Origin of the sequence: Rudaea cellulosilytica DSM 22992 (assembly GCF_000378125.1) — a bacterium.
GTDB classification, from domain to species: Bacteria; Pseudomonadota; Gammaproteobacteria; order Xanthomonadales; family Rhodanobacteraceae; genus Rudaea; species Rudaea cellulosilytica.
Map to the genome: position 1 here is coordinate 1 of NZ_KB899241.1, position 55,270 is coordinate 55,270.

Consider the following 55,270-nt stretch of genomic DNA (forward strand, 5'->3'; position numbering starts at 1 on the left):
CGCAGCAGCAGGCCCGCGTTGTCGCCCGCACGGCCCTCGTCGAGCAGCTTGCGGAACATTTCCACGCCCGTCACCGTCGTCTTCTGCGTCGGACGGATGCCCACCACTTCGATTTCGTCGCCAACCTTGATGATGCCGCGCTCGATACGTCCCGTCACCACGGTGCCGCGGCCCGAGATCGAGAACACGTCTTCCACCGGCATCAGGAACGCCTTGTCGATGTCGCGCTTGGGCTCCGGAATGTACGTGTCCAGCGCCTCCACCAGCTTGATGATCGCCGGCACGCCGATTTCGCTCTGGTCGCCCTCGAGCGCCTTCAGCGCCGAACCCTTGATGATCGGGGTGTCGTCGCCCGGGAACTGGTACTTGCTCAGCAAGTCGCGCACTTCCATTTCGACCAGCTCGAGCAGCTCGGCGTCGTCCACCATGTCGGCCTTGTTCAGGAACACGACGATGTACGGCACGCCGACCTGGCGGCTGAGCAGGATGTGCTCGCGCGTCTGCGGCATCGGGCCGTCCGCGGCCGAGCACACCAGGATCGCGCCGTCCATCTGCGCCGCACCCGTGATCATGTTCTTCACGTAGTCCGCGTGACCCGGGCAGTCAACGTGCGCGTAGTGGCGGTTCGGCGACTCGTATTCCACGTGCGCCGTCGAGATCGTGATGCCGCGCGCCTTCTCTTCCGGCGCCGCGTCGATCTGGTCGTATGCCTTGAATTCGCCACCGAAGCGTTCTGCACCAACCTTCGTCAGCGCCGCCGTCAGCGTCGTCTTGCCGTGGTCCACGTGACCGATCGTGCCTACGTTCACGTGCGGCTTGGTCCGCTCGAATTTGCCTTTTGCCATGACCTAAAACCTCGGGTAGTTCTGCAAGGTGGGAAAGTGAAAAAATATAAACAGCGGATATTGCGGAAACATGGTGCTCACGAATGGAATCGAACCATCGACCTCCTCCTTACCAAGGAGGTGCTCTACCGACTGAGCTACGTGAGCGGAAATTTCAGCCACATCCCTGAGGGAAGAACAGACCAGCATCCATGCTGGACTTCTCAAAAAAGCGGGTGGATCTCGTTTCAATGGAGCGGGAGACGGGAATCGAACCCGCGCTAGTAGCTTGGAAGGCTACAGTTCTACCATTGAACTACTCCCGCCCGGGGGTACTTCGCTTTGTCCTGCAACTCTTCGAGAGGCTTCTACCTTACGACTTTCGCCGAAATGGTGGAGGGAGGTGGATTCGAACCACCGAAGGCATGAGCCAGCAGATTTACAGTCTGCCCCCGTTGGCCGCTTGGGTATCCCTCCGGCACTCTCAAATTTTCAAAATCTTTTGCACAAATCTCGCTGGAGGTGGGTGACTCCGGGCATCCTGCCCTTCGCCCTTCGGGCCATCTCGCCACGCGAGATGTTCAAAATCGTTTCGAGACGATCTCGTCTAACCACCGAGGGCATGAGCCAGCAAATTTACAGCCGGCCCCGTTGGCCACACAGCATCTCTCCACGGAGCCGCCTATTTTCGGGCTCAGCAACCACTCTTGTCAAGGAGAGTTTTTGACTGTTTCCGGGGAGTGGTCGCCCGCCCAGGCGAGGTGTGCTGCGTCGCGATAGCGGGCGACCTCTTGCTCGATGTTCCGGTCCAGCTGCATCAGCCTCTGGGCATAGGCGGCCAAGGCCTTGTCATCGTCGCTCTGTGGCAACCATTTCGGCACCGACGAGGGCTTGCCGTCCTTGTCGGTGGCGACCATGACGATAACGCAGTGCGTGGCCAGTTTTTCCTCGCCGGTCTCCAGCCGCCGCGCGATCACGTCGACGCTGAAATGCATGCTCGTGTTGCCGGTGTAGATCAACTGGCAATGCACCGTAACCATGTCGCCGATCAGGATCGGATTGACGAAGCGGATGCCGCCGACTGCAACGGTTACGCAATACTGTCCGCTCCACGCTACCGCGCAGGCGTAGCCGGCCTGATCGATCCACTTCATTACCATGCCGCCGTGGACTTTGCCGCCGAAATTGACGTCGGTGGGCTGGGCGAGGAAGCAAAAGCGGACTTCGCGGTCGATTCCGGGCATTTCGAATCTCCATTGCCGGCGCAGAACACGGAAACTTAGCAGATCGGCACGTCCACGGCATCCGCCACCTACGGATGGCGTTTCGCGGAGTCCTGGGCGTGAGCCGCCTGGCGATAGCGCTTCGGCGCCATGCCGAACCGGCGCTTGAACAGTTCGCCAAATTGCGAGGCGCTGGAAAACCCCAAATCCTCCGCTATCTCGAGCACCTGTTCGTCGCTTTCGAGCAGGCGCCGGCTGGCGAGATGCAGTCGGTGTGCGCGCACGTAGTCGCTCCAGGCAAGACCGATCAACTGCTTGAATCGACGGCTGAAATAGGCAGTGGACAGGGCGCAGGCAGCTGCCGCGCGTTGCGCGCCGTGTGCAGCTGCGGGCGCAGCGCGCAGGCGATCGATGGCCGGACGCAGCCGCTTGAGATCGTTCGGATCGACATCCACGGCCACGCCCTCGACGCGCGGCGCGCGCGTCGCGGCACGCAGCAGCAATTCCGCAAGCGGCAACGCCAGCGGATCGGCCGGGTCGATGTCGGCAAGCCATTCGGCAAGCGCGCGCAGGCGTCGATACGACGCAACGGCCGGCCGCGCGCAGAACGACTGCGCAAGAAGTGCCAGACCCGACTTGCGCGCCAGGACATCGCCGGCTGCGGCGTCGATCTGGACGAGCACCCAGTCGCGCTGACCGCCTGCCAGCGCAAAATCGTGCTGGCGCATCGAAGGCACGTAGGCAATGCTGCGCGACTGCAGGTCGTAACGCCGCCCTTCCACGGCGAATTGACCGTCAACGTCGCCAAAAAGCACCAATTCGTACACATTGTGGAAATGCGGAAATGGTTCGCTCGGCAGCGCCTCGCGCCCCTGCCGGACCCGCACGACGCGCACCGGCGCACCCGGGCCGAGTTCGACCGGTTCGCAGATCGGGCGATCGAGATGGGGCAGCGTCACGCCGGCCATTGTCGCCGAAGTCCGGCCGCCACGACCGGAATTCAACGCGTTCCGAGCAACCGCACCTGCATCGGTTTTAGCGATGCATTGAGCGGCGCGGCAGGCTTGCCTTCGAGAAGATCGATCAAGTCGGGGGCAAGCTCAAGGGCGTTTTCACCCAGTCCCGCTCTCGCATCGCTCTCGCCAAGATTGACCATCAGCAAGGTCTGATGTGGTCCGTCGCTGCGCAGGATGCAGAGCACGTTGCCGGTCGGACAGAGAATTTTCTGATCGCCCATGCGGAGTTCCGCTCGCTGCTGGCGCAGCGCAAGCAGCTTCCGGTACCAGTTGTAAATCGAATCGGGCCTGCCCTCTTCCTCCTCGAGCGAAACGCCGTCATGCGAACGGTTGTAGCGCTCACTCCACCAGCGTTCGCCGCCGCGGTACCAGATCGCCGAACCCGGCGACTCGGGGTCGGCTTGCCAGCGGAATGCCTCGCGTGCCGGAATCTGGATGCCGTCGGAGATCTCGATGTTCTTCAACTCGCGGCCGCGCATGCCGAGTTCCTGGCCGTAGTAGATCAGCGGCTCGCCCTTGAGTGCCAACAAGATCGCCGCGCCGGCGCGAGCTCGCGCCGGATCGTCGCCGACTACGGACATGTAGCGGTCGACATCGTGGTTTTCGAGGAAGAGCACCTGGCTCTTGCCGCGCGGCGTCTTCGCCTCGGTCTCGCGGATCGCATTGACGATCTCGCGCTTGTCGAGCTTGGTCAGCGCACCACGCAACGGGAAGGCGAACACGAGATCGGCATGGCCGCGCTTGAGCCAGTCGTCGCCGTAGCCCCAGTCGGCCTGTTCTGCGAGGATGCGCAGGCCCGGGCGGCGCGCCTTGAGCTCGCCGAACATTGGCCCCCAGAAATCGGCGAACAAATGCTTCTCGATGCCCTTGTGGTCGAGGTCGTCCATCATGTGATCGATGCGCAGGCCATCGACACCATCGGCGCCGCTGCCGTCGCCGTGCGGATCGATCCAGAACAGCATCAAGTCGCGGAAATAGCGCTGCACCTTGGGTTGCTTGAGGTCGACCATCGCGATGCCGTAGTCGCGGCCGTCATAGCCTTTCCATTTCGGCTTGTCGAGAAAGTACTCCGCGATGCAGTGCTCCTTGTCGCGCCAGAGCAAGTACTCGGCCCACGGTGCACCCGGCTTGCACTTCGATTCCTCCCACCAGGGATGGCCTTCGGCGACGTACTGGAATTCCTGATCGAGGTAGACCTTGAGGCCATGCGCATGCGCGGCGCGCACGAAGGCGAAGTAGTCGTCCATCGTGCCGTACGCGGGATCGATGGCCTTGAACTCGGTAGCGAAATAATTGTGGTAGTACGGCGAGGGTTGCAGCGGCGTGAGCAGAATCGAGGTGATACCGAGTTCGTGCAGATAGTCTAGTTTCGCCGTCAGCCCCTTGAGGTCGCCGACATGGTCGCCGTTGCCATCGCGGAAGCTGCGCGGCATGACGTGATAGAACACTTCGCCGGCCGGGGCAACGCGCGGCGAAACCTCGGCAACACGTGTCGTCGTCGCGCAGGCCACGAGCAGGACGGCGAGGCAAAGAGCCAGCAAACTCGCCTTGATCATTTCGACTCTCCGCTTTGATTCAAGTCGCGCAACACCTCGCCGAAAAAAAGCAGCGTATCGGGCAACGCGCGCGTCCAATAGGTCCAGTCGTGGCCGCCGTCGCTCTCGACATAGCGATGCGCGATGCCGGCGCGGTCGAGCTCGCGATGGAGAGTGCGATTGGCATCGATGAGCCAGTCGTCGCGGCCGCAGTCGAAGCGGATCGGCGGCAATGGCCCGGCGGCGCCGGTCAATGCCGCGAGCACGCTGCGATCCGCGGGCGCAGCGCTCCAGCCACAGATGCCTTCTTCGAGGTGCGTTTCGAGCTGGGCCGCTTCGGTCATGCTCGAATGCGCCGCGGCGGCGGCGATCGAGCGCGGATACTTGCCAGCCAAGCGCAGCGCGCCGAAGCCGCCCATGCTCAGGCCGGCAACGAACAGTGGCGAACGCGGCGAGCAGCCGGGCACGATCTCGCGCGCAAGCGCCGGCACTTCTTCGATGATCCAGCGCTCGGCATCGCCCGCCTCGCCTGGAACGAATCCGGAACCGTCGCCGGCGAGTCCGTCCGATGGCATGAGCAATGCCACCGGTGGCAGCTCGCCCGCATCGATCAGACGTGCGGCGCTGACGTGCGCTGCGCCCTTGAACGCCCACGCCCAATGCGAACCATAGGCGCCGTGCAACAGAATCACGATCGGCAGATCGCGCGTGCCGCGCGCCTGCGACGGCACGAACAAAGTCACGTCCGCGCGGCGACCGAGCGCACGGCTTTTCACCGTGGCGAATCCCAGCCCGGCCGCATCGATCGCCGGATTCGAAAGTTCGATTTTGCGGAACGTGGGCGAAGCGATGCTCATGTGCGCTCGAACAGCACCGGGTTCTTCGGCGTGGCTATGATCTCGCCGATCTTCGCGCCGGGACACCAGCGCTCCCAATCGGCCTGTTGCATCCTGTTGATCGGGGCCTGCAGGCGCATGTCGCGATCCATGTAGATCACGGTCATCACCGAACGCGGATTCGCCGAGCGGTTCGGGCCGGCGCGATGGAAGGTCCAGCCGAGGTGGAAGCTCACCTCGCCGAGTGCGAACGGTTCGTCGACGACGCGGAAGCCCTGCTTGTCGAGATTCGCGCTGATCGCGCGCTCGCTCTCGTCGGAAATTTCCAGATCGCGGCCGTATTCCTCGCGCTGGCTGCCGGCGTAGAACGCCAGCGGCCCCATGTCCATCGGCACGGCCTGCAAAGGCACCCAGGCCGTGATCGAGCGGTCGCTCGCGAGCGGCCAGTAGAATTGATCGGCATGCGCAGGAGTGAAGCCGCCGCCAGGCTCTTTGTACAGCGACTGGTCGTGGTAGAGGCGCACGCCGTCGACCTGCAGCAATGCCGCGGCGAGGCCGGCGAGGCGCTTGCCGAACACGAACTCGCGCGCAAGGCCGCCTTGCTCCCACAAATTCATCACCTGCAGGAAGGCACGGTCGTAGGTGCTGCGCTGTTCGAGCGGCAGCGTCTGTGTGTTCAGCGCAATCGTCAGCCGCGCAATTTCGTCGCCGTAGCGGCGCAGTTCGTCGGCTTTGAACACGTCCTTGAGGCGAATGAAACCGTCACGGCGGAAATCGGCGATTTGGCGTTCCGTCAACGCATAAGGTCTATCGAGATCGATCGCCACGTGCACGCTTCCTCAACGAATTGCAGATGTGGCGATACTAGGCTCACACGCGGCGAATCGCATCGGCGGGCGTTGTCGAACCCGGCGGGCAAACTATCGGATTCATGACCTCCGCGTCGTCGCGGAGGCCACAGCGCGCCAGTTCAGACGTTGAAGCGGAAATGCAGCACGTCACCTTCCTTGACGAGGTATTCCTTGCCTTCCAGGCGCAGGCGTCCGGCGTCGCGTGCCCCGGCTTCACCCTTGTACTTGATGTAGTCGTCGTACGCGATCGTCTCGGCGCGGATGAAGCCGCGCTCGAAATCGGTGTGGATCACGCCGGCGGCCTGCGGCGCGGTCGCGCCCTTCTTCACCTGCCAGGCGCGCACCTCTTTTTCGCCCGCGGTGAAGTAGGTTTGCAGGCCGAGCAGCTTGTAGCCGGCGCGGATCACGCGGTTCAGGCCGGGCTCGTCGAGCCCCATGTCCTGCAGGAAGGCGAGCTTGTCGGCATCGTCGAGCTGCGAGAGTTCCTCCTCGATCGCCGCGCACACGGGCACGACTTCGGCGCCTTCGGTCTTCGCGCGCTCGACGACTTTGTCGAGAAACGGGTTGTCCTGGAAGCCGTCTTCCTTGACGTTGGCGATGTACATCAGCGGCTTCAGCGTGAGCAGGAACAGGTCGCGCACGAGCGCCTTCTCGTCATCATCGAGACCGGCCGCGCGCGCGGGCCTGCCCTCGTTGAGCACCGTCGCGAGCTTTTGCAGCACGGGTCGCTTGGCCAATGCTTCCTTGTCTCCCGATTTGGCCGAACGCTCGGCGCGCTGCAAGGCCTTGTCGACCGAGTCGAGATCGGCGAGCGCGAGTTCGGTGTCGATCGTGTCGATGTCCGAGATCGGATCGATCTTGCCGGCGACGTGGACAATGTCGGTATTCTCGAAGCAGCGCACGACATGCGCGATCGCATCGACCTCGCGGATATGCGCAAGGAACTTGTTGCCGAGCCCCTCGCCCTTCGACGCGCCGGCGACGAGACCGGCGATATCGACGAACTCGATCGAGGTCGGGATGATCTTGAGCGGCTTGGCGATGCCGGCGAGCGCCTCGAGGCGCGGATCGGGCACCGGTACGACGCCGATGTTCGGATCGATCGTGCAGAACGGGAAATTCGCCGCGGCGATGCCCGCCTTGGTCAGCGCGTTGAAGAGAGTCGACTTACCGACGTTCGGCAGGCCGACGATGCCGCATTTGATGCCCATGAGGAGTCCGTGAGACGGAAAACGAAAGATGTAAAACGTGAGGACTCGCTATTCCGAATCTGACGTCTTACATCTGGCGTCTTACTCTTTCGCCGTGTGCAATTTCTTCATCGCCTCGTTGAAGTCTCCGCGCACCGCAATCGGCAAAACCTCGAGCGAACGTCCGACCGCATCGATGATCGCCTTCTCGTCATCGACGCCGGGCCGGCCGAGCACCCAGGAGGTGACGCGATTCTTGTCACCCGGGTGACCGATACCGAGGCGCAGCCGATGGAACTTGCCATGGCCCAGGTGCGCCATGATGTCGCGCAGGCCGTTCTGTCCGCCATGGCCGCCGTCGAACTTGAGCCTTGCTGCGCCTGCAGGCAGATCAAGATCGTCGTGCGCGACGAGCATTTCCTCGGGCTCGATCTTCCAGTAGCGCAATGCCGACTGGATCGCGATGCCACTCTTGTTCATGTAGGTCGTCGGCTTGAGCAACCATAACGTCTGACCGTCGATGACGATCTTCGCGGTCTCGCCATGCAGCTTCGACTCCATGCCGAAACGCGTACCGTGTGCCTGAGCCAGGGCGTCAATAAGCCAGAACCCGGCATTGTGCCGGGTTCGCAGATGTTCGGACCCGGGGTTGCCGAGGCCGACAAGGAGACGCAGATTCGCCATGACGAGCCGGGTGCCGCGCACCCGCCGAACACGGCCCCCGCCACCGGACGGTAGCGGGAGCCGAGGCGGTTACTTCTTCTCGTCTTTCTTCGCAGCGGCGGCCGGAGCCGCGGCCGGAGCGGCGGCAGCGGTCGCACCCGCAACGGCGGTTTCGACCGGAGCGGCCTCAACCTCTTCCTTCATTTCCTGCGCGGTGACCACGGCAACGTCGTGTTCCTTGCCGAGGCGCAGCTCGGGGATTTCGACGCCCTCGGGCAGCTGGACTTCGGACAGATGGACGATGTCGCCCACATCGAGGTTGGCGAGATCGACTTCGATGTACTCCGGCAGATGCTTCGGCAAGCAGGAGATTTCGACTTCGTTGAGCGCATGCGAGATCAGCACGCCAGCCTTCTTGCCGGCCGGCGACTTCTCCTGGTTGAGGAAGTGCAGCGGCACGCTGATGCGGATCGCCTTGTTCTCGTCGACGCGCTGGAAGTCCAGATGCATCAGTTGCTGCTTGAACGGGTGACGCTGCAGATCGCGCAGCAGCACCTTCTGCACGTCGCCATTCAGAGACAGGTCGAGAATCGCCGAGTAGAACCATTCGTGCTGCGAAGCGAGCCAGACGTCGTTGTGTTCGATCTGGATGCTGACCGGGGCGAGTTCGCCACCGTAGACGATGGCCGGAACCTTGCCCGTCTTACGCAGGCGGCGGCTCGCACCCCTCCCGTCGTCGTCACGGCGTTCGACCTTGATTTCATGTGTAGTTGCCATTTTGAAGCTACCTTTGGTGTTGCAGTTGAACCGCCTCGCGGCGGTGATGACCCTCCCCCGCGACCAGGGGAGTGGATTGCGCGCGACCCGCGGCGGGATGCCCGGTGTCGCGCAAAAAAATCAGTCCACGTACAGCGAACTCACCGACTCGCCGAACGCAATGCGGCGGATCGTCTCCGCCAGCAGTTCCGCCACGCTGAGCTGGCGGATCTTACTGCAGGCCTTCGCCTCTTCCGACAGCGCGATCGTGTCGGTGACGACAAGCTCGTCGAGCTGCGAGCCGTTGAGGTTGCGGATCGCCGGCCCCGACAGCACTGGATGTGTGCAGTAGGCGACTACGCGCTTCGCGCCGTTCTTCTTCAGCACCTCGGCACCGGCGCAGAGCGTGCCCGCGGTATCGACGATGTCGTCGATCAGCACGCAGACCTTGTCTTCAACGTCGCCGATGATGTTCATCACCGCGACCTCGTTCGCGCGCGGCCGGCGCTTGTCGATGATCGCGAGGTCAGCATCGTCGAGGCGCTTGGCGATCGCACGAGCGCGCGCCACACCGCCCACATCGGGGCTGACCACGATCAACTCTTCGGGGCGGTTATATCGCCAGATATCGGCGAGGATGACCGGCGAAGAGTATACATTGTCCAGCGGAATATCGAAAAACCCCTGGATCTGGTCCGCATGCAGGTCCACGGTCAGCACATGGTCGGTACCGACCGTCGAAATCATTTTCGCGGCCACCTTGGCCGTGATCGGCACGCGCGCCGAGCGCAGGCGCCGGTCCTGCCGCGCGTAACCGAAGTACGGTATCACCGCGGTGACGCTGGCGGCCGAGGCGCGCTTGAGCGCATCGATCATCACCAGCAGCTCCATGAAGTTTTCCGCAGTCGGCGCCGAAGTCGGCTGGATCACGAACACTTCCTGGCGACGCACGTTCTCGTCGATCTCGACGCGCACTTCACCATCGGAGAACGTCGTCACCTGTGCCTTGCCGAGCGGCACGTTCAACATCTTGCAGATGTCGAGCGCGAGCTGCCGGTTGGCATTGCCCGAAAAAATCTGCCAGCCGCTGCGTTCGCCGCGGCCGAGCGGATAGGTCCCGGAATAACCTGCCGCCGGATTGATCGTGTTCACGGATTGGACCTTGTCAGGGTTCGATCATTGCAGGGTGGCTGGGGCGGCAGGATTCGAACCTGCGTATGCCGGGATCAAAACCCGGTGCCTTACCGCTTGGCGACGCCCCAATGATTCACTTATCCCGGCAAAGCCGGGATTCCAATTATCTTTGCTTTTCAGCTTTGGCTTTCAGCCTTGCCCGCCTGATATGTATCCACCGCATCAAGCAACCGCGATCTATTTACTCCACTAGCGACGTACGCCGAAAACTCCGACGGACACGCACTCACGATGGCATTCGCTTCGTCGCGCGATTTCACCGCAACGAAAACGCAACCACCACTGCCGCTCAACCGCGCATCGCCGAACTGGCCAAGCCAGTCCAACGCCGCGGCGACATTCGCATAGCGCGCACGCACCACCGGAGTGAAAACGTTGCTGGTTTCGATCCCTGAAAGAAAGCCCTCTATTGTCGCCGGAGGGGAATTCCGTGTCAATTCCGCGGCTTGGAACAGTGCGACTGTCGGCACCGTCGCGCGCGGGTCGAGAATGACGTATTCCCGCGGCGGCAGAGCGATCGGAGTGATTTTTTCGCCCACGCCCTCCGCCCACGCCGAATGACCGCGCACGAACACCGGTACGTCGGCGCCCAGGCGCAGGCCGAGCTCGGCCAGTGCGTCGACGGACAGGCCCGTCTCCCAGAGCTCGTTCAGCGCAACGAGCACGGTCGCCGCATCCGAGCTGCCGCCGCCGAGGCCGCCGCCCATCGGAATGCGCTTTTCCAGCGCGATATCGACACCGAACTCCGCTTCGGCATATTCGGCCAACGTGCGCGCCGCACGCACGCAGAGGTCGTGCTCGGGCTCGACCCCGGGCGCGCCATCCACGCGCACGATCTGCGCATCGTGACGCAGACGCAGGCGCAGCGTGTCGCCCCAGTCGAGCAGTTGGAACGCGGTCTGCAACAGGTGATAGCCGTCGGCGCGGCGGCCGACGATGTGCAGGAACAGGTTGAGCTTGGCCGGCGCAGGCCAGACGCTCCACCCGCCTTCGATCGCGTCGGTCAATCGAAACTCCACGATTGGACCACGAGCCTGACCTTGTCCTTGCCGCGTGTTGCGAACACCTTCTTCGGCAACGGCGGCGAGAGATCGCCGAACCAGTCGAGGTATTCGACCGTCCAACCGTCCTGCACCAGTTGCGCCGGCAACTGCTTCTCGTCGAATTGCATCTGCGCCGGATCACCCGCGACGCGCAGGCCCAGCGCCCAACGCCGCAGCGCGGCGAACGGCACCTCGGCGCCGAGGCGTTCACGCAGCAGTGCTTGCGGATCGCGGCCGACCTCGGCCTGCGCATCGACCCCTTCAAGCAGCGCATGCTCGGCATCGCCGCTGAGGCGCAAGGTCCGGCCGTTCGCGCCGCGCACGCTGAACGAATACGCGTCGCCGTCCTGATGCCAGGTCAAATCGCCCGAGCCGCCGTTCGCACCGGATACGGCGATGCGTGCCTCGAGCGTCCAGCGCGACTTACCAGCCAGCGCCGCCTCGCGTGCATCCTGCCCTGCCAGCGCTGCGGGCGTCGCCGCGTTCTGCTTCACGCGCACAGGCGCGCAGGCGACGAGCAGCGAGACAAACGCCGCCGAAAGCAGCAGACGAAGTGTGTGCAGCGTGGAAAGGTCGAGAAAAGTCATCGAACGAATACGCATCAGTGCCGCGCCGCCGCGCTCTTGTCACGCAATGCCTTGAACTCCGAACCCGCCTTCCACTCGGGCCAGCGTGCTGAATTCGCGAGGTCGCGACCGATGTCGTACATCAGCGTGATGTCCTGCACCGCGCCGTCGAGTTTCCAGTCGGGACCATAGGCGTCGCAGGGCTGGTGGTAGCAGTGGCCGGTGTAGTCGTCGACCCACTTCTGCCCGGCCGCGCGGCCGCCGGCGACGAGATCGGATGCGCCGGCAATGCCCATCATCAGCAGCACCGGCACGCCGCGTTTGGCGAACGAAAAGTGATCGGCGCGATAGAACAGGCCGCGCTCGGGCAAACTTTCCGGCGTGATCGTGCGTCCCTGCACCTTGGCGAAGCGGGCGAGATCGTCTTCGAGCGTGTCCTGCCCGCCGCCGACGAGGATCACATCGTGTGCCTTGCCCGCGGTCTGCAGTACATCGATGGTCAGATTGGCGACGGTCTTTTCCAGCGGATAGACCGGATCGAGCGCATATGCCTCCGAGCCGAGCAGGCCGCGTTCTTCCGCGGTCCAGACGCCGAAGACGATGCTGCGCTTCGGCGCCGGCAGCGCCTTGAACTGACGCGCGATCTCGATCAGGCCGGCGACGCCGATGCTGTCGTCGTTGGCGCCGCGGCGAATCGTGTTGCCCTGAGCATCGGCCGGGCCTTTGCCGTAAGCATCCCAATGCGCGCCGTAGAAGACGATTTCGTCGGCACGCGTGCTGCCCGGAATCTTTGCCAGCACGTTATGGCTTTCTACGACCTCGTGTACGACCGGGATATCGGCCGAGAACGTCTCGCCCTTGAGCACAACCGGGCGGAAGTCCGCGCGCCGCGCCGCCTTGCGCTGCGCGGCCAGGTCGAGGCCCGCATCGGCAAACAGCTTGGTCGCCGCTTCGGCCGAGATCCAACCCTGCAGTGCGAGGCTGGTCAGCTTGTCCGGCGCGCGCACGATGTCGAAATTCTCGCCGTGCGGACTGACGACGACATTCCAGCCGTAACCCGCGCCGGGCGTGTCGTGCACGATCAGCGCGCCGATCGCGCCATGGCGCGCGGCCTCTTCGTATTTGTAGACCCAGCGGCCGTAGAAAGTCATCGTCTTGCCGCCGAAGCGGCCGTAAACCGGCTCGTCCTTTGTTGCTTCGAAATCCGGATCGTTGACCAGGAACACGGCGACCTTGCCCTTGAGATCGACGCCCTTGAAGTCGTCCCACTGGCGCTCCGGCGCATTGACGCCGTAGCCGACGAACACCAGCGGCGCGTGCTCGATCAACGCACGATCGTCCGGACGGACTGTCGACAGATACACGTCTTTTCCGCGTTGCCACGGCTGCATACTGCCGCCGACGCTGACGCCGAGCGCCTTCGGCTCGCCGAGCGTCGTGTGCAGCAACGGCGCCGCCTGCACCCAGCTGCCGTCCTTGCCCCCCGGTTGCAAACCGAGCGCTTCGAACTGGCCGATCAGATAGCCAACCGAACGCTCTTCGCCGCGCGTGCCGGGCGCACGGCCTTCGAAGAAATCCGAGGACAGCGTCTGCACCGCGGTCGCGATGCGATCGGCGCTAAGCTGCTGCGCGGCGACGGGCAAGGCAAAGGCAAAGAACGAGAGCGCAACGAGCAGAAATTTCATCACGGCATCATCTGGAAGGACGACGTGATTCTAAGCCGAAAGTCTCCGCGGCGATGCGCGCAACTACGACGCCAGTCGTTTGATCGTTTCCAGCAGTACCTTGTTGCCGGCGTCCTTCTTGCGTCCCTCGTCCCAGACCTGGCGCGCCTCGTCCTTGCGCCCGGACACCCAAAGCACCTCACCGAGATGCGCGGCGATCTCGGGATCGCGCTGCTTGGTGTAGGCGCGGCGCAACTGCTCGACCGCGGCATCGAGATTGCCGAGGCGGTATTGCACCCAACCCATGCTGTCGAGGATCGCCGGTTCGCCGGGTTTGAGTGCGAGCGCCTTCTCGATCAGTGTGAGCGCCTCGGCCTTCTTGTCGGTGCGATCGGCGAGCGTGTAGCCCAGCGCGTTCAAGGCATCGGCATTGTCGGGTTTGAATTCGAGCAGACGGCGCAAATCGTGGATCGCCTCGTCGACGCGATCGACGCTCGCACAAGCCAGCGCGCGCGCATAGAGCAGGCGCGGGTCGTCCGGCAGGGCCTGCAAGCCGCGATCGTAGACCGCGATCGCATCGGCCTGGCTCTTGCCCTTGTCGCCAACCAGTTCGGCCTCGAGCAGGAAAACCTCGCCCAGCGCCTTCGCCTCGTCGGCGACGCGGGCTTCGAGTTCGTGCAGCAGGCTCATCGCATCGGCGGCGCGGCCCGTGTCCTGGAGCAGGATCGCGGTGCGCTGTTGCGCATCGAACCATTCGTCCTCGCCTTCGCCGACCTCGGCATACCACTTGAGTGCATCGGCCTTGCGTTCGGCCAGTTCGCTGAGCTGGCCGAGCAACAGCAGGCGCATCGCCGGGCGCGGCTGGGATTCGGCGAGCACCTGCCGATACAGGGTTTCGACCTGCGCCATGTTCGCCTTCGCGTCGCCGTGGGCGAGATAGGCTGCGCGCGCCGCATAGATGCGATCGTTCTGCGGTCCCTGCGCGAGCACCGCCGATGCCTGCGCAAAGTCGCCGAGATCGCCGAGCAGCGCGGCATAGGCGACGCGCAGGCGTGCGTTGTCTTCGCGCCCTTCGTTGCCCGGCGTCGACTTCGCGTTGCGCAATGCATCGGCGAACAGCTTGCGCGCACCTTCCTTGTCGCCCGCGCCGATCTTCACCTGCGCGGCCCAGGCATAGGTTTCGGGCGTATGGAAACGATCGGTTCCTCGTTGCGCCAAAATCCTGGCGATATCGCCGCGATCGAGCCGTATCGCCAGTTGGCCGACCGCAATCCATACCTGCGGGTCGTGGCCGAGATCAACAGCCTGAATGGTGTTGCCCGGCGCGGCGCCGTCGCCGCGCAGCAGGCGCTCGAACATCAGGCCGGCGGCATTCTTGTCCTCGGCGCCGAGCAGCGCCTGCGAGACCGCTCGCCAGCCGCTGCCGCCTGGGCGGTGCGCAAGCCAGGCCAGATCGGCAAACGCCGAATCGTTCGCGCCGGCGTGCAGGGCGAGCATCGCGCGCGCCTGGCGCACGCCGACCTCGTCGCCGTGCAGCGCCTGCCAGCGCAGCAGCGCGGCCTGCGCCGCCTCCCATTGCCTGCCCGCGATCGCGATATGCGTCGCCTGCTCTGCGATCGCTGCGTCTTCGCTGGCCTGCGCCGCATCGACATAGCGGCGTGCGGCGGTCACCGCATCCGAATCGACCAGCGCGAGCTCGCCGGCAAGCAGGTTCGCGATCAGATCGCGCTGGCCCGGATCCGGGGCGACATCGAGCCTTTGCAGCGGCTGCGTCGCTGCCATGCGCGCCTGCGGATTGCCCGCGGGCGTCGTCGCGCAGGCCGCGAGCAGCATGGCGGCAACGGCCGGCAGCCACTCACGCGATCGGAACCAATCTGTCTTCACGGTCTGCTATTCCACTTGCCCGCATCTGCGGTTTGTTGTCGCTGTCCTGCGTACCTCGGGGCGCAAAGCCCTGATTTCAAACCTCGGCCACGCCGCCGTTTGCTTGATATCGCAACGCACGGGCCGCACAATTTCGCATCGGTACAGGCTATTCCGGCGCCTGCCGCAAGCTTAACCGATTACCTAGAACATGGCCCTGATCGCCCTCGGACTCAACCACCAGACCGCGCCGCTCGACCTGCGCGAGAAGGTCGCGTTCGCGCCCGAGGCGACCGCCGACGCGCTCAGCGACCTCGCCCACCAGCCCGGCGTCAACGAGGCGCTGATCCTGTCCACTTGCAACCGCACCGAACTCTACGTCGAGGTCGAGGCCGGGGCGGAAGACGCGGCGCAGCGCTGGCTGCTCGATCACCATGGATTGACCCAGCGCCGGCTCGACGAGTTCCTCTACCGGCACGAGGACAACGCGGCCGTGCGCCACCTGTTCCGCGTCGCCACCGGCCTCGACTCGATGGTCCTCGGCGAGCCGCAGATCCTTGGCCAGGTCAAGGATGCCTACCAGACCGCGCGCAGCGCCGGCACCCTGCGCAGTTCGATGGAGCGCCTGTTGCAACAGACCTTCGCCGTGGCCAAGCGCGTGCGCACCGATACACGCATCGGCGCGAATCCAGTGTCGGTCGCCTACACCGCGGTGCGCATGGCCGAACGCCTGTTCGCCGACTTATCCGACGCCTGCGTGATGTTGATCGGCGCCGGTGAGACGATCGAGCTCGCTGCCCGCCACCTGTCCGAATCGAAGGTGCGCAGGCTGATCGTCGCCAACCGTACGCTGGAAAACGCGCAGGCGCTGGCTGTGCGTTTCGGTGCCTATGCCATTTCGCTCGCCGACCTGCCCCAGCACCTGGCCGAGGCCGATATCGTGATCTCGTCCACGGCCAGCACTATGCCGATCCTGCGCCGCGATCTGGTCGAGAACGCGATCCGCGTGCGCAAGCACCGGCCGATGTTTCTCGTCGATATCGCCGTACCGAGAGACATCGAGCCGGCCGTGGCCGAGCTCGACGACGTATTCCTCTACACGGTCGACGACCTCAAGCAGGTGATCGACGACAACCTGCGCTCGCGCCAGGCCGCGGCCAGCGAGGCCGAGGCGATCATCGAACTGCAGGTCGAACACTATCTCGCCTGGCGTCGCGCGCTGGCCGTGCGCAATCCGCTCGCGACGCTGCGTTCCGATGCCGAGGCGCAACGCGACGCGACGCTGGACAAGGCGCGCGCCCTGCTCGCAAGCGGGCGCACGCCCGAGCAGGCGCTCGAGTTCCTCGCCCACACGTTGACCAACAAGCTGCTGCACGCACCGAGCGCCAATTTGCGCGCCGCGGCGTTGCGCGGCGATGTCGAACTGTTGCGCGCCGCGGAGGCGCTGTTCGATTCGCAATCGGGCGAGGAGAAAAGCTCTTAAACAGAACGCCACCGATCGATGCCGGCAAGGACGGATAAATCTTCTGAATTTGCCTTGTCCGCCTTTATCGTTCCTCGATTCGCCTTTATCTGGGTTAAAATTCGTCCGAATGAACCCCTCGATAAGACGCAAGCTCGACGAGCTTGCCGAGCGTCACCAGGAAGTCTCCCTGCTGCTCGCCCAACCCGAAGTCCTCGACGACAACGCACGCTTCCGCGATCTGTCGCGCGAGTTCGCGCAGCTCGAGCCGCTGACGGCCTCGCTGCACGCCTACGACGACGCCGGGAAAAATCTCGAAGCGGCGCAGGCGATGCTCAAGGATCCCGAGCTGAAGGAACTCGCGCAGGGCGAAGTCGCCGAGCTCGAGGCGCGGCGCGAGGCGCTCGACCACGAATTGAGCCTGCTGCTGCTGCCGAAGGACGCGCGCGACGAAGCGAACATCTTCCTCGAAGTGCGTGCCGGCACCGGCGGCGACGAAGCGGCGATCTTCGCCGGCGACCTGTTCCGCATGTACACCCGCTACGCCGAAACGCAGGGCTGGCGCGTCGAGGTGCTTTCCGCAAATCCCGGCGAGCATGGCGGCTACAAGGAAGTCATCGCGCGCGTCGAGGGCAAGGGCGTGTTCTCCAAGCTCAAGTTCGAATCGGGCACCCACCGCGTGCAGCGCGTGCCGGAGACCGAGGCGCAGGGACGCATCCATACTTCGGCGGCGACCGTCGCGATCCTGCCGGAAATGGACGAGATCGAGGACGTCGAGCTCAATCCGGCCGACCTCAAGGTCGACACGTACCGCGCGAGCGGCGCCGGCGGCCAGCACGTCAACAAGACCGACTCGGCGATCCGCATCACCCACCTGCCGAGCGGCATCGTCGTCGAATGCCAGGACGAGCGCAGCCAGCACAAGAACCGCGCGCGCGCGATGTCGCTGCTCAAGGCGCGCCTCACCGACGAGCAGCGCAGCAAGCAGACCGCGGCGCAGGCCGAATCGCGGCGCCTGCAGGTCGGCTCCGGCGACCGCAGCCAGCGCATCCGCACCTACAATTTTCCGCAGGGGCGCATCACCGATCATCGCGTCAACCTGACTCTGTACAGTCTGCCGGCGATCATCGGCGGTGATCTCGACCCGCTGCTCGGTCCGCTGACCCAGGAGTATCAGGCCGATCAGATGAAGTCGCTCACCGAAGGCGGCCTGACCGGATGAACGCGGCGCTGCTGCCGGCGACGCTCGACTCGATCGCCACGCTGATCGAGCGCGGCGACCTCGTTGGTGCCGAACGCCAGGCGCAAGCGGCACTGCAGAACTTGCCGCCGCATGCGGAAGTCTGGCGCTTGCTCGCAATCGCGCAGATCCGCTTGGGGCGCATGGACGCGGCGGCGCGCTCGCTGCAACAGGCAGCGCGCCTCGATCCGAATTCAGTCGAAGTGCTGTGCAACCTCGCCGCAGTCGAACTGCATACCGGCAAGGCAGAGACGGCGGCGGTCACGCTCGAACGCGCGCTCGCGCTCGCGCCGAACCATGTCGGCGCGCTCACCAATCTCGGCCGTCTGCGCCACCAGATCGGCGACTACCTCGGCGCGGCGCAATGCTTCGAGCGCAGCCTGCGCGCAGACCCCGGTCGCGCCGAAACTTGGTTCGACCTCGCCAACGCCAGTGCCGCTCTGCACTACTGGAGCGCTGCAGAATCGCACGTGCGTCAGGGCATCAACCTCGCGCCGCGCTCGGCCGACGGCTGGTACGTACTCGGCTATCTTTACGAACGTCAGGGCCGGCTCGCCGACGCGTTGCAGCCGTATCGCAACTCGATGGAGTTGAGCCCGCGCCCTCAAACCGCGCACAACCTTGCCTTGGTGCAGGACCAGCTCGGCGACTGGCAGGCCGCGGCGCGCACGATGGAGCGCGCGCTGCAACTCGCTCCCGACCTGTTCGAAGCACTCAGCCAGCTCACCTACACCAAACGCCGACTGTGCGAATGGCAGGGCCTGCCCGAACTCGCAACGCGGCTCGTCGCCGGCGTCGACGCAGGGCGGCCGGGCATCCTGCCGTTCTCGCTGCTCGCCGAAGACACGACGCCCGCGCAGCAACTCGCCTGCGCGCGCACGTTTGCGCGACAGTTCGCATCCGTGGCGACTCCACATCAAGCCGCGACTTTGTCATCGGCAGGCGATGGATCGCTGCGCGTCGGCTTCGTCTCCTCAGGCTTCAAGGAACACGCCACCGGCCTGCTCGTGGTCGAGCTGATCGAACGCCTGCGCGCGACGAACCTGAGCACGATCGCATTCGCGACCACGCCCGGCGACGGCAGCGAGCTTCGTCAGCGCCTCGAACTCGCATTCCGCGAGTTCCATGATGTCGCCCAACACACGCCCGAAGCGATCGCGGAGCACATTCGTGCCGCGCGCATCGACGTGCTGATCGACGTCGATGGTTATTGCATGAATTCGCTGCCACGCATCTTCGCGCAGCGGCCCGCGGCGATCCAGGTTAACTGGCTCGCCTACCCCGGCTCGCTCGGCGCGCCGTGGTACGACTATCTGATTGCCGACGATGGCGTGATTCCCCCGGCGCAACGGGCGCATTACGACGAGAAAATCGCCTGGCTGCCGCGCTGCTACCAGCCTACCGACACAAGCCGCATCGTGCGCGAAGCGCCCGCACGCGAGGCGTTGGACCTGCCCGCCGACGGTTTCGTCTACTGCTGCTTCAACGCCAACTGGAAAATCACGCCGCAGAGCTTCGCATTGTGGATGCGCATTCTGCGCGAGGTTCCCGGCAGCGTGCTGTGGCTGCTCGACGAGCGCCCCGGCAACGGCGTGATCGAGCGCCTGCGCGACGCCGCGCAACGCGCGGGAGTCGATCCGCGACGGCTGGTCTTCGCACCGAAGGCGAACCACGCCGATTATCTCGCCCGCTACGGCCACGCCGACCTGTTCCTCGACACGAATCCGTACAACGCCCACACCACCGCGTCGGACGCGCTCTATGCTGGCTGCCCCGTGTTGACCCGACCCGGCGACACGTTCGCCTCGCGCGTCGCGGCGAGTCTGAACCGCCAGATCGGCCTCGACGAATTGATCGCTGCCGATGACGAGGCCTATGTCGCGCTTGCGATCGGGCTGGCGCGCCAGCCCGCGCGCGTGGATGCCTTGCGCGCGCGCCTGCACGACCCAGCCACGCGCGCGCGACTGTTCGACATGCAGGCGTATGCCGACGACTTCGCCGCGCTGATCCAACGCATTGCCGCGCATGCGCGCGCCGGCCAGCCGCCGCAGGATATTTCGCTGTAGGATGGCGGCATGACCGCTGCCAAAGAATTCGCACCGCTCAATCTCTGTGTGTTGACCGTGTCCGACACGCGCAGCGCGCACAACGACACTTCGGGCGACTATCTCTGCGATGCATTGGCCGCAGCGGGCCATCGCCTGCATGCGCGGGCGATCAGCCGCGACGACAAATACAATCTGCGCGCCATCGTCTCCACGTGGATCGCGCAGGCCGACGTGCACGGCATTCTCGTGACTGGCGGCACCGGTTTCACCGGCCGCGATTCGACGCCTGAAGCGCTGCTGCCGCTGCTTGACAAGCAGATGCCCGGTTTCGGCGAGATGTTCCGCGTGCTCTCGTTCGAGGAGATCGGCACCTCGACACTGCAGTCACGCGCATTCGCCGGCCTTGCCAACGACAAATTCGTGTTCTGCCTGCCCGGCTCGACCTCGGCCTGCAAAACCGCCTGGGAAAAGCTCATCCAGGCACAGCTCGACTCGCGCACCGCGCCGTGCAATCTGGCCGGCTTGAGATCACGTTTGCGCGAAACCTGAGTTTCGACCAGCGCAAGGATCACTTCGATGAAGAAGAAGAAATACGAGCATCATCTGAAGGAACTCGCAGTCGAACTGGTCGAACTCCAGCGCTGGCTGATCCACACCGGCAAGCGCGTCGTCGTGCTGTTCGAGGGGCGCGACGCGGCCGGCAAGGGCGGCACGATCAAGGCGATCAGCGAATACCTCGACACGCGCCACTACCGCATCGTCGCGCTGTCGAAACCGAACGAACGCGAGCGCACGCAGTGGTACTACCAGCGCTACATCGAGCACCTGCCCGCGGCCGGCGAGATCGTGCTGTTCGACCGCAGCTGGTACAACCGTGCCGGCGTCGAGCACGTCATGGGTTTCTGCAGCGAGGAGGAGTACAAACGCTTCCTCGCCGAATGCCCGGTGTTCGAGAAGGGCCTCGTCGATGACGGAATACTTTTGTTCAAATACTGGCTCGCCGTTGACCAGGCCGAGCAGGAAGAACGCTTCGCCGAGCGCGCGTCCGATCCGCTCAAGCGCTACAAGATCTCCCCGATCGATGTCGCCGCGCGCAACAAGTACCGCGAATACGCCGAGGCGCGCGAGGCGATGATCGCAGCGACGAGCACCGAGCACGCGCCGTGGCACGTGGTCGACTTCAACGACCAGCCGCGCGGCCGCCTCAACCTGATCCGCGATCTGCTCGACCGGCTGCCCGACCGCAAAATCCCGGTAAAACCACTCAAATTGCCCAAACTCAAGGGCGATCTAGGCGTCGAAGAGCTGGCCGACAGCTCGCTTTGGGTAAAAACCGTGTACTGAAGCCGCGTCCGGGACGCGCCGGTTCGACTGTCACAAAACCGTCACGTGAAAATGACGGCTTATACGCCCAAAATTTTGCGATTCCTTTACAATCGCCGACAAAAAGCAACACGGGAATTCCTCCGGCCGCATGCGTCGTGAATCCGCGACGATCCTGCGACCCATGCCCGCATCGATCGGGCACGGCAGGAGGGATCAAGGGACGAAGTTCTTCGCAATATTTCGCCCATTCAACTGGAGAGACCCGATCATGTCATCGCACAGCCTCGCTCGCGCCTCGCGCGCGCCGCGCCGTTATACCCTGAGCCTCGCCATCGTCTTTGCCCTCACCGGGAATGCGATGTACGCCGCCGATACCGCGCCAGCCGACGATGCCAACGCGCCCAAGCAACTCGGCGACATCACCGTCACCGCGGAAAAGCGCAGCGAGAACATCCAAAAGGTGCCCGAGTCGATCACCGCGATCGATACCGAGAAGCTCGACGTGCTCAAGTCCGGTGCCGACGATGTGCGCTTCCTGTCCGCGCGCGTGCCGAGTCTGCTGATCGAGTCCTCGTTCGGGCGCACGTTCCCGCGCTTCTACATCCGCGGCCTCGGCAATACCGATTTCGACTTGAACGCCTCGCAACCGGTGTCGTTCGTCTATGACGACGTCGTGCTCGAGAACCCGATCCTGAAAGGCTTCCCGATTTTCGACATCGACCAGGTCGAAGTACTGCGCGGCCCGCAGGGCACGCTGTTCGGTCGCAATACGCCGGCCGGCGTGGTCAAGCTTGATTCGAAGAAGCCGACGCAGGAACCGGATGGCTATGTCGACGTCAGCTACGGCCGCTACGGCACCACCAACATCGAGACCGCGTTCGGCGCGGGCATCAACCAGGACTGGGCGTTCCGCGTCTCCTTCCTCGACCAGCACCGCGACGACTGGGTGAAGAACACCGCACCGGGCAAGAGCAACGAGCTCGGCGGCTACAACACGCAAGCGTTGCGCCTGCAATTCGAATACAAGCCATCCGACACGTTCGATGCGCTGCTCAACGTGCACGGCATGAACATCAACGGCTCGGCAATCCTGTTCCGCGCCAACATCATCCAGCCGGGCACGAATGATTTCGTTCCGGGTTGGAAACGTGACGAAATCTCGATCGATGGCAACAACTTCCAGGACGTGACGTCGAGCGGTGCAAGTCTGCACTTGACCTGGAGCTTGGAGAACATGGAGCTGGCCTCGATCACCAGCTTCGACCGGGTCAAGACGCTGAGCCACGGCGACATCGACGGCGGCTACGGCGCGTCCTATGCACCCGGAGGCGTGATGGGCCCCGGTTTCATCCCGTTCGCGTCCGAGTCGGCGGACGGCCTGCCGTTCCATCGCCAGATCACCCAGGAAGTGCGCCTGTCCTCGAAGAACACTTCACCGCTCGACTGGATTCTCGGCGCGTACTATTTCAACGAGAACCTGACGATCGACAGCTTCGACTACGAAACCATCTTCAGCCACGGTGCGCTCGACGGCTACGCGCAGCAGAAGCAGAAGGATGTGAGCGAAGCGCTGTTCGGCTCGCTCGGCTATCAAGTCAACGACGCGTTCAAGATAAAGGGCGGCCTACGCGTCTCGCACGACGAAAAGAACTGGACCGCCACGCGCTACATCTCGCCGATCGGCGGCGGTGCACTCGGCCCGTTGTTCGAGAATCCGTCCTACACGCACACCACCGGCGATCTGTCGGCCACCTACAGCCTCGACAAGGACACGACGCTCTACGCGCGCGCCGCGACCGGCTATCGCGCGCCGAGCATCCAAGGCCGCTTGTTGTTTGGCGACACGCCTTCAGTGGCCAAGGCGGAGACGATCACTTCGGGCGAAGCGGGCATCAAATCGGATCTGTTCGACCATCGCGCCACGATCAGCGCCGACGTCTACGTCTACGAGATGAAGAACCAGCAGCTCACCGCGGTCGGCGGCACGACCAACTTTGCCCGCCTCGTCAATGCGAAGAAAACCGAGGGACGCGGTTTCGAACTCGATGCACGTGCCTACGTCACCGACAACCTGATGGTCACGGCAGGCGGCAGCTACAACTACACCAAGATCAAGGACCCGAACCTCTACATCACGCCGTGTGCGGCGTGTACGGTGCTCGACCCCGAAATCGTCGAGGGTGGCGTCACCCTCGCCTCGATCAACGGCAACCCGCTGCCGCAGGCGCCGAAGTGGATCGGTAACGTGACCGCGCGCTACGCGATCCCGTTCAAGGACGGCGAGCTGTTCGCGTATACCGACTGGGCCTACCGCAGCAAGGTCTCGTACTTCCTCTACCAGTCGGTCGAGTTCACCGGCAAGGCCTGGGTTGAAGGCGGCCTGCGCGTCGGCTACGCCTGGCACGACAACAAGCGTGAAGTGTCGTTCTACGGCCGCAACATCCTCGACAAGAAGGCAATTACCGGCGGCATCGACTTCGACAACCTGACCGGTTACGTCAACGAGCCGCGCATCTGGGGTGTGCAGTTCCGCGGCGAGCTTTGATCTCGGCGCATCAACCTTGCCCGAGACAAAAAAGCAGCCGGCGCAATGCCGGCTGCTTCGTTTCAATCACCTGAAAACCGATCAGATCTGGATTTCGGTGCGCTGCTGCTGGCGCATCATCGTCACGATCAGGGTGCCGAACAGCAGCACCGAGGCGACGATGAAGATGGTGATGCCGAGGCTTTCGCCGCGCAGGCCCTGAGCGACTGCCGTGGCATCCGCCGTCGGCACGAAACCGGCCGCGGCCATCGCCGTGTAGTGCATGCCGCAAACCGCCACGCCCATGACCAGCGCGGCACCAAGCAGTTGCATCCAGCCGCGCAGGTTGAACGCAAGCCATAACGCCGCGATCGAAGCGACGATCGCGATCACCACGGACAACGCGACGATGTTCTGATCGTAGACCGTCTGCGCCGGCATCAACATCGCTGCCATGCCGGTGTAGTGCATGCCGGCGACCCCCAGACCCATCAGCACGCCAGCGAGCACGAGCTTACCCCAGGAAAACACGCCGCTGCTGGCGACCGCGAGGCCGAGCGTGCACGCGGCGATGCCGATCACCGCGGACGCTGCGGTCAGCGGCAGGTCGTAGGTCACCGGGACGTTCATCTGGCATGCAAGCATCGCGATGAAGTGCATCGCCCAGATGCCGCCACCGCCAACCGCGGCGCCCGAACCGATCAACGCCTGCCAGCGCTCGCTCGCGTTCTTCGCGGTCGGGATGCCGATCGCGAGTTGCAGCGCGGTGTACGACCCGAGTACCGAAACCAGGTAAGACAGCAGAACAAGAAAGGTATTGTGATGGCAATGTATCGCGTTCATGTCGTTCCCCCGAAGATGCGTCAAGTCATTCGCTGAAGGTAAATACGCAGTAGCTGGCTCCCGAATTGCGACAATGCGTCTCCTCGACGCGCGCCGGCGCGTCGGCACGAGAGGTATTGATCAAGCCTTCGAAAAAACCGGAGAAAAAATGGCAGGTGCGGCCGTGCTGGCCATTGCCGCAGAACGGACTTGCCTTGAGCCGCAAACCGTCGTCTTCGATATCGGCGGGCAGCAACTGGCGCACGGCGGGCAAAGCGATATGGCGCACGGCGTCGTGCAGGCCGAGGCGCGCGCCGAGCGCGAAGTCGCGCTTGTACACCCAGGTGCCGACACGGTTGCCGACGTAACGCAGCACGCTGTCGTGTTCCGCGGGCGGAATCTCCTGCTCGAGCAAGACGAGACGCGGCAAGATCTGCGGGTAGTCCGCCGCGAGCTTGGGCAATAGGATCTCCAGACGCGAACGGTCGTAGCTGGGCCGCGGCGCGGCCATGCGATTGCCGAACTCCGCCGCACGTCCATTGAGCGGCATTTCCTGCGGCGCTTGCGGCGCCGGATACGCAGCAGGCGGCGCATAGCTCGGCGCTGGCGTGTATTGCGGTGCGACGCGCGGCATCGGCGCGCCCCCCCGTGGCGGGGCCGGGGCGGCCACCTCGTGCATCATCGACTCGTACGAGCGCACACGACGATGCGTGGCAATGCGGTCCTCGAGTTCGAGCATGCTTGTTTCCGGGCCGCGCACCGCAAAATTGAGCGAAACCCCTTCATTGCTCTCGGCCATGCGCTGGCGTACCAGACTGAAGCCGCAGGCCATGACGATCTGCCCGAGCTCGAATAGCAAACTCTCTTTCTGATCCGCAACGACGCGGATTTGCAACTCGACGTAACGCGAGTATGGCTCGTTCAAGATGTCCCCCTTGAGCACTGAACACGAACGACAAAAACGCTAATAGTTCACACTAATCGCCGCCGCACGATTTCCTGCATTTGTGAGTTGTAACAATTTTTTCGCGACGATAACGAGAATTGCAGCATGTTCCGCCGCTATTCTTAAAAATGCGTTCGCGATTTTTGGCTAAAAATCGCCAATTGGCTCACAACGTGCATTATTCGCCGCAAATCGAGAATCCGTCCGCGGGCGATGCACCGGGAAAATTGCCGGAAACACCGATATCGGAGCCATCAAGGTCGATGCGACTCACGTCGTCGACACGGGCTGCGGGAGGGCCCAGCTGTAGCCAGGATTGGAGCCGGTTCAACGCGTCTTCGGTACCGCAGGCAAGCACCTCGACGCTGCCATCGGCCAGGTTCTTCGCGTAACCACCCAGCCCCAACGCCTGTGCTTGGGTACGCGTCGACGCGCGGAAGAACACACCCTGTACCCTGCCCCGGACGAGGAATTTTGCGCAAGGCATGCGCGAACCTCAGGGCTTGATGATCGCGTCGAGATCCTTCATCTGGATCGGCCCTAAAAAGGCCTTGGCAACGCTGCCGTCCGGCGCAATCAAATAGGTGTTCGGCAAACCTTTGGGCGTGTCGAAATCCTTGGGCGGATCCATCACGTCGACTTGCGCGACCGGATAACTGAGCGGATGCGCCTTGAGGAACTTCCCGATATCGGCCTTTTCGCTGTCCTCGTAGGCGAGGCCGATCGCCGCGACCTTGTCCTTGTGCGCGTCGACGTAGGCGGAAATGTCCGGCAATTCCTTGATGCATGGCGAGCACCAGGTCGCCCAGAAATTGACGATGACCCATTTGCCGTTCTGCGCGGACAAATCGAAAGTCTTGCCGTCGAGCGTGGTCAACTTGAGCGCAGGTTTCGGTGCGGTCGCGGCGCAAGCGATGCCGGCCATCAGCAACGCGGCGCAGAAAAGAAAGCAGAAACGTTTCATGCAGGTCCTTCGGGATCGGGGTTCGCTATGCATTCGACCGCACGGCGGCGGGAAAAATTTCGTCGAGCGGCGTGTCCAGGGTCGCACGCAGCTCGTTCGCTGCTTCCCCGAGCTTGCCGGTGGCGAGCGCATCGAGTGCGAGATCGCCCGCAATCGGCAGCGGCTCATGCAGAGGGATGCGATAACCGCTCGCGGCATACAGGTCGTACAAGCTCATCGAAGCAAGATCGCGCGCGAGGATGAAATCGCCGCGTTCGCTGCGCTGGATCAGCCCGGCATGGACCAGGTCGCCGAGGTACTGTTGGGTCGACTTATCGCTGAGAAACGGCTCGCGCCGGCGCAACTCGTCCGCGCTCATGCCCGTGCCGGCGCGCTGCGCCGAGGCGAAATGCGCGAGCACACGCACGAGACCGCGAAACTCGTCACCCGCGGCGAGCTTGGGCGCGTTCGGGCGATAGTCGAATGCGGCCAGCGTCGAGGCGATCGATGCACCCACAAGCACGATGATCCAGGAAAGGTAGATCCAGACGATGAACATCGGCAGGATCGCGAGCGCACCATAAACCTGGTTGTAGCTCTTGCCGACGTAGCTCGTGAATCCGCGCTTGGCGAGTTCCGAAGCGATCGCCGCGATCAACGCGCCAAGCACGGCGTGGCGCACGCGTACGCGGCAATTCGGCACGAGCACATAGATCGCGGTCAACATGAACCACGAAATCAGGAACGGCAATATGCCGAGCAGGCGCGCCTTGATCTGGAACGACTCGCCGGCCTGCGCCAGCATCGGCAGCGCGAACACGTAAGACGAGATCGCGAGCGCGCCGACCATCAATATCGGCCCCGCGGTCAGCACGGCCCAGTACATCAGCAGGCGCGACGTCAGCGGTCGCCCGGTCGGCACGCGCCAGATGCGGTTGAACGCGTCCTCAATGCTCATCATCAACGAGATCACGCTGAACAGCAGAACGAGGATGCCGATCGCGGTCGCCTTGCCCGCATTCGCGGTGAACTCGGTGAAATAGGCGTGAATCGTGTCACCGGCCGACGGCACGAAATTGTCGAACATGTACTGCGTGATCTTGTCCTGCCACTCGGCGAACGCGGGAAACGCGCTGAGGATTCCGAGCACAGCCGTGATCAGCGGCACCAGCGCGAACAGCGTCGTATACGCGAGCGCGCCGGCGGCCTGCGGGCAGCGGTCGTCGAGGAAGCGCCGCAGCATGAAGCGCGCGAACGCGAGCGGTCGATTGCGATCGAAGTTCATCGGCGGTATCCGGGGTCGTGCCAAGGGTATTTTGCCGTCATTGCACGGCGGACGCGAACGACAAGCTTATACTTCGGCGGACTGTTTCCGCCCACCGCGTTCCGCGCATGCCCGATATCCTGATCGTCTACTACAGTCGCACCGGCAACGTCGCGCAGCTAGCGCGCCTGGTCGCACGCGGCGTCGAGGAAGTGCCTGGCATGCGCGCACGCCTGCGCAGCGTGCCGCCAGTGGCACCCGTCACGGAAATCGCAGCAGCGCCGGTGCCCGATGAAGGCGCGCCGTACGCAACCCCAGCCGATCTGCGCGAATGCGCAGGCATCATCCTCGGCAGCCCGACGCGCTTCGGCAACATGGCCGCGCCGCTCAAGCACTTTCTCGATTCGACCGGCGCGGAATGGGCCTCCGGTGCTCTCGTCGGCAAACCGGCCGCCGCATTCACCTCGACCGGAACGACGCATGGCGGCCAGGAAGCAACCTTGCTCGCGATGCTGCTGCCTCTATTGCATCACGGCACGCTCATCGTCGGCCTGCCGTTCACCGAAGCCGCACTCAATGCGACGCGCGCCGGCGGCACGCCGTATGGCGCCAGCCACGTCGCCGGAACCAGCGGTGATCGCGCCATAGGCGAGGAGGCGAAAATTCTCGCGCGCGCGCTCGGTCGTCGCGTCGCGACGATCGCGGCGAAGCTCATCGCATGAACTCTGCGCTGCGCACCGCCGTCGCTGCATTGATCGCGCTGCTGGCGCTGCAGGCGTTCTGGCATGCATGGCTGGCCCCGCCGAAACCGGGTCTGCTCGTGCCGACTCTCGTACTCGCCATGGCGCCGCTGCTGCTCAGCTTGTGGCTAGCGGCCAAGTCGCTGCGCCGTGGCGTGCTGATCGGCGGCATGACCTGTCTGTTCTATTTCTCGCACGGCGTCGCCGAGCTATGGAGCGGCGCTTCACCGCGCTGGCCGGCGCTCGCGGAAACCGCCCTCGCCCTGCTCGTCGTGTTGACGCTGGGCTGGGAGGTGCGCATGAACAAGCGCGCCAAGTAGATTATCGCCATGTCGTTCGTCCAAGCCGCTCCGTTGCTCGGCAATCAATATCGCGACGACGCCTTGCTGCGTTCGTATCTGCGCCGCGCACTGGATGCACGGATGCTCGCAGCGATCGAGCCCGACCTCGACGCGCTCGGCCAATTCGCCGCCGACGCCTGGCTCGCGGCGCGCACGCACGTCGACGAGGAACCGGAGCTTACCCACTGGGACGCCTGGGGCGAACGCGTCGATCGTCTCGAACTCACGCGCGCATGGCAGGCCGCGGCGCCGCTCGCTGCGCGTCACGGGCTCGTTGCCGCCGGCCACGAAACGATGCACGGTGCGGCGGCACGCGTGCATCAATTTGCACTTGTATACTTATACCATTGCGCGAGCGAATTCCACTCCTGCCCGCTGGCGATGAGCGACGGCGCGGTGACGGCGATCAAGGCCTCAGGCAACACCGAGCTGGCCGCACATGCGCTGCCGCACCTGCTGAGCCGCGATCCGGCGCAGCACTGGATCAGCGGCCAGTGGATGACCGAGAACGCGGGCGGGTCCGATGTCTCGAACAGCGAAACCGCGGCGCGCTTCGTCGACGGCGAGTGGCGGCTGTACGGACGCAAATGGTTCACCTCGGCGATCAACGCGCAGATGGCGCTCGCGCTCGCGCGGCCCGAGGGCGCAGCAGCCGGCGCCGACGGCTTCGCGCTGTTCTACCTCGAGCCGCGCGATGCGCAGGGACGCTGGCAGAACATCACGCTCGACCGGCTCAAAGACAAGCTCGGCACGCGCGAGCTGCCGACCGCGGAAATCCATCTCGACGGCGCACCCGCACGACTCGTCGCCGGCACGGACCACGGCGTGCGCGCAATCGCACCGATGCTCAACGTCACGCGCACTTGGAACGCGATCTGCGCCGTAGCGACGATGCGCCGCGCACTCGCTCTTGCCGAGGATTATGCGCAGCGCCGCCGCGCGTTCGGGGGGCCGCTCGCCGAGCAACCGCTGCATCGTGCCACGCTGACGAATCTGCGTGCGCGGTTTGAAGCCGCATTCCACTTGAGTTTCCACGTAGCCGAATTGCTCGGCGTCGTGCAAATGGCAGAAGCGAGCGAGGCGCAACGCAATCGCCTGCGCCTGCTCACGCCGCTCGCAAAACTGTGGACCGGCAAGCTCGCCGTGGCGATCGCCTCCGAATGCTGCGAATGCTTCGGCGGCGCCGGTTATCTCGAAGACACCGGCATGCCGCAGCTGCTGCGCGATGCGCAGGTGTTCCCGATCTGGGAGGGCACGACCAACGTGCTCGCGCTCGATTTCCTGCGCGCGCTGCGCGGCGCCGGCGGCACACAGACGTTGCTCGATGCGCAAGCCGAATGGCACGCGCAGATCGAATCCGCAGAACTCGCGACATGCATGCAGGCAGCCGTCGCGCTGGCGCACAACGCTGCGACGCGACTGCAATCGCTCGCGAAAGACCGCGACGCGCTCGAAGCGCAGGCGCGCGATCTCGCCTTCGCCTTCGCCCAAAGCCTCGCGCTGAGCCTGCAGGCGCGCCATGCGGACTGGGCGCTACGCAACGAGAACGATGGCGCACGTGTCGCCGCGGCGCGGCGCTTCGCCTGCTTGTCGTCCATTTGAGTAGCACGATTACATTGTGCTCGCCGCGTCGAACAGCGCATCCTGCTTGCCCGCGTCGCAAACGGCGTAGGTGAAACCTTTCTGGATCGCGTAGGCGCCGACCTCGCCCTGACGATTCAGCGCGAGAAACCCGACCTGCAGATCCTTTGCTGCCTTCATGCGTTTGCGCACGATGCGGCGCACGGCTTCCTCGCAAGCCTGCTGCGGCGAGCGCCCCTGGCGCATCAGCTCGACGACGAGGAAGCTGCCCGCGGTGCGGATCACCTCCTCGCCGACTCCGGTCGAAGTGGCCCCGCCGACTTCGTTGTCGACATAGAGACCCGCGCCGATGATCGGACTGTCGCCGACCCGGCCGTGCAGTTTCCACGCCATGCCGCTGGTCGTGCAGGCGCCGGCGAGGCGGCCCTGCGCATCGACAGCGAGCAGGCCGAGCGTGTCGTGGTTGTGCGCGTCGCCGGGCTTGCCCTTGCCGTACGTCTCGTTCTCGCTGTTTGCCGAAGGCTTGTATTCGCTCTTCTTCAGCCATTCGCGCCAGGCCTGCTCGGAGTCGGGCGTGAGCAGGTCCTCTTTGGCGAAGCCCTGCTCGAGCGCGAACTGCAGCGCGCCGTCGCCGACGAGCAGCACGTGCGGTGTCTTCTCCATTACGCGCCGCGCGACCGAGATCGGATGCGCGATATGTTCGATCGCGGCGACTGCGCCGCAGTCGCCGTTGCCATCCATGATGCTCGCGTCGAGCGTGAGGCGGCCGTCGCGATCGGGATAACCGGCACGACCGACGCTGTGATTCTTCGGATCGGCCTCGGGCACGCGCGCGCCGGCCTCGACTGCGTCGAGCACAGTGCCTCCTTTGCCGATCACCTGCCAGGCGGCCTGGTTCGCGGCGACGCCGAAATCCCAGGTCGAGACGACGCGCGGACGCGCTCGCCCCGACAATTTCGCCGGCGCGGCACCAGCGGCGGACGACAGCGTACCCATCGCGGTTGCGGCGAGCGAGGCAGCGAGGAAACGGCGGCGATCGGCCATGAGAGGTTTCATCCAAATGGTGGCGGCGCGAGTTTAGCCGAAAGCGCCGGCGCGCCTGATAAACTTCCGCCACGTCTTCATCGCGGAAAGCGCCATGCTCCAGCACCTGACCATCGTCACCACCGGCGGCACGATCGACAAAGTATACTTTGACGATAAATCCACTTTTCAGATCGGCGCTCCGGCGATCGGCGACATCTTGAAGCAGCTCGGCGTGACCTTCGAATTCGACGTGATCGCGCTGCTGCGCAAGGATTCGCTGCACATCACCGACGAGGACCGCGACTTGGTCAAGCGTTCGATCGAGGCGCAGCCGCACCGGCATATTCTCGTCACCCACGGCACCGACACGATGATCGAAACCGCGCGCGTACTGCGCACCATCCCGGACAAGGTGATCGTGCTGACCGGCGCGCTCAATCCGGCGCGCTTCCAGGGCTCGGACGCTGTGTTCAATATCGGTTGTGCGGTCGGCGCGCTGCAGACCCTGCCCGATGGTGTCTACATCGCGATGAACGGGCGCATCTGGGATCCGCTGCGCGTGCGCAAGAATCGCGAGGCGAATCGCTTCGAGGCCGCCGGCCTGTAAGCGATTCGGCGGCGAACCTAGTCGCGATTTGCCGGCTTTTTTCGCGCCAAAAAAAATCCCCCAGCCAGCGATGACCGGGGGATGAAGTGCTTGGGTATATCGAAGATTAGTTATAGCTTCCCGTCAGCGAAACGCCCGAGTAGGTCGAATAGGCATTGAGCTTGACGTGGTAGACACCGCCGGCCGCCGGCGGGGTGAACGTGCAGGTCTCGCTGTTGCCCGTGACATAGGGACGGCAGTCGTAGCTCGACAGCGTCGGCACGGCGTTGAGCTTGACGTACAGGTCGGCATCACCGGTGCCGCCCGAGATCTTGATCGTCACCGAGGTCTTGCCCGAGGGTACGGTCAACGTGTAGTCCGCCGACAGCGTGCCGCTGGTCCCCGACAAGCCGGTGACCGGCACGCCGTTGGTCAGCGTATTGCCGCCGCCACCGCCACCCGCCGTGTAGCTGCCCACCAGGCTCACGCCCGTGTAGGCGGTATAGGCATTGAGCGAGACATAGTAAGTCACGCCCGCCGAGAGGCTGCTGCAGGTCTCGTTGTTGCCCGTGACGTACGGACGGCAGTCATAGCTCGACAGCGTCGGCGCAGCACCGGCCTTGACGTACAGATCGGCGTCGCCCGTTCCACCCGAGATCTTGATGCTGACGTTGGTCGCACCGGCGGGCACCGTGAAGGTGTACACCGAGGACATGCCCGAGGTTCCGGACAAACCGGTCACCGCAACGCCATTCGTCAGCGTGTTGCCGCCACCGCCCGACGAGGTCACCGTCACCGATTTCGTGGTCGAGTTCGTCGCCGTGGTGTTGACGCTGTCCGCCACCGTTTCCGTCACGTTGTAGGTACCGGCTGCCGCATACGTGTGGCTTGGGTTGGCTGCGGTGGACGTGCCACCGTCACCAAAGGTCCACGAGTGCGTACCGATCGTGCCGCCAGAGTCGGTCGAGGTGTCGGTGAAGCTCGCCACCAGACCGTTGGTGGTGAAGCTGAAGTTCGCCGTCGGCGTACCGCCGCCACCACCGCCGTGGGTCAGGATCGCATGCGAGATCGCGCAATTGGCCGTGTCGTTCGACCAGCTCGCCTGCTCGGCGAAGGTGCCGGTCGAGAAAGCGACGTTGGCCGCACCGCCGGCAGTACCCGGAGAGAGCCATGCGCACTCGTCGGAGTTTTCCTGGCCGTTGTAGCTGCCGCCCGTATGATTGGTCCAGCCGCCGGCCGGGAACATGTCGGACATCATTTCATGCCACTCATGGCCCAGCGTCATCGTGTAGCCGTCGAGCTTGCCGTTCGCGCTGCCGTTGACGAAGCCGACGCCGCAACTTGCGCCGACGTCCATGTTGTACGGCTGGTTGCTGAACGCGATGTCGCCGCCCGGAGCGGTGACGCCGTAGCCGTCGCCGGTGTAGTCGTGCCATGCGCAGTAGCCCTGGGTCGGACTCTGGTAATTGTCCGGATTCGTGCCGTGCGGCGAGAGGATGATGTAGTAGGTGTAGCGGTTCGAACCGGTCGCGGTATTGCCGAAATGCGCCGCGGCTTTGACCGCTTCCTGCGCGAGTTGCGTGCCGGTCGCCGAACTCGGCGAAGCCGCCGAATTGTCATACCACACGCCAGCAACGACGTTGGTCTGATACGGAACGAAGCTCGCGTTCGAGGGGCAGGTAGATGCGCCGTTGGCCACATTCGGACCATCACACCACTGCGTCAGATCAGCCTGCCAGGTTTCGTTGTTCGTGCCGAGGCCTTTGAACATCTGTTGCACGGCCGATGCCGCACCATACGAGTCACCAGTGAACGCAAGGTTGCCGTTCGCATCGGTGCTGGATGTGCCCCACTGCGTGCCGTAGAAAACGATATAGACCTTGACCTGGCCGCTGCCGACACCGACGCCACTGACGCCGCCACCGAACGTGAGCTGGCCTGCTGAAGCCGAAGGCTGGGTCGAAGCGAACGCCGCACCGTGGTGATAGAACTCCTGGTTCCATTTGTCCATTGCCGCCTTGGTTTCCAGGGTCGGCACGGCGCCATGGCGCCAAGGATGGTCGTAAGCGGGATGATGGGGATTCTCGGTCCAGTTGCGCAGGCCATTGCCGTTGCCGTTGCCATTGCCGGGATCGGCATGGGCAACGCTCAGGCCGCCGGCGATCAGCGCGGCGAGTGCGGCGGCGGTCAAACTGGTCTTGCGGTGCCACGATGCATGCATTGATTGGGTCACGCTTTGTCTCCAGATTCGATTAATGTCGAAAGCCGCCGAAAACGGCGGCGAAGCGGATACACGTATGACGCTAGCTTTGCTCTTGATGGCTCCCTGAATCCGCTCTGGCTCCTCCCTTTTCAGACACGCAGTCGCCCGCGCCGCCGGGATTACCCGATTGCGATAGGAACGAAATATCGTGCCTCATCATGATCCGCGCGCCTGCCCACATCCCCATGTTTTACGGCGGCGGATCATTGCGGAATTCGCGCCGGCTCCGAGAAGCGGAACGGGGCGCGGGCGGAAGAAGACTATCCATCGCGTTAAATATTCCTAAAACGGTCAGTCGACCTGCAATTCCCGGAATAATGTAATAACGCATTATTGTATTGGAAAGGGCGCGCCGCGGCTGGCCTTGCGCGAGCCAGATAGGGCTGGAAACGTTTCGATAAGCGAGTTTTGCCGCAGCGCAGCGATGCGACGACTTTGACGGCGATATTGCAGAAATTGCGCAGATTCGTGTCCGCCAATGCCGCTTATCGACCGATCACGCCCGCCGGTCGGGCCGCAAACGGTGCGCGAAACCGAGGAACGCCGGCCTTCGCCAGCGCAAGGCTTACATCATCCCAGTTTCGAGCTTGGCCACGTCGGACATCATCGCGTGGTTCCACGGCGGGTCGAACGTCAGCTCGACGTCCGCCTCAGCGATGGTCGGAATCGCCTCGATCTTGCTGCGCACGTCGTCGACGAGGATATCGCCCATACCGCAGCCGGGCGCAGTCAAGGTCATCTTCACCTCGACTTTACGCGCGCCGTCGTCGGTCTTGCCGATCGTGCATTCGTAGACCAGACCGAGGTCGACGATGTTGACCGGGATCTCGGGGTCGAAGCAGGTGCGCAACTGCTGCCAGACGAGCTTCTCGACCTCGTCCTCGCTGGCGTCGGCAGCGAGTTCGATCGGCGTCGGCGGCTCCTTGCCGATCGCGTCCGCGTCCTTGCCGTCGATGCGGAACAGGTTGCCGTCGACGAACACGGTGAAACTGCCGCCGAGCGCCTGGGTAATGTAACCGTTCTGCCCTGCCGGCAGGTTCACCGTCTCGCCCTGGGGCACCATGACGGCGTTGCAGTCGCGCTCGAAGACGATCGGTTCAGAGGTATTGCTGTAGCCGCCCATGAAATCGTTGCAGTCGGATTGAATCGGGATTATCGCAGGTTCGCTGCCTGCCAGGCCGATGTGTGTGCGCTTCGACCGAATGCAAGCCGCAGACCGCGCGCTACGAGCCCAACACTTGGCGCAGGAACGGGATCGTCACGCGTCGTTTTGCCGCCAGCGATTCGCGATCGAGTCGATCGAGCAGAGCGGTCAGGCTGCCGAGATCGCGCTGCGTGCGCGCGAACAGCCAGGCCAGTGCGGCGTCATCGAGTTCAATCCCGCGCGCCGCGGCGCGCTCGCGCAGCACTTCGCTGCGGGCGGCGTCATCGAGCGGCTTGAGCGGCGCCTGCGCGCACGCCGACAGGCGCGAAACCAGGTCAGGCAGGCCGATGCCGAGTTGCGCGGGCGCGCGCGAGGCGGCGAACAGGAAGGTGTGCGTTTCCGCCTTGCCGCGATTGTAGAGGTCGAACAACGCATGCTCGGCCTCACGCCTGCCCGTGATCGCGTCGAGGTCGTCGAGCGCGAGCAGGTCGCTGCCGCCGAGCGCGCGGATCGAATCCGGCGCGCCGCCGGACAGATTGCGCAGCGAGAGATATTGCGCGCGGCGGCCGGCCGCGGTCGCCGCGGCGCAGGCCGCAATCAGCAGGTGCGTCTTGCCGCTCGCCGCCGCGCCGCTGACGAAGACCCAGGGCGCCGCGGCATCGGTCGCGGCACGCTGCACGAGATCGAGGGTCGCGCCGTTGTCGCCGGCGAAAAAGGTGTCGAAACGTTGCTGCGCCGGCCAGCGCATGGCAAGCGGAAGCTGGTCGGGTTTCATGCTCGAGATGGCGGCACCGCGGAAGGCGACGCGGCCGTCGGCTTGGCTTCGACCCGCGTCGCCGCGGGCGGCAACGGAGCGTCGGCGCCGCCTTCAGCCATGGGCGCCGGGCCTTCGTGCGCGTACAGCAGGCTCGCGCGATAGCGCTCGTTCGCGTAGCGCAGCAACACCATGAGCACCGAGGCGACCGGCAGCGCGAGCAGCACGCCGAGGAAACCGAAAAGTTCGCCGCCCGCGAGCACGGCAAAGATCACCGCGACCGGATGCAGGCCGATCTTCTCGCCGACCAGGCGCGGCACGAGCACGTAGCCTTCGAGCAACTGGCCGATCACGAACACGGCGACGACGAGGGCGACATGGGTGACGTCGCCGTATTGCACGATCGCCGCGATCACGCCCAAGAGGATGCCCGTGATGCTGCCCAGGTACGGCACGAAGCTAATCAGGCCGGCGATCAGGCCGATCAGCGGACCCGTGCTGAGCCCGACGGCCCAGAGCCCGACCGCATAGATGATGCCGAGCGCGATCATCACCGAGAGCTGGCCGCGGACGAAGGCCGACAGCGTCTCGTCCGATTCGCGCGCCAGGCGCGAGACGGTCGGTTCGATCGAGCGCGGCAACAGGTCGTGGATCTTCGCGATCATCACGTCCCAGTCGCGCAGCAGGTAGAAGAACGCGACCGGGATGACGACCAGGCGCGTGACCCACGAGATCACCGCGAAGCCCGATTTGGAAATGCTGGCAACGATCGTCGTCGCGATGCCGCCGGCTTCCTTCCAGTGGTTCTGCAGCACGGTGACGACCTGCTGCAGGTCGGGCATCTCGAAGTCGAGTTCGAAGCGCTCGCGCAACCACGGCACGGCGACATTCTGCATCCACGCGAACCATTGCGGCAGGGCGGCGATGAATGCGGCGACCTGGCGCGACAGATACGGAATCAGCAACAGCAGGATCAGCGTGACGACGAGGCTCAAGGCGAGAAAAACGATGCCGACCGCCGCGCTACGCGACAGCTTCCAGCGCTCGAGCTGGTCGGCGAGCGGATCGAACAGGTAGGCGAACATCGCCGCGATCGCGAACGGCGTCAGCACCGGCGCGAGGAAGTACAACGCCGCGACGAGCAGCACGAACAGGGCCAGCATTTGCCAATGCAGGTTGTTGGTCGAATTCACGCATTCTCCCTGCGCCGGGTCTCAAGCGCCTTGTGTGACCAGACCGCAACGTAATGTACGCCGCTGGCGAGCGTGGCCAACGCGGTGAGCCAGATCAGCGTCGCGTCGATGGCGTCGGGCAGCGGAAGCAGGCCGCTCAGCTTCAGCAACAGTGCGAGCGCGCAGATGATCTGGGTGAATGTCGTGATCTTCGACAGCAGCGACGGCTGCGGCACGACGCGGCCGATCAGGAAGTGATATGCGGTCGCACCCGCGGCGATCACCAGGTCGCGGCCGACCACGAGCCACATCAGCCAGTCCGGGATGACGCCGGCCAGGTCGAGCGAGACGAAGCAGGCGACCAGCAACAGCTTGTCGGCGAGCGGATCGAGCACGCCACCGAGCCAGCTCTGCCAGCCGTAGCGTTTGGCGAGCAGGCCGTCGAGCGCGTCGCTCGCGCCGGCTACGGCCACAAGGACGAGCGCCGCTCCGAAGCGATGGTTGGCGATCAGCCAGACCAGCGGCGCGACCAGCGCGATGCGCGCCAACGTGATCGCGTTCGGCAGGTGGCGCCAGGGGGAGTCGCTGTTCGTCGTGGACGGCATGCGTGGCACTTCACTGCTCGAAGTCGAGCACCGCATCCACGCCTTCGACCGGTGGCTTGGTATTCGTCGGATGCGCAATCCGCGCGACATTGAGCGCTTCAGTGAGGTTCTGCAGCGAACCGCGCGCGTCGACGCGCGCCTGCAGGACGTTGCCATGCGCCTGCTCGATGCGCAATGCGCGCACCTCAGGGTTGGCGCCGAGTGCGCCGACCAGGCGTGCATAGTCTTCGGCCGAACGCAGGCCGCTGAACCAAAGGCGGTAGGCGCCGGCGGATGCGGGCGCGACGTCGGCCGGAGCCGCGGGGGCATCGGGGCTCGTTACCGGCGTCACATTCGACCCCACGGCTGGCGGCGGTGGCGTGGCAGTGGCAGTGGCCGCTGTCGGCGAGGGCGCGGCAGCCATAGGCTGATCGCGCACCAGCGCATCGATCTGCGCGGCATCGAACTCTGCGACGAGCAGGAACTTGGCCGGCGCCTTGGCCGGATCGGCGTTCGGCTTATAGCTGTAGCTGCGTGCGTAGCGTTCGGCGCGGGTCAGCGCGCGCGCGACCTCGGGGCGTTTGAGCACGTTCGCATCGCCTTTCGCCGCCTGGGTCACCGCCTGGCCGAGCGCGGTGCGCAGGGCCGCGGCGCGATCCTGGTCCGATTGCGAGGCGACCGCCACGGTGCCGGTGTAAATGCCCGCCGCAGCCGCAAAAATCGGCATGAGGCCGACGACCAGCAGTAGCAGCGATCTGAAAATTCGATGATTCCCTCGATTCACGAAATCCTTCCTGCCCGGCATGCCAGATGCGTTCCCGGCCATGCTGCAAGATAACAAATTTGGATCGCGGCCGTGAAATCGCGGTCTACGGTATCATGCGCGCCCATTCAGGCCGACTTTCCCCAACGCATGTCCGCAGAAAAAGAATCCCTGACCTACCGTGCCGCGGGCGTGGACATCGATGCCGGCGAGGAAGTCGTCGAACGCATCAAGCCGCTGGTCGCGCGCACGTTCCGCAAGGAAGTCATGGCCGGCCTCGGCGGCTTCGGCGCGCTGTTCGAGCTGGCCGGACGCTACAAGGATCCGGTTCTCGTCTCCGGCACCGACGGCGTCGGCACCAAGCTCAAGCTCGCCCAGCAGCTCGGCCGCCACGACACGATCGGCATCGACCTCGTCGGCATGTGCGTCAACGACGTGCTCGTGCAAGGCGCGGAGCCGCTGTTCTTCCTCGATTATTTCGCCACCGGCAAGCTGCATGTCGACACCACGGTCGCGGTCGTCGGCGGCATCGCCAAGGGCTGCGAACTCGCCGGCTGCGCGCTGATCGGCGGCGAAACGGCCGAAATGCCCGACATGTATCCGCCGGGCGAATACGATCTCGCCGGCTTCAACGTCGGCGCGGTCGAGAAGTCGGCCCTGATCGATGGCTCGAAGATCCAAAAAGGCGATGCAATCATCGGCATCGCCTCGTCCGGACCGCATTCGAACGGCTACTCGCTGATCCGCAAGATCGCCGCGCGCGCCGGCAATCCATTCGACCTCGACCTCGGCGGAGTCAGCCTCGCGGACGCGCTGATGGCGCCGACAACGATCTATGTGAAGCCCATTCTGGAGTTGTTGAAAGCACAACCCGTGCACGGCATGGCCCATATCACCGGCGGCGGCCTGACCGAAAACATCATCCGCGTCGTGCCCGACGGCCTTGGCCTCGCCCTCGACAGCTCGACCTGGAAGCTGCCCGCCGTCTTCGACTGGCTGCAGCGCGAAGGCAACGTGTCGCAAGCGGAAATGTGGCGCACGTTCAACTGCGGCATCGGCTACACGCTGATCGTTGCGGAGCGCGATGTCGCGACGACGCTGGATCGTCTGCGCCGACTTGACCTCGCCGCCCAGCGCATCGGCGAGATTATCGCGACGGATGCGACGGAACGCGTTCACATCCGTTGAAACCACTCAGTCGGACGCCGCACAGCTATTGACAATCCTTAACCCGGAAGCGCTTGTTTCGCCGTTCACGATCGGCGTAGGGTTGTTGCGCGGGTGCAGGAAGCTTCGCTGTCAGCGGATCATGCGGCGTGTTTCCCGATCCCGTCGCCGCGGGCTCGACGTGGAGGCATCATGAAACCGACAATGTTGTTTGGCTTGTTTCTCGGCGCTTGCGGCGTCGCTGGCGCGGCGACACCGCAGTTCGACGTGCCTGCAGAAGGAGCGCGCACTTTCTATGCTGTGCAATCGCTGCATAGCGGCGACGTATTGCAGATTCGCGCGCGCCATCTGCTCGGCGACGAAACTCTGGTGTTCGCCCGTTGCAGCGACGACGAGCTCTGCCGCAGCGCGCAGATCGTCGCGCTCTGGCAGCACGGTTTCCATGACGGCAGCGGCATCTCCAATACGGTGATCCGCAACAATATTGCAGTGCGCGCGGATGGCCGCTACTTCTTCTGGCTGGTGAAGAACAGCGACTGCTTCGTCGATCACTGGAGCTGCCGCAACGGCGCGTGGCCCGGCGTGTTGACCTTCGGCAAACCCGAGGCGCTGCCGATCGCGCAGGCCGCCCAGGATGGCGCGTTCTACAAGGTCAAATACGATTTCGGCAGTTTGATTTACGTGCGCAAGCTCGGAGCGGAAGCCGCGCACGGATAACTCAAGGCAGACGTCTTAAGTCGTACATGTCGCACGTGAGTTTTGCACCACGCTGAGGTAGGCTGCCGCACCTTTCAGTGGCGGGATTCGGCAGTGGCGCGTTTTTCCCTCGTCGTGCTGTGCTCGGGGCGTGGCTCCAATCTGCAGGCGTTGATCCACGCATTGGATTCGGGGACGCTGCCTGCCGGCATCGCTGCCGTCTGCTCCGACAAACCCGACTGCGCCGCGCTCGAGCGCGCGCGGAAGGCCGGCATTGCCACATGCGCACTTCGCCAGAGCGATTTTCCCGATCGTGCCGCATTCGATCGCGCGCTATTCGACGAAGTCGCACTGTTGCAGCCCGATCTGGTCCTGCTTGCCGGCTACATGCGCATCATCGATCCCGCGGTCGTCGAGCAGTGGATCGGACGCATGATCAACATCCATCCTTCCCTGCTGCCGAAATATCCCGGACTGCGCACGCATGCGCGCGCGATCGATGCGGGCGACGCCGAGCACGGCGCCAGCGTGCACTACGTCACCGCGGAACTGGACGGCGGCCCGGTGATCGCGCAAGCCGCGTTGCCGATTCTCGCCGACGATACGCCCGAATCGCTGGCTGGGCGCCTGCTGCCGTTCGAACACCGCCTGCTCGTCGCCACGGTGCGCTTGATCGCCACAGGCGAAATCGCGCTGGAAGGCAACCGCGTCGTGCGCAACGGTGTTGCGCTTCGCGCGCCGCTGCGCCTGAACGATGGCGGCGATCTCGGCTGACGTTTCCGCGCACCGAGGTGCGATATCGGTTTTGTTCAGTCGCCGCGCGGCAGACTGCTTGTGCGTTTCCCACGATATCGAACCTGTCATGCGCAAAATTGCTCTCGGATTTCTTCTCGTCCTCGCTGCCGGTGCCGCCCAGGCCACCGAGCTGAAGCAAGCCAATGCCGTCTATACCGTTACCCGCGATGGCTCGGCCATCGGCGATTCGAACTTCAGTCTGAAGCAGAACAGCGACGGCACCTGGACGCTGACCAGCGAAACCAAAGGCACCTCCGGCAAGGCGCGCCTGCTCGGCATCGACGTGCGCGAGGAGTCCGTGTTCCGCTGGAACGGCGGCAAGCCGCAGAGCGTGGTCTACGACTATCACCAGAATTCGATGATCAAGAGCCGCACGCGCCACATCGAGTTCGACGCGGCCGCGCAGCAGGCGCATTCGCAGGAGAACAAGGACCGTTTCACCTACGCGACGCCGCCCGGCACGACCGACCGCAGCACGCTGCAGCTTCTACTCGCTGCGGCCGTCGCCGAGGGCAAGAACGAGATCACGGCGCCGGTAGCGGTCCGCGATCGTGCCGAGGAGCAACGCTACACCGTCGCCAAGAACGAAACCGTCCAGGTTCCGGCCGGCAGCTTCAGCGCCACCCGCGTTGAACGCACCGACGGCAAGGCGATCAACTGGTATGCAGCCAATGTCGGTCTGCTGCCGGTGAAGGTGCAGCAGATTTCCGGCGACGGCTCGACGGTCGTTCTGGAACTGAAGCAGAAGTAATACTGCCGCGATCCGGCAAAGGCGAAACGCTGCGCCCCACTCACTTCGCGTCAATGTAGGCGCGCAAGCGCTCGACCTGATGCGACAGAACCGTGTCGACATCGCCGCGAACCGCGTCGAGACCGCCGCGCAGGTAGCCGTCAACGAGGTAGCTCATGTCGACTTCGCTGCCGCTGCCGTCACGCTTGATCGTCCATGTCATGATCGCGGTCACCGGCGCCGCCTGTAGCGGGCCCAGGCCACCGGACAGGCGCAGCATGCGCCCCGGCATCGCAGCGAGCACGGTCATGTGCTGCACGCTGCCGCCGTCGGCAAGTTGTTCGCACCAGCAGCCGCCCGCGCGCACATCGAGCGACAGGTTCGAGGCGTTGCCCGAATAGGTGTGATTCGAATCCCACCAGCGCGCGACGCCGGTAATGGCAGCGTAGGCGCGATCTGGCGCCGCACCGGTCTTGAAGCTGTAGCGGAATTCGACATGCCCGGCCGAAGGCGCATCCGCCTGGCTCGCGGGACTTGGCGGTGGTGACGGCATCGGCGCAACGGACTCGACTTTCGCCGCTGGCGCGGCCACGGGTTTCTCAGCCGCAGCCGGCGCGGCCGCGGGCGCTTCGTCCTTGTCGCCATGGCCGATCAACGGAACATGCGAGCACGCGGCGCAGATCAGCGCGAGCGCCAGGCACGCGACGGGTTTCGCTGTCGTCTTCATCTTCATTCTCTCGTTCCCCTGAATGTGTCAGTCACTGCCTATTCTTCGCCCATCGCGCGACGATGCCGTGCAATGCATCCAGGCCATCGAACAGCGCAGCGAGTCCGGGCTGCAGGATGATCGGCGATTTTACTTCGTGCAGCTCGCCGTCGCGCACGGCGGGAATCGCGGCCCAGCCGGCGCGCGCAGCCACCTTGTCGGCACGAAAGCGCTTGCCGCACCACGAGCCGATCACGATGTCGGGCGCGCGGCGGACGACTTCGTCGCCATCGGCAATGATGCGATCGCGCGCAAGCGAGGCCTGTGCGAGTTCGGGAAAAACATCGTCGCCGCCGGCAATGCGCACGAGCTCGGCGACCCAGCGGATGCCCGAGATCATCGGCTCGTCCCACTCCTCGAAATAGACGCGCGGACGCCGCGGCAGGCGCGATGCCGCATTCTGCACTTGCATGATCTTTTCTTCGGCCGCGTGTGCGAGCGCCGCGGCCTTGTCCGTCGCGCCGACCAGCGCGCCGAGCCGGCGGATGTAGTCGAGAATACCGGCCACCGCACGATGATTACTGATCCAGACCTCGACGCCGGCCTTGATCAGGTCGCGCGCGATATCGGCTTGGATGTCGGAGAAGCCGATGACGAGATCCGGTTCGAGCTTGAGGATCTCGCCTATCTTCGCGCTGGTGAATGCGGAAACTTTCGGTTTCTCGCGCCGTGCACGAGGCGGGCGTACGGTGAAGCCCGAGATGCCGACGATGCGATCCTGCTCGCCGATCGCGTAGAGGACTTCGGTCGGCTCCTCGGTCAGGCAGACGATGCGTTGCGGACCGTACATCTCGCGGCTACGGGTAGAGCATGCGCTTGCTCCAGCCGCCCGCGCCGCGCTCGTAGCGCACGCGATCGTGCAGGCGCGCACGCTGGCCGAACCAGAGTTCGATCATGTCGGGGACGAGGCGGTAGCCGCCCCAGAACGGCGGCCGCGGCACGTCGGCGCCGGGGTAGCGCTGTTCCGTTGCCGCGATGCGCGCGTCGAGTTCGGCGCGGTCGGGCAGCGTCTGCGACTGCTTCGATGCCCATGCGCCGATGCGGCTTTCACGCGGGCGCGAGGCGAAATAAGCATCGGCCTCCTCGTCACCCGCTTTTTCGACCACACCTTCGACGCGCACCTGGACGACATCACGCAGCGTTTTCCACAGGAAGCACAGCGCCGCCTGCGGATGCACGGCGAGCTGCTCGGCCTTCGCGCTCTCGTAGTTGGTGTAGAAGACGAAGCCGTGCTCGTCGACCGCCTTGAGCAGGACGATGCGCGCCGAGATGCGGCCTGCGGCGTCGGCCGTGGCCAGGGTCATCGCGGTTGGTTCGGGTTCGCCGGCGGCGCCGGCTTCGGCGAGCAGACCGCGGAACTGCGCGATTGCTTCGAGTTGGATCGGATCGGAATGATTCTGCGTCGTGTGCATCGCGAAATGCTAGCACGCCACGCAGGGGCACCTCGAAAAACCTATTGCGCTCGATAATTTGCGCGCTACGGTTTTTCGAAGCACCCTCAGGCGGCCCGTCGCGTCGCGCGGCGGGCCGTACCGAATGGCATATTCAGTCCAGCACGAAGTTGACGCGCATGTTGACGCGCCATTCGCTGACCTTGCCCGAGTCGTCGGTGATGACCTTGATGTCGTTGACCCAGGCGCCCTTGATGTTGTTGATCGTCTTCGCCGCGCGCTTCAAGCCGTCCTTCACCGCATCCTCGATGCCCTTGGACGAGGACGATGAGATTTCGATCACCTTCGCTACCGTCATGAGACCTGCCTCCGTCATGGATGCGCGCGGCGAGGCGCCGTGCGTCAGGCGAGTCTAGTGCCGGCGAAAAGGAAAGGCTTATGCGGTCGCAGCAAGCGGCGGCGAGGGTGGCGGAGCCTGCGGCGGCGGCGGATTGCGCGGCAACCAGCGCAGCCAGACCAGCCAGAACACGAGCGCATCGAGGATGATCAGCGCCTGCCACAGATATAGATGAAACCATTCAAACCAGACGTGATTCCACTCGTTCAGGTAGTACAGGCTGATCAGGCGCACCACGTTCAACGACTGGATCGCGAAGAAGCCGATGCCGATGCCCGCGAGCTTGTATTTCCACGGCGCCGGAAAGGCCAGCACTGCGGAAACCAGGATGATGACGGCCTCGACGCCACTGCACCCGGCGACAATCTCGATGCCGCCGCCGCTGAGCGTGTTGCGCATGATGTTGGCCTGCGCGGCGACGTGACTGTCCCACAGATGCATGATCGCGACGCAGACGTACGCGATCGCCGAGGTCAGCGGCAGGATCACGTGCTGCTGCACCGGCTGGTACAGATCGAGCGGGAACAACACCGCCAGGCAGCCGAGAAAGACGAGAATGAAGCGGGACATACGCGTCATTCTACGCGATTCGGTCCAGGCGAGCGCGAGGAATGGCCAGCTGGTTTGCTAAAATCCCGGTCATGAACCCCGCCCCCAGCCTCTTCCTGATCGGCCCGATGGGCGCCGGCAAGACCACGGTCGGGCGGCGCGTCGCCACACAGCTCGGCCTCGATTTCTTCGACCTCGACCACGAGATCGAGGAACGCAGCGGCGCGACGATCACGCTGATCTTCGAACTCGAAGGCGAGGCCGGCTTCCGCAAGCGCGAAATGGAACTGCTGACCGAATTCAGTGCCAAGCCCGGCATCGTGCTGTCGACCGGCGGCGGCGCGATCCTCGCCGCGGACAACCGCCGGCATCTGCGCGAACGCGGCTATGTCGTCTATCTCGAAACCACGATCGAACAACAAATGAAACGTCTCGCCCATGACCGCAAACGCCCCCTGCTCGCCGCGCCCGACCGGCGCGAGCGTCTGGCCAGGCTGGCCGCCGAGCGCGAATCGCTCTACCACGAGACCGCCGATCTCATCGTACCCACGGGATTCAACGGCAGCAGCAGCGCCACCGCGCGACGTCTGGTCGAGGAATTAAACGTACTGTGGCAGCGCGGTTCGGCGCAGGCCTCGCCGGGGCAGGCAGCATGACGACCGCACAGGCAGTGACCGAACTCACGGTCGAACTCGGCGCGCGCAGCTATCCAATCGCGATCGGTGCCGACCTGCTCGGCGATGCCACGCGGTTTGCCGCGGCGATCCGCGGTCGCCATGCGCTGATCGTCAGCAACGACGTCGTCGCTCCGCTCTACCTCGATCGCGTCGCGGCGACGATCCGCGCAGGCAACGAAAAAGTACAGATTTCCACTTTGTTGCTTCCCGACGGCGAGGCGCACAAGACGCTCGCCTCCGTCGCACAGGTATTCGATGCGCTCGCCGCGATGAAGGCGAATCGCGACGCGACCATCGTCGCGCTCGGCGGCGGCGTGATCGGCGACCTCGCCGGCTTCGCCGCCGCGTGCTGGATGCGCGGCATCGCCTTCGCCCAGGTGCCGACGACGTTGCTCGCGATGGTCGACTCCTCCGTCGGCGGCAAGACCGCCGTCGACCTGCCGCAGGGCAAGAATCTCGTCGGCGCATTCCACCAGCCGCGCGCGGTCATCGCCGACACTGCCGTGCTCGCCACGCTGCCCGCACGCGAGCTGCTTGCCGGCTTCGCCGAAGTGATCAAGTACGGCGCGCTCGGCGATGCGGATTTCTTCGCCTGGCTCGAGCGCCACACCGACGCGCTGCTCGCGCGCGAGCCTGAAGCTCTCGCCGCGACGATCGCACACTGTTGTCGGCAGAAGGCCGGCATCGTCGCGCGCGACGAAACCGAACAGGGCGAGCGCGCGCTGCTCAACCTCGGACACACTTTCGGTCACGCGATCGAGACGGCGATGGGTTACGGCGGCCTGCTCCACGGCGAGGCCGTTGCGGTAGGCATGGTGCTCGCAGCTACCTTGTCAGCGAACCTCCGCCGCGCGCCAACCGCGGACACGCAGCGCCTCGTCAGCCTGCTCGAGCGTTTCGGCCTGCCGACGACGACTCCTTCAGGCCTGGATCCGGATCAACTGATCGGCCTGATGCAGCTCGACAAGAAGAACCTCTCCGGCAATCTGCGCCTAATCCTCTGGCGCGGCATCGGCCGTGCCGAGATCGTGCCCGATGTCGATGTGGCGGCGATTCGCGCTGTGCTCGCGTAGCACGCTGTCCTTGCTCGTCATTCCAGCGCTAGCTGGAATCCAGTTCTGCATCGCCCTTGATTCGCTGGCTGGCGCGTCCCTTCGCTTTTCCGCTCGCATCCCGCGAGCGGGTGACTTTTCTTTGCTTGCCCAAAGAAAAGTCACCAAAAGAAATGCACCCCGGATGCCGCGCTCGCAGCTTCGCTGCGGGTTCGCGAGGTCAGGCCGGGGTTCGTTGGACGCACGTGCCTGATGCGTGCAACGAACTCGCGCGCATCGTGCGCGCGATCCTGCGGACATTTCCGTCCTGCCCTCGCCGCTGCAAACGGGGACCCGAAGATCACCAGCCGATCAAGAGCAACGGCGCGCAACACCTTTGCTTTTCCTAGCTTTGCTTCCGCGCGCAGGAGCGCGCTGCTTTGGCTTTTCTGGGTCCCCATTGCATTGCGGCGGCAGCGGACGATGAGGCCCGCAGGGTGAGCGCGATGGATCGCGCGCATTCCGCTATTGCACACGGACGTGCAACTAGCGGTACCCGGCCGCTGACGCGAACCCGGCGCGCAGGATGCGCGTCGGGCGCAATGCTCTGGGGCGTGTCTCTTTGCCTACTTTCTCTGCACGAGCAGAGAAAGTAGGACGCTCGTCCGCAGGACAAGCGGAAGCCCTAGCTCCAAAAGCCGAATAAAACGGCGAGCAAAAGAAAATCAGGCGCGCGAAGCCGCGCCTACATCTCGCGCAGACATTCACCGAGAATGCGCATCGCCGCCTGCAAGTCGGCGGCAGGCAAGTCGGCATAGCCGAGCAGCAGGCCCGGTCGCGATGGAGACTTCAGAAAGTACGGCGCGATCAGGTACAGCCCGAGCCCACGCTCCTTAGCGCGCGCGACGAGCTGGCGCGACTGTGCCGGCTTCAGGCGCGTGAGCCAGGCGAGCACATGCATGCCGGCGCTCGAATCGGCGACCTCGACTTCATCACCCGCATGCTTACGCAGCGCGGCGAGCAGGGTTGCGCGGCGCGCCTTGAGCGACTTCGCCGCCGCGCGCAGATGGCGCTCGAACGCGCCATCGGCCATCAGACGCGCGAGCGCGGCCTGCTCGATCGCGGGGCAGCCGCGATCGGTCAACCACTTCGCGCCAATGAAGGCGTCGCGCAGCCCAGGCGGCAGCACGATGTAGCCGAGGCGCAGCGACGGGAACAGCACTTTTGAAAAAGTACCGAAGTATAAAACGCGGCCATCGCGGTCGAGCGACTTCAGCGCGGCAAGCGGGCGGGCGTCATAACGGAATTCGCCATCGTAGTCGTCCTCGACGATCCAGCAACCGCTGGCCGCCGCCCAGGCGAGCAGTTCCATGCGCCGCGCCAGGCTCATGACCGCGCCACTCGGAAACTGGTGCGAAGGGGTAACAAGGACGAGCTTGGGGTGGCCCTGCGTCGGCAGTTCGGCGCTGACGATGCCATTCTCGTCGACGCGGCAGCCGACGATCTCGGCTCCGCTGGCCTGCATGATCTGGCGCTCGCCCTGATAGTGCGGGTCCTCGAGCACGACGCTGTCGCCCTCGTCGAGCAGCAGTTCGGCGGCGAGCGTGAACGCCTGCTGCGCTCCGCTGACGATCAGCACGTCTTCCGGCGCGGCGAGGATGCCGCGCCGGCGCGCGAGGTAGTCGCAGATCTGTTCGCGCAGCGCGAACAGGCCCTGCGGATCGGGATAGTCGGCCTGCGCATGCGCGGCTGCGTGCGCGAGTTCGCGCCGCCACGCGCTGGCGAGCTGCGGATTGGTCATCGGCATGCCGTACTGCAGGTTGTAGCGCAAGCCGATGTGCTCGCGGCCCGGAATGCGCTGGTCCCACAGTTCGCGGATGCGCTCGCCGCGCCGCGACAACGGCGCACGCGCGGCGCCGCTGCGTGCCGCGGTTTTGGCCGGCGCCGCCGTTTGCATCGCCTCGATCGCGGCGACATAGCAACCCGAGCCGACGCGGCCCTCGATGAAGCCTTCCGCGGCGAGCTGCTCGTAGGCGGCGAGCACGGTATTGCGCGACAGGTCGAGATCGCGCGCGAGCACGCGCGTTGCGGGCAGGCGCGAGTGCGCCGCGACGCGGCCACCGAGAATGGCCTGCTTCAATCCGCGCGTGAGTTGGGCGTAGCGCGGGCCTTGTCCGTCGAGTTCGAGATACATGATTGGCTCTATTATCCACGGAAATTGCGGTTCTGGATAGGGCCATTCACCGATCCCACACTCGCGGCAACAAGCTCGCCAGCGCAACCGAGGAGATGTCATGCAAGCACGACTCAATCACCGTCAGGCCTCACCCGGGGCGATGAAGACCTTGGTCGACATGCGCGAGTATCTTGCCGGCTGCGGCCTGGAACCCCGTCTGCGCCTGCTGATCGAGATTCGTATTTCGCAGATCAACGGCTGTGCATACTGCGTCGACGCGCACATCCGCGAGGCGCGCACCGCCGGTGAGTCGCAGCAACGCCTGGACTGCCTGTGCGTGTGGCGCGAAGTGAGCTTCTTCGACGCACGCGAACGCGCCGCGCTCGCCTGGGCCGAGTCGCTCACCCTGTTGCCGCAATCGCAGGCACCCGACGACGTGTACGCGCAAGTGCGCGAGCAGTTCGACGACAAGACCCTCGTCGACCTGACCCTGGCGATCGCCGGCATGAATGCCTGGAATCGCTTCGGTGTCGGCTTCCGCCTGCAACCGCCGTCGCGCGCCTGATCGAAGCGGACCTTCCTCGAATGTACAGCGCAGCCTTCCTCTTCGAACCCGGCGAATACGACGCGCGTTTTCACGAACTCAATGCGCGCATCGATGCCGCAGCAAAAGCGACGCCGGGCTATCTCGGCCGTGAATCCTGGCGCTCGCCCGACGGCAGGACGGCGAACGCGACCTACTACTGGGAGTCGCTGGAGGCCTTGAAGAAATTTTCCACACATCCGGACCACCTCGCCGCCAAGCGCGAATACGCGAAGTGGTATCGCGGCTATCACATCGTCATCGCGCAGGTGCTGCGCTCGTACGGCGACGGCAGGCTCGAACACATCACCCCGAACGAACGCAGCGAACGGAGCAGTTGAAATGGACAGCGCAACCTTGCACGCACTGAGTGCGTTCCCCGAGCGACTCGAGGAGTTCTACGCCGCCGTGCCCGCGAACCGCGCCGGCTGGACGCCGGAATCCTGGACCGGCATACCGAGCGAATCGTTCAGCGCGATCGGACAGATCTGCCACGTGCGCGACATCGAGATTGACGGATACCATTATCGCCTGCAGCGCGCGCTGGACGAGCACGAACCCTTTCTCGCCAATATCGACGGCTATCGCCTCGAACGCGAGCGCGACTACGCGCATGCGAACGCGGCCGATGTCCTCGCCAAATTCCGTGCCGCGCGCACGCAAACCGTGGAGCTGATCCGTGGGCTCGACGCGGCCGCGCTCGAGCGCCGCGCGGTATTCGAGGACTACGGCGCGATCAGCGTGCGCGGCCTCGTCCATCTGCTCTGCAGCCACGACCAGCAGCACCTCGCCGGCTTGCAATGGCTGCTCGGCATGATCGAAGTCGGACGCGGCAAAGGAGAAACGTCATGAACTGCCAGTTTCGCCAGGCCACGATCCACGATCTCGACGCGGTCACGCCATTGTTCGACGCCTACCGCCGGTTCTATTCGCAGCCAGGCGATCTCGACCGCGCTCGCGGATTCCTGCGCGAGCGATTCGCCCATCATGAGTCGGTGATCCTGCTCGCATTCGATGCCGACGGTACGGCACTCGGCTTCACCCAGCTCTATCCGTTGTTCAGTTCGGTGCGCTGCGTGCGTGCCTATCTGCTCAATGACCTGTTCGTCGCGCCGGCGGCGCGCAAGCACGGCGTCGGCGCGCGACTGCTGACTGCGGCGGCCGAGTTCGCGCGCGCGAACGGCGCCGCATCGATGTCGCTGAGCACCGCGACTGACAACGCGGCCGCGCAGCATCTCTACGAAGCGCTCGGCTGGAAGCGCGAAACCGGTTTCCTCGAATATCATCTGCCGCTGTGACAAACCCCCGCATGCCACACCCGAACGAAAAGCGCCTGATCGAAGTGCGCGCGTACAAGCTCAAGCCCGGCGCCGACACCGAATTCGACCGACTCATCTCCACCGTCGCGCTGCCGATGCTGCACGCCGTGAACATGGACGTCGTCGCCAGCGGGCCGTCGGCGCACGAGGCCGACACCTACTTCCTCATCCGCGCCTACGCCGACCTCGCCGATCTCAACGCACAGCAGGACGCGTTCTACGGCTCGGACGCGTGGCGTCAGGGGCCGCGCGAAGCCGTGCTCGCATGCATCGACCATTTCCTCAACACGGTGCTGTGGCTGTCGCCCGAGGGCGTCGAAGACCTGCGCCGCTCGAATCCCCTAACCATTTGAAGCAGGACGAAACCCAATGATCTGGCCCCCTTCGATCACGCTGCAGGGCGAGCATGTTGCAGTCGTGCCGCTCGGCGTCGAGCATCACGACGCGCTAGTCGACGTCGTCCGCGACGGCGAGATGTGGAAGTACTGGTACACGAAAATCCCCTCGCCCGAGGCCATGCAAGCAGATATCGAACGACGCCTCGGCCTACGCGAGCGCGGCAACATGCAGCCCTTCGTCATCGTCGACAAGGCGAGGAACAAGGTCGTCGGTGCGACCAGTTACATGAATATCGACGCTGACAACCGCCGCGTCGAGATCGGCAGCACCTGGTACGCGCAGAGCGCACAGCGCACCGGCATCAACACCGAGTGCAAATACCTGATGCTGAGCCACGCCTTCGAACAACTCGACTGCATCGCCGTCGAATTCCGCACGCATCACCTCAACCGCCAGAGCCGCGCCGCGATCGAACGCCTCGGCGCCAAGCTCGACGGCATCCTGCGCTGCCACTGGCGTCTGGCCAACGGCGCGCTGCGCGACACCTGCGTGTACAGCATCGTCGCCGCCGAATGGCCGACGGTGAAAGCGCACTTGGAATGGCAGAAGACGAAGCCGCGGGCGTAATGCGACTCGCGCTGATTCGCGCGAAAATGCACTCCTCCACTGCGCGACAAGTGCCAGATGACTCGTGATGCCGGCCTGGAAGAACTGATCGACGGCGAACTCGAAGGTGTGCGCGGGTTGTCGAACAAGGCGATGTTCGGTGGCTGGGCGTGGCTGCTCAATGGCAATCTGCTCTTCGGCGCGCGCGACGCAGGCTTGCTTGTTCGCCTCGGCAAGGATCGCGACGATTGGGCGCTGCGTGTGCCGGGCATCGAGCGCGCCATTATGCGTGGACGCGCAATGCAGGGCTGGGTGCGCGTATCGCCAGAAACTTGCGGCGATGACGCGTTGCGCGGACGACTGGTCCGCGCAGCGCTCGATTTCGTGGGCTCGCTACCGCCGAAACGGTAACGAGCGCCCGTCGCGCTTACTTGACCTCGACGACCGCCAAGCCTTGTGGCGGCAACGTGATCGTCAGCGTGCCGTCCTTGATCGCGACCGATTCGGGCGCGCGCAGTTCGGCGGCCTTGCGCAATTCCTTCTGCTGCGCAACTGTGGGGTAGCGCGGCGAACCCATCTTCTCGTAGGCCGGGCGCAAGTCGCCGTGTTCGCGGTCGACGCGCGAAACCTGCGCGCTGGTCGCCTTCGAGTTTCTCAGCTTGAGCGTCAGCGTGACCGGCGCGCTCTTCGCCTTGTCGGCCTTGTCCGCAGCCTGGTCCAAGCCGGACGGTGCGTAATTCCACAGCGCGAGCACGAGCGAGCCATCCTTGTTGCGCGTCGCCAGCACCGAGTCGGACTGCAGCGGAATGCGCTCGTCGCCAAGCTTGTGCAGCAGCTTGAACGCGTTGTACGCGGGCTTGGGTAGGTTGTCCGCGGCGATCAGGCCGAAGCCACCGTAGAACGGCGTCTTGACCACGCCCTGCTCCTCGAACACATCGGAGAACGACCAGTACGACATCACGTCGACGAGACCGTCGCACTGCGCGATCGTCGATGCCATCCACGGGCCCATGTAGGTCGAGTCTGTGACCTGCGTCGTGTTGTCGTAGGCCGCGTTGAACTCGCTCCAGATCAGCGGGGTGCCGGGTGCGGACGACTTCTTGATTTCCTCGTGCACCTTCTTCACCGCGCGGCAGACCATCTTGTCACGCGGGATTTCCTCGTTCGTGCCGAACACGTTGTCGGCGGTGTCGTTGCCGTAGACATGCGTGGACGCGAAATCGAACGGAATGTTCTTTTCCTTGCAATGCTTGATGAACTCGGCGACCCAGGCGGCCTGCGCGGTCGACGGGCCGCCGACGCGCAGGCGCTTGTCCACGCCCTTGAGCGCGAGCGCGGTGTGGTCGTAAAGAGTCCAGTACGTCTTCTGCGGCGGGAATCCGGCCCAGAAGCCGATGTTCGGTTCGTTCCATACCTCGAACAACCAGCTCGAAACTTCCTCAATGCCGTAGCGTTCGATCAGGTGCTTGGCGAACGCCTGGATCATCGCGTCCCACCTCGCGTAGTCCTTGGGCTCGGAGATGTTCGGGTGGTACCAGAACGGATGCCAGAACTCGGCCGCGGCGAGTTTCTTCGGCATGAACGACAGTTCGACGAAGGGCTTCACGCCGTCGGCGAGCAGACCGTCGTAGATCTGGTCGACGTAGGACCAGTTGTAGACGGCCTTGCCTTGTGCGTCCTCGTCATAGATGCCGACTTCGTCGTGGAAGATATTGTGGAAGCGCACGTATTTGAAATCGGTCGCCTGCTTCACCGCGCGGATGTCCTGGCGGTACGAATCGCGCAGCGCGAGGATCGCGCGGCCGGAGCCGAAGCTCTGCTCCCAGAAATGCGGGAACGCGCGCGCCTTCGCCGTAGCGTCGATCTCGACGGTCTGCGCAAACAACGCCGGCGACGCCGCGGCGAGCGCGAGCGACAACAGGCCGAGCTTGAGTTTCGATGCACCCGTGGAATTCTTCATGGATATCTCCCCGACTATTTTTCTGATTGCATGCTCACTCGGCGGGCGGGCCGGTGATCGCTAGGGTAGCAGCAAAACGCTGTAATGAAAACGTTTACATTGGCGTCATAGCGGTATTTTCCCATGTGACCGGATTCCGCTTTTTATGCACGCGACGCGCAGGCGCGATTCACTGGATAATGCCGCGAAGCTCGACGCCGATCACGACATGCCTGCGAATCCTTCCGCTCCGAACACATCCAATCGCGCCGCACCGCGCGCAATCGCGATCCTCGTGTCCGCCCTGCTCGGCGGCATGGCCGGAGGCGTCGCCTGGTGTTTTCTCTCGCTGTGGCTGCCGTGGTTCGCGCAATTCTGGATCGTGCCGATCGCGATCGCGCTCGCCATGTCCACGCGCTGGCAGGGCTATCGCGAAGGCGCGTCGATCGCCTGCACTCTGCTCGCGGTAGTGATCGCCTTCGCCTACGCGCAATACCTGTTCGGCGCCGTGCGCATTGCGGACTCGATGGGTTTGCCGCTGCGCGAGGCGCTGTTCAAGGCCGGCTTCGGCCTGACCGCCGATATCGCCTGGGCAAATTTGCGTACCCCGGATTGGGTCGCACTCGCGCTGGCCGTAGCGGCCGGCGTAGCTGTCGCTCGATTGCGCAGCTCAAGTCGTCGAATCAGCGGCGACAACTAACCCGATTTCGGCGCCGAGCCTGGATTCTGCTTGCGGAATTCCTCCGCCGGCAACCCGGCGATGCCCCAGTTCTCCATCGGCACTTCGTCGATCACGACGATGGTCGTCTTTGGATTCTTGCCGAGCACGCGTTGCAGCAGCTCGGTCGCGCCCTGGATCAGCTCGGCCTTCTGCGCCTCGGTCGCACCTTCGCGCGTGATGCGGATATTGACGTAGGGCATCAGTGTCCGCCTCCGCCGTCAACCGCCTTCAAGCCCGCGATCAGTTTGTTGGCCGCGTCCTGGCCGTCGGCGTAGAGCATGTTCGTGTTGTCCTGGTAGAACAACTCGTTCTCGATGCCGGCGAAGCCAGTGCCTTTGCCACGCTTGATAACGATCGTCTTCTTCGCGTTGGCGACATCGAGAATCGGCATGCCGTAGATCGGCGAGGATTTATCGGTCTTGGCCGCCGGATTGACCACGTCGTTGGCGCCGATGACGATGGCGACGTCGCAGTTCGGGAATTCGGGGTTGATGTCGTCCATGTCCGCGATCAGGTCGTACGGCACGCCGGCTTCCGCGAGCAGCACGTTCATGTGGCCCGGCATGCGTCCGGCGACCGGATGGATCGCGAACTTGACGCTCTTGCCGCGCGCGATCAGGTTCTTCGACAGTTCC

The 55,270-nt window shown here is 64.5% G+C and carries 59 protein-coding genes and 4 tRNA genes (1 of these 63 cut by a window edge); 24 read left to right on the plus strand and 39 right to left on the minus strand.

Annotation, left to right across the window (positions count from 1 at the left end):
• The 18 genes from tuf to F455_RS19135 all read right to left on the minus strand — a co-directional run.
• A partial coding sequence (gene tuf, locus F455_RS0100005; RefSeq protein ID WP_018971197.1) for an elongation factor Tu occupies positions 1-845 on the minus strand: 845 nt, incomplete at its 3' end.
• 71 nt (positions 846-916) lie between these two features.
• Positions 917-992, minus strand: a tRNA-Thr gene (locus F455_RS0100010).
• Between the two features lie 84 nt (positions 993-1,076).
• Positions 1,077-1,150: transfer RNA gene (locus F455_RS0100015), tRNA-Gly, on the minus strand.
• Between the two features lie 65 nt (positions 1,151-1,215).
• Positions 1,216-1,301: transfer RNA gene (locus F455_RS0100020), tRNA-Tyr, on the minus strand.
• A gap of 233 nt (positions 1,302-1,534) precedes the next feature.
• Positions 1,535-2,068, minus strand: coding sequence for an acyl-CoA thioesterase (locus F455_RS0100025; protein ID WP_018971198.1), 534 nt, complete (start codon positions 2,066-2,068; stop codon positions 1,535-1,537).
• A 68-nt stretch (positions 2,069-2,136) separates the two neighbouring features.
• Entirely contained in the window at positions 2,137-3,015 is an 879-nt protein-coding gene (locus tag F455_RS0100030; protein ID WP_018971199.1) for a helix-turn-helix transcriptional regulator, read from the minus strand.
• A 32-nt stretch (positions 3,016-3,047) separates the two neighbouring features.
• Positions 3,048-4,619 (minus strand): alpha-amylase family glycosyl hydrolase, encoded by a 1,572-nt coding sequence (locus F455_RS0100035; RefSeq protein WP_018971200.1) that lies wholly within the window; start codon positions 4,617-4,619, stop codon positions 3,048-3,050.
• A complete protein-coding gene (locus F455_RS0100040; RefSeq protein WP_018971201.1) occupies positions 4,616-5,455 on the minus strand; it encodes an alpha/beta hydrolase in 840 nt (279 codons plus the stop codon). Before F455_RS0100040 ends, F455_RS0100035 begins: the two co-directional genes overlap by 4 nt.
• Positions 5,452-6,261 carry a phytanoyl-CoA dioxygenase family protein gene (locus tag F455_RS0100045; protein WP_018971202.1) on the minus strand — a complete coding sequence of 270 codons (810 nt, stop codon included), beginning with the start codon at positions 6,259-6,261 and terminating at the stop codon, positions 5,452-5,454. The genes F455_RS0100040 and F455_RS0100045 overlap by 4 nt, the downstream gene beginning before the upstream one ends.
• A gap of 143 nt (positions 6,262-6,404) precedes the next feature.
• Positions 6,405-7,496 carry a redox-regulated ATPase YchF gene (gene ychF, locus F455_RS0100050; protein WP_018971203.1) on the minus strand — a complete coding sequence of 364 codons (1,092 nt, stop codon included), beginning with the start codon at positions 7,494-7,496 and terminating at the stop codon, positions 6,405-6,407.
• A gap of 81 nt (positions 7,497-7,577) precedes the next feature.
• Positions 7,578-8,159 carry an aminoacyl-tRNA hydrolase gene (pth, locus tag F455_RS0100055; RefSeq protein ID WP_026292910.1) on the minus strand — a complete coding sequence of 194 codons (582 nt, stop codon included), beginning with the start codon at positions 8,157-8,159 and terminating at the stop codon, positions 7,578-7,580.
• 69 nt (positions 8,160-8,228) lie between these two features.
• Positions 8,229-8,915 (minus strand): 50S ribosomal protein L25/general stress protein Ctc, encoded by a 687-nt coding sequence (locus F455_RS0100060; RefSeq protein ID WP_018971206.1) that lies wholly within the window; start codon positions 8,913-8,915, stop codon positions 8,229-8,231.
• Between the two features lie 120 nt (positions 8,916-9,035).
• A complete protein-coding gene (locus tag F455_RS0100065; RefSeq protein WP_026292911.1) occupies positions 9,036-9,971 on the minus strand; it encodes a ribose-phosphate diphosphokinase in 936 nt (311 codons plus the stop codon).
• 110 nt (positions 9,972-10,081) lie between these two features.
• Positions 10,082-10,156: transfer RNA gene (locus tag F455_RS0100070), tRNA-Gln, on the minus strand.
• Between the two features lie 48 nt (positions 10,157-10,204).
• Positions 10,205-11,095: a 4-(cytidine 5'-diphospho)-2-C-methyl-D-erythritol kinase gene (gene ispE, locus F455_RS0100075; protein WP_018971208.1), complete on the minus strand. Its 891-nt coding sequence runs from the start codon at positions 11,093-11,095 to the stop codon at positions 10,205-10,207.
• Positions 11,092-11,733 (minus strand): outer membrane lipoprotein LolB, encoded by a 642-nt coding sequence (locus tag F455_RS0100080; protein ID WP_018971209.1) that lies wholly within the window; start codon positions 11,731-11,733, stop codon positions 11,092-11,094. The genes ispE and F455_RS0100080 overlap by 4 nt, the downstream gene beginning before the upstream one ends.
• Positions 11,733-13,382 (minus strand): M28 family metallopeptidase, encoded by a 1,650-nt coding sequence (locus F455_RS0100085; protein WP_018971210.1) that lies wholly within the window; start codon positions 13,380-13,382, stop codon positions 11,733-11,735. The genes F455_RS0100080 and F455_RS0100085 overlap by 1 nt, the downstream gene beginning before the upstream one ends.
• Before the next feature lie 63 nt (positions 13,383-13,445).
• Positions 13,446-15,245 (minus strand): tetratricopeptide repeat protein, encoded by a 1,800-nt coding sequence (locus F455_RS19135; protein ID WP_157578345.1) that lies wholly within the window; start codon positions 15,243-15,245, stop codon positions 13,446-13,448.
• A gap of 190 nt (positions 15,246-15,435) precedes the next feature.
• On the opposite strand from F455_RS19135, the gene hemA reads away from it, so the two are divergent.
• The 6 genes from hemA (at position 15,436) to F455_RS0100120 (ending at position 23,845) form a co-directional block, all read left to right on the plus strand.
• Entirely contained in the window at positions 15,436-16,707 is a 1,272-nt protein-coding gene (gene hemA, locus F455_RS0100095; RefSeq protein WP_018971212.1) for a glutamyl-tRNA reductase, read from the plus strand.
• 109 nt (positions 16,708-16,816) lie between these two features.
• Positions 16,817-17,908: a peptide chain release factor 1 gene (prfA, locus tag F455_RS0100100; RefSeq protein WP_018971213.1), complete on the plus strand. Its 1,092-nt coding sequence runs from the start codon at positions 16,817-16,819 to the stop codon at positions 17,906-17,908.
• Positions 17,905-19,992 (plus strand): O-linked N-acetylglucosamine transferase, SPINDLY family protein, encoded by a 2,088-nt coding sequence (locus tag F455_RS0100105; RefSeq protein ID WP_018971214.1) that lies wholly within the window; start codon positions 17,905-17,907, stop codon positions 19,990-19,992. The genes prfA and F455_RS0100105 overlap by 4 nt, the downstream gene beginning before the upstream one ends.
• Positions 19,993-20,001: 9 nt before the next feature.
• Positions 20,002-20,523 (plus strand): molybdenum cofactor biosynthesis protein B, encoded by a 522-nt coding sequence (moaB, locus tag F455_RS0100110; RefSeq protein WP_018971215.1) that lies wholly within the window; start codon positions 20,002-20,004, stop codon positions 20,521-20,523.
• A gap of 18 nt (positions 20,524-20,541) precedes the next feature.
• Positions 20,542-21,318, plus strand: a complete 777-nt coding sequence (ppk2, locus tag F455_RS0100115) for a polyphosphate kinase 2 (RefSeq protein ID WP_169337313.1) — start codon at positions 20,542-20,544, stop codon at positions 21,316-21,318.
• Positions 21,319-21,568: 250 nt separating this feature from the next.
• Entirely contained in the window at positions 21,569-23,845 is a 2,277-nt protein-coding gene (locus F455_RS0100120; RefSeq protein ID WP_018971217.1) for a TonB-dependent receptor, read from the plus strand.
• Between the two features lie 81 nt (positions 23,846-23,926).
• Here F455_RS0100120 and F455_RS0100125 read toward each other — a convergent pair whose 3' ends face one another.
• From F455_RS0100125 to F455_RS0100145, 5 genes are all read right to left on the minus strand, one after another.
• Complete coding sequence (locus tag F455_RS0100125; RefSeq protein WP_018971218.1) at positions 23,927-24,667, minus strand: MHYT domain-containing protein; 741 nt, start codon at positions 24,665-24,667, stop codon at positions 23,927-23,929.
• 25 nt (positions 24,668-24,692) lie between these two features.
• On the minus strand, positions 24,693-25,571 hold the full coding sequence (locus tag F455_RS0100130) for a 4-vinyl reductase (protein WP_157578346.1): 879 nt from the start codon (positions 25,569-25,571) through the stop codon (positions 24,693-24,695).
• A gap of 199 nt (positions 25,572-25,770) precedes the next feature.
• The gene (gene yccX / locus F455_RS19140) at positions 25,771-26,079 is read right to left on the minus strand and encodes an acylphosphatase (RefSeq protein ID WP_083918728.1); all 309 of its coding nucleotides are present in this window, start codon (positions 26,077-26,079) and stop codon (positions 25,771-25,773) included.
• 9 nt (positions 26,080-26,088) lie between these two features.
• Positions 26,089-26,556: a TlpA family protein disulfide reductase gene (locus tag F455_RS19145; protein WP_018971221.1), complete on the minus strand. Its 468-nt coding sequence runs from the start codon at positions 26,554-26,556 to the stop codon at positions 26,089-26,091.
• A gap of 25 nt (positions 26,557-26,581) precedes the next feature.
• Positions 26,582-27,820 carry a YihY family inner membrane protein gene (locus F455_RS0100145; protein ID WP_018971222.1) on the minus strand — a complete coding sequence of 413 codons (1,239 nt, stop codon included), beginning with the start codon at positions 27,818-27,820 and terminating at the stop codon, positions 26,582-26,584.
• Positions 27,821-27,927: 107 nt separating this feature from the next.
• On the opposite strand from F455_RS0100145, the gene wrbA reads away from it, so the two are divergent.
• From wrbA to F455_RS0100160, 3 genes are read left to right on the plus strand one after another with little or no spacing between them, the layout of a single operon-like run.
• The gene (gene wrbA, locus F455_RS0100150) at positions 27,928-28,521 is read left to right on the plus strand and encodes an NAD(P)H:quinone oxidoreductase (RefSeq protein ID WP_018971223.1); all 594 of its coding nucleotides are present in this window, start codon (positions 27,928-27,930) and stop codon (positions 28,519-28,521) included.
• Complete coding sequence (locus tag F455_RS0100155) at positions 28,518-28,859, plus strand: DUF2069 domain-containing protein (protein WP_018971224.1); 342 nt, start codon at positions 28,518-28,520, stop codon at positions 28,857-28,859. The genes wrbA and F455_RS0100155 overlap by 4 nt, the downstream gene beginning before the upstream one ends.
• 9 nt (positions 28,860-28,868) lie before the next feature.
• On the plus strand, positions 28,869-30,482 hold the full coding sequence (locus F455_RS0100160; RefSeq protein ID WP_018971225.1) for an acyl-CoA dehydrogenase family protein: 1,614 nt from the start codon (positions 28,869-28,871) through the stop codon (positions 30,480-30,482).
• Positions 30,483-30,491: 9 nt separating this feature from the next.
• On the opposite strand, the gene F455_RS0100165 is transcribed toward F455_RS0100160, so the two are convergent.
• Positions 30,492-31,505 carry a glycosylasparaginase gene (locus tag F455_RS0100165; protein WP_018971226.1) on the minus strand — a complete coding sequence of 338 codons (1,014 nt, stop codon included), beginning with the start codon at positions 31,503-31,505 and terminating at the stop codon, positions 30,492-30,494.
• A gap of 94 nt (positions 31,506-31,599) precedes the next feature.
• Here F455_RS0100165 and F455_RS0100170 point away from each other — a divergent pair, with 94 nt between their 5' ends.
• On the plus strand, positions 31,600-32,094 hold the full coding sequence (locus tag F455_RS0100170) for an asparaginase domain-containing protein (RefSeq protein WP_018971227.1): 495 nt from the start codon (positions 31,600-31,602) through the stop codon (positions 32,092-32,094).
• 106 nt (positions 32,095-32,200) lie between these two features.
• Here F455_RS0100170 and F455_RS0100175 read toward each other — a convergent pair whose 3' ends face one another.
• The 6 genes from F455_RS0100175 to F455_RS0100200 all read right to left on the minus strand — a co-directional run bounded on the left by F455_RS0100175 (position 32,201) and on the right by F455_RS0100200 (position 38,717).
• The gene (locus F455_RS0100175; RefSeq protein WP_018971228.1) at positions 32,201-34,294 is read right to left on the minus strand and encodes a pre-peptidase C-terminal domain-containing protein; all 2,094 of its coding nucleotides are present in this window, start codon (positions 34,292-34,294) and stop codon (positions 32,201-32,203) included.
• A gap of 607 nt (positions 34,295-34,901) precedes the next feature.
• The gene (gene sufT, locus F455_RS0100180; RefSeq protein ID WP_018971229.1) at positions 34,902-35,459 is read right to left on the minus strand and encodes a putative Fe-S cluster assembly protein SufT; all 558 of its coding nucleotides are present in this window, start codon (positions 35,457-35,459) and stop codon (positions 34,902-34,904) included.
• 100 nt (positions 35,460-35,559) lie between these two features.
• A complete protein-coding gene (hda, locus tag F455_RS0100185; RefSeq protein WP_018971230.1) occupies positions 35,560-36,255 on the minus strand; it encodes a DnaA regulatory inactivator Hda in 696 nt (231 codons plus the stop codon).
• Positions 36,252-37,427, minus strand: coding sequence for an AI-2E family transporter (locus F455_RS0100190; protein ID WP_018971231.1), 1,176 nt, complete (start codon positions 37,425-37,427; stop codon positions 36,252-36,254). Before F455_RS0100190 ends, hda begins: the two co-directional genes overlap by 4 nt.
• A complete protein-coding gene (locus F455_RS0100195) occupies positions 37,424-38,011 on the minus strand; it encodes a CDP-alcohol phosphatidyltransferase family protein (RefSeq protein ID WP_018971232.1) in 588 nt (195 codons plus the stop codon). The genes F455_RS0100190 and F455_RS0100195 overlap by 4 nt, the downstream gene beginning before the upstream one ends.
• 10 nt (positions 38,012-38,021) lie before the next feature.
• Entirely contained in the window at positions 38,022-38,717 is a 696-nt protein-coding gene (locus F455_RS0100200; RefSeq protein WP_169337265.1) for a DUF2066 domain-containing protein, read from the minus strand.
• A gap of 186 nt (positions 38,718-38,903) precedes the next feature.
• Between F455_RS0100200 and purM the strand changes: the two genes are divergently transcribed.
• The 4 genes from purM to F455_RS0100220 all read left to right on the plus strand — a co-directional run bounded on the left by purM (position 38,904) and on the right by F455_RS0100220 (position 42,162).
• Complete coding sequence (gene purM / locus F455_RS0100205) at positions 38,904-39,941, plus strand: phosphoribosylformylglycinamidine cyclo-ligase (RefSeq protein ID WP_018971234.1); 1,038 nt, start codon at positions 38,904-38,906, stop codon at positions 39,939-39,941.
• Between the two features lie 171 nt (positions 39,942-40,112).
• Entirely contained in the window at positions 40,113-40,637 is a 525-nt protein-coding gene (locus F455_RS0100210) for a hypothetical protein (protein WP_157578347.1), read from the plus strand.
• A 93-nt stretch (positions 40,638-40,730) separates the two neighbouring features.
• Entirely contained in the window at positions 40,731-41,390 is a 660-nt protein-coding gene (gene purN / locus F455_RS0100215) for a phosphoribosylglycinamide formyltransferase (protein WP_018971236.1), read from the plus strand.
• 88 nt (positions 41,391-41,478) lie between these two features.
• Complete coding sequence (locus F455_RS0100220) at positions 41,479-42,162, plus strand: DUF6134 family protein (RefSeq protein ID WP_018971237.1); 684 nt, start codon at positions 41,479-41,481, stop codon at positions 42,160-42,162.
• 40 nt (positions 42,163-42,202) lie between these two features.
• On the opposite strand, the gene F455_RS23300 is transcribed toward F455_RS0100220, so the two are convergent.
• From F455_RS23300 to xrtH, 5 genes are all read right to left on the minus strand, one after another.
• A complete protein-coding gene (locus tag F455_RS23300) occupies positions 42,203-42,868 on the minus strand; it encodes an SRPBCC family protein (protein WP_211212269.1) in 666 nt (221 codons plus the stop codon).
• A 31-nt stretch (positions 42,869-42,899) separates the two neighbouring features.
• The gene (locus F455_RS0100230) at positions 42,900-43,697 is read right to left on the minus strand and encodes an ABC transporter substrate-binding protein (RefSeq protein WP_018971239.1); all 798 of its coding nucleotides are present in this window, start codon (positions 43,695-43,697) and stop codon (positions 42,900-42,902) included.
• A gap of 7 nt (positions 43,698-43,704) precedes the next feature.
• Positions 43,705-44,319, minus strand: a complete 615-nt coding sequence (gene pdxH, locus F455_RS0100235) for a pyridoxamine 5'-phosphate oxidase (protein WP_018971240.1) — start codon at positions 44,317-44,319, stop codon at positions 43,705-43,707.
• Between the two features lie 133 nt (positions 44,320-44,452).
• Positions 44,453-44,656, minus strand: a complete 204-nt coding sequence (locus F455_RS0100240; protein WP_018971241.1) for a dodecin family protein — start codon at positions 44,654-44,656, stop codon at positions 44,453-44,455.
• Positions 44,657-44,734: 78 nt separating this feature from the next.
• A complete protein-coding gene (xrtH, locus tag F455_RS0100245) occupies positions 44,735-45,265 on the minus strand; it encodes an exosortase H (RefSeq protein ID WP_018971242.1) in 531 nt (176 codons plus the stop codon).
• Between the two features lie 71 nt (positions 45,266-45,336).
• Here xrtH and F455_RS0100250 point away from each other — a divergent pair, with 71 nt between their 5' ends.
• Positions 45,337-45,900: a shikimate kinase gene (locus F455_RS0100250; RefSeq protein ID WP_018971243.1), complete on the plus strand. Its 564-nt coding sequence runs from the start codon at positions 45,337-45,339 to the stop codon at positions 45,898-45,900.
• A complete protein-coding gene (gene aroB, locus F455_RS0100255; RefSeq protein WP_026292918.1) occupies positions 45,897-46,994 on the plus strand; it encodes a 3-dehydroquinate synthase in 1,098 nt (365 codons plus the stop codon). Before F455_RS0100250 ends, aroB begins: the two co-directional genes overlap by 4 nt.
• A 703-nt stretch (positions 46,995-47,697) precedes the next feature.
• Here aroB and pdxR read toward each other — a convergent pair.
• Positions 47,698-49,146: a MocR-like pyridoxine biosynthesis transcription factor PdxR gene (gene pdxR, locus F455_RS0100260; protein WP_018971245.1), complete on the minus strand. Its 1,449-nt coding sequence runs from the start codon at positions 49,144-49,146 to the stop codon at positions 47,698-47,700.
• A 100-nt stretch (positions 49,147-49,246) separates the two neighbouring features.
• On the opposite strand from pdxR, the gene F455_RS0100265 reads away from it, so the two are divergent.
• The 7 genes from F455_RS0100265 to F455_RS0100295 are packed head-to-tail and all read left to right on the plus strand — an operon-like array spanning position 49,247 to position 52,386.
• The gene (locus F455_RS0100265; RefSeq protein ID WP_026292919.1) at positions 49,247-49,693 is read left to right on the plus strand and encodes a carboxymuconolactone decarboxylase family protein; all 447 of its coding nucleotides are present in this window, start codon (positions 49,247-49,249) and stop codon (positions 49,691-49,693) included.
• A gap of 20 nt (positions 49,694-49,713) precedes the next feature.
• Entirely contained in the window at positions 49,714-50,052 is a 339-nt protein-coding gene (locus F455_RS0100270) for an antibiotic biosynthesis monooxygenase family protein (RefSeq protein WP_018971247.1), read from the plus strand.
• 1 nt (position 50,053) lies between these two features.
• Entirely contained in the window at positions 50,054-50,563 is a 510-nt protein-coding gene (locus tag F455_RS0100275; RefSeq protein ID WP_018971248.1) for a DinB family protein, read from the plus strand.
• On the plus strand, positions 50,560-51,009 hold the full coding sequence (locus F455_RS0100280) for a GNAT family N-acetyltransferase (RefSeq protein WP_018971249.1): 450 nt from the start codon (positions 50,560-50,562) through the stop codon (positions 51,007-51,009). Before F455_RS0100275 ends, F455_RS0100280 begins: the two co-directional genes overlap by 4 nt.
• An 11-nt stretch (positions 51,010-51,020) precedes the next feature.
• Positions 51,021-51,383, plus strand: a complete 363-nt coding sequence (locus F455_RS0100285; RefSeq protein WP_018971250.1) for an NIPSNAP family protein — start codon at positions 51,021-51,023, stop codon at positions 51,381-51,383.
• A gap of 16 nt (positions 51,384-51,399) precedes the next feature.
• A complete protein-coding gene (locus tag F455_RS0100290; RefSeq protein WP_018971251.1) occupies positions 51,400-51,996 on the plus strand; it encodes a GNAT family N-acetyltransferase in 597 nt (198 codons plus the stop codon).
• A 57-nt stretch (positions 51,997-52,053) separates the two neighbouring features.
• The gene (locus F455_RS0100295; RefSeq protein ID WP_018971252.1) at positions 52,054-52,386 is read left to right on the plus strand and encodes a TfoX/Sxy family protein; all 333 of its coding nucleotides are present in this window, start codon (positions 52,054-52,056) and stop codon (positions 52,384-52,386) included.
• Positions 52,387-52,402: 16 nt separating this feature from the next.
• Here the strand turns inward: F455_RS0100295 and F455_RS0100300 are convergent, their stop codons facing one another.
• Positions 52,403-53,935: a GH39 family glycosyl hydrolase gene (locus tag F455_RS0100300; RefSeq protein ID WP_018971253.1), complete on the minus strand. Its 1,533-nt coding sequence runs from the start codon at positions 53,933-53,935 to the stop codon at positions 52,403-52,405.
• A gap of 208 nt (positions 53,936-54,143) precedes the next feature.
• Here F455_RS0100300 and F455_RS0100305 point away from each other — a divergent pair, with 208 nt between their 5' ends.
• Complete coding sequence (locus F455_RS0100305) at positions 54,144-54,614, plus strand: hypothetical protein (RefSeq protein WP_157578348.1); 471 nt, start codon at positions 54,144-54,146, stop codon at positions 54,612-54,614.
• Here the strand turns inward: F455_RS0100305 and F455_RS0100310 are convergent.
• Together F455_RS0100310 and F455_RS0100315 are read right to left on the minus strand one after the other, a co-directional pair.
• Positions 54,611-54,835 carry a tautomerase family protein gene (locus tag F455_RS0100310; RefSeq protein ID WP_018971255.1) on the minus strand — a complete coding sequence of 75 codons (225 nt, stop codon included), beginning with the start codon at positions 54,833-54,835 and terminating at the stop codon, positions 54,611-54,613. The two genes, F455_RS0100305 and F455_RS0100310, sit on opposite strands and share 4 nt — an antisense overlap.
• Positions 54,835-55,270: the final stretch of an NAD(P)(+) transhydrogenase (Re/Si-specific) subunit beta gene (locus F455_RS0100315; RefSeq protein WP_018971256.1), read on the minus strand. Its footprint extends 998 nt past the window's final position; only the last 436 of its 1,434 coding nucleotides appear in the window; the start codon falls outside the window, past its right edge; its stop codon occupies positions 54,835-54,837. Before F455_RS0100315 ends, F455_RS0100310 begins: the two co-directional genes overlap by 1 nt.

Excerpts from the sequence above, each read along its gene's own strand:
- F455_RS0100085 (WP_018971210.1), bottom strand. The coding sequence starts at position 13,382 with ATGAAATTTCTGCTCGTTGCGCTCTCGTTCTTTGCCTTTGCCTTGCCC.
- F455_RS0100060 (WP_018971206.1), bottom strand. The coding sequence starts at position 8,915 with ATGGCAACTACACATGAAATCAAGGTCGAACGCCGTGACGACGACGGG.
- F455_RS0100120 (WP_018971217.1), top strand. The coding sequence starts at position 21,569 with ATGTCATCGCACAGCCTCGCTCGCGCCTCGCGCGCGCCGCGCCGTTAT.
- F455_RS0100305 (WP_157578348.1), top strand. The coding sequence starts at position 54,144 with ATGCCTGCGAATCCTTCCGCTCCGAACACATCCAATCGCGCCGCACCG.
- F455_RS0100265 (WP_026292919.1), top strand. The coding sequence starts at position 49,247 with ATGCAAGCACGACTCAATCACCGTCAGGCCTCACCCGGGGCGATGAAG.
- F455_RS0100145 (WP_018971222.1), bottom strand. The coding sequence starts at position 27,820 with ATGAACTTCGATCGCAATCGACCGCTCGCGTTCGCGCGCTTCATGCTG.
- F455_RS0100155 (WP_018971224.1), top strand. The coding sequence starts at position 28,518 with ATGAACTCTGCGCTGCGCACCGCCGTCGCTGCATTGATCGCGCTGCTG.
- F455_RS23300 (WP_211212269.1), bottom strand. The coding sequence starts at position 42,868 with ATGAAGACGACAGCGAAACCCGTCGCGTGCCTGGCGCTCGCGCTGATC.
- pth (WP_026292910.1), bottom strand. The coding sequence starts at position 8,159 with ATGGCGAATCTGCGTCTCCTTGTCGGCCTCGGCAACCCCGGGTCCGAA.
- F455_RS19145 (WP_018971221.1), bottom strand. The coding sequence starts at position 26,556 with ATGAAACGTTTCTGCTTTCTTTTCTGCGCCGCGTTGCTGATGGCCGGC.
- F455_RS0100270 (WP_018971247.1), top strand. The coding sequence starts at position 49,714 with ATGTACAGCGCAGCCTTCCTCTTCGAACCCGGCGAATACGACGCGCGT.
- F455_RS0100200 (WP_169337265.1), bottom strand. The coding sequence starts at position 38,717 with ATGCCGATTTTTGCGGCTGCGGCGGGCATTTACACCGGCACCGTGGCG.
- F455_RS0100175 (WP_018971228.1), bottom strand. The coding sequence starts at position 34,294 with ATGCATGCATCGTGGCACCGCAAGACCAGTTTGACCGCCGCCGCACTC.
- F455_RS0100165 (WP_018971226.1), bottom strand. The coding sequence starts at position 31,505 with ATGGCCGATCGCCGCCGTTTCCTCGCTGCCTCGCTCGCCGCAACCGCG.
- purM (WP_018971234.1), top strand. The coding sequence starts at position 38,904 with ATGTCCGCAGAAAAAGAATCCCTGACCTACCGTGCCGCGGGCGTGGAC.
- pdxR (WP_018971245.1), bottom strand. The coding sequence starts at position 49,146 with ATGTATCTCGAACTCGACGGACAAGGCCCGCGCTACGCCCAACTCACG.
- F455_RS0100250 (WP_018971243.1), top strand. The coding sequence starts at position 45,337 with ATGAACCCCGCCCCCAGCCTCTTCCTGATCGGCCCGATGGGCGCCGGC.
- aroB (WP_026292918.1), top strand. The coding sequence starts at position 45,897 with ATGACGACCGCACAGGCAGTGACCGAACTCACGGTCGAACTCGGCGCG.
- moaB (WP_018971215.1), top strand. The coding sequence starts at position 20,002 with ATGACCGCTGCCAAAGAATTCGCACCGCTCAATCTCTGTGTGTTGACC.
- F455_RS0100290 (WP_018971251.1), top strand. The coding sequence starts at position 51,400 with ATGATCTGGCCCCCTTCGATCACGCTGCAGGGCGAGCATGTTGCAGTC.
- F455_RS0100310 (WP_018971255.1), bottom strand. The coding sequence starts at position 54,835 with ATGCCCTACGTCAATATCCGCATCACGCGCGAAGGTGCGACCGAGGCG.
- F455_RS0100295 (WP_018971252.1), top strand. The coding sequence starts at position 52,054 with ATGACTCGTGATGCCGGCCTGGAAGAACTGATCGACGGCGAACTCGAA.
- F455_RS0100170 (WP_018971227.1), top strand. The coding sequence starts at position 31,600 with ATGCTCCAGCACCTGACCATCGTCACCACCGGCGGCACGATCGACAAA.
- prfA (WP_018971213.1), top strand. The coding sequence starts at position 16,817 with ATGAACCCCTCGATAAGACGCAAGCTCGACGAGCTTGCCGAGCGTCAC.
- yccX (WP_083918728.1), bottom strand. The coding sequence starts at position 26,079 with ATGCCTTGCGCAAAATTCCTCGTCCGGGGCAGGGTACAGGGTGTGTTC.
- F455_RS0100105 (WP_018971214.1), top strand. The coding sequence starts at position 17,905 with ATGAACGCGGCGCTGCTGCCGGCGACGCTCGACTCGATCGCCACGCTG.
- F455_RS0100030 (WP_018971199.1), bottom strand. The coding sequence starts at position 3,015 with ATGGCCGGCGTGACGCTGCCCCATCTCGATCGCCCGATCTGCGAACCG.
- sufT (WP_018971229.1), bottom strand. The coding sequence starts at position 35,459 with ATGGGCGGCTACAGCAATACCTCTGAACCGATCGTCTTCGAGCGCGAC.
- xrtH (WP_018971242.1), bottom strand. The coding sequence starts at position 45,265 with ATGTCCCGCTTCATTCTCGTCTTTCTCGGCTGCCTGGCGGTGTTGTTC.
- hda (WP_018971230.1), bottom strand. The coding sequence starts at position 36,255 with ATGAAACCCGACCAGCTTCCGCTTGCCATGCGCTGGCCGGCGCAGCAA.
- ychF (WP_018971203.1), bottom strand. The coding sequence starts at position 7,496 with ATGGGCATCAAATGCGGCATCGTCGGCCTGCCGAACGTCGGTAAGTCG.
- F455_RS0100240 (WP_018971241.1), bottom strand. The coding sequence starts at position 44,656 with ATGACGGTAGCGAAGGTGATCGAAATCTCATCGTCCTCGTCCAAGGGC.
- hemA (WP_018971212.1), top strand. The coding sequence starts at position 15,436 with ATGGCCCTGATCGCCCTCGGACTCAACCACCAGACCGCGCCGCTCGAC.
- F455_RS0100040 (WP_018971201.1), bottom strand. The coding sequence starts at position 5,455 with ATGAGCATCGCTTCGCCCACGTTCCGCAAAATCGAACTTTCGAATCCG.
- F455_RS0100025 (WP_018971198.1), bottom strand. The coding sequence starts at position 2,068 with ATGCCCGGAATCGACCGCGAAGTCCGCTTTTGCTTCCTCGCCCAGCCC.
- F455_RS0100280 (WP_018971249.1), top strand. The coding sequence starts at position 50,560 with ATGAACTGCCAGTTTCGCCAGGCCACGATCCACGATCTCGACGCGGTC.
- F455_RS0100230 (WP_018971239.1), bottom strand. The coding sequence starts at position 43,697 with ATGTACGGTCCGCAACGCATCGTCTGCCTGACCGAGGAGCCGACCGAA.
- F455_RS0100035 (WP_018971200.1), bottom strand. The coding sequence starts at position 4,619 with ATGATCAAGGCGAGTTTGCTGGCTCTTTGCCTCGCCGTCCTGCTCGTG.
- F455_RS0100275 (WP_018971248.1), top strand. The coding sequence starts at position 50,054 with ATGGACAGCGCAACCTTGCACGCACTGAGTGCGTTCCCCGAGCGACTC.
- F455_RS0100300 (WP_018971253.1), bottom strand. The coding sequence starts at position 53,935 with ATGAAGAATTCCACGGGTGCATCGAAACTCAAGCTCGGCCTGTTGTCG.
- F455_RS0100210 (WP_157578347.1), top strand. The coding sequence starts at position 40,113 with ATGAAACCGACAATGTTGTTTGGCTTGTTTCTCGGCGCTTGCGGCGTC.
- F455_RS0100220 (WP_018971237.1), top strand. The coding sequence starts at position 41,479 with ATGCGCAAAATTGCTCTCGGATTTCTTCTCGTCCTCGCTGCCGGTGCC.
- F455_RS0100125 (WP_018971218.1), bottom strand. The coding sequence starts at position 24,667 with ATGAACGCGATACATTGCCATCACAATACCTTTCTTGTTCTGCTGTCT.
- F455_RS0100195 (WP_018971232.1), bottom strand. The coding sequence starts at position 38,011 with ATGCCGTCCACGACGAACAGCGACTCCCCCTGGCGCCACCTGCCGAAC.
- wrbA (WP_018971223.1), top strand. The coding sequence starts at position 27,928 with ATGCCCGATATCCTGATCGTCTACTACAGTCGCACCGGCAACGTCGCG.
- pdxH (WP_018971240.1), bottom strand. The coding sequence starts at position 44,319 with ATGCACACGACGCAGAATCATTCCGATCCGATCCAACTCGAAGCAATC.
- F455_RS0100285 (WP_018971250.1), top strand. The coding sequence starts at position 51,021 with ATGCCACACCCGAACGAAAAGCGCCTGATCGAAGTGCGCGCGTACAAG.
- F455_RS0100080 (WP_018971209.1), bottom strand. The coding sequence starts at position 11,733 with ATGCGTATTCGTTCGATGACTTTTCTCGACCTTTCCACGCTGCACACA.
- F455_RS0100160 (WP_018971225.1), top strand. The coding sequence starts at position 28,869 with ATGTCGTTCGTCCAAGCCGCTCCGTTGCTCGGCAATCAATATCGCGAC.